40 protein-coding genes, 2 tRNA genes and 1 pseudogene are annotated in these 43,015 nt (G+C 65.9%); 28 read left to right on the forward strand and 15 right to left on the reverse strand.

Features of this window, described 5'->3' with window-relative positions; genetic code table 11:
• A partial coding sequence (locus tag N539_RS18500) for an autotransporter family protein (protein ID WP_028969902.1) occupies nucleotides 1-2,130 on the forward strand: 2,130 nt, incomplete at its 5' end.
• On the opposite strand, the pseudogene N539_RS16230 reads toward N539_RS18500, so the two are convergent.
• Nucleotides 2,131-3,013 (reverse strand): annotated as a pseudogene (locus tag N539_RS16230) (Dyp-type peroxidase).
• 223 nt (nucleotides 3,014-3,236) lie between these two features.
• A tRNA-Lys gene (locus N539_RS0108445) sits at nucleotides 3,237-3,312 on the reverse strand.
• Between the two features lie 306 nt (nucleotides 3,313-3,618).
• Here N539_RS0108445 and N539_RS0108450 point away from each other — a divergent pair.
• From N539_RS0108450 to N539_RS0108465, 4 genes are read left to right on the forward strand one after another with little or no spacing between them, the layout of a single operon-like run.
• Nucleotides 3,619-4,077, forward strand: coding sequence for a TlpA family protein disulfide reductase (locus N539_RS0108450; RefSeq protein ID WP_197018390.1), 459 nt, complete (start codon nucleotides 3,619-3,621; stop codon nucleotides 4,075-4,077).
• Nucleotides 4,074-4,292 (forward strand): DUF4266 domain-containing protein, encoded by a 219-nt coding sequence (locus N539_RS0108455; RefSeq protein WP_028969904.1) that lies wholly within the window; start codon nucleotides 4,074-4,076, stop codon nucleotides 4,290-4,292. Before N539_RS0108450 ends, N539_RS0108455 begins: the two co-directional genes overlap by 4 nt.
• Entirely contained in the window at nucleotides 4,285-6,900 is a 2,616-nt protein-coding gene (locus N539_RS0108460; protein ID WP_156029846.1) for a DUF3570 domain-containing protein, read from the forward strand. The genes N539_RS0108455 and N539_RS0108460 overlap by 8 nt, the downstream gene beginning before the upstream one ends.
• A gap of 10 nt (nucleotides 6,901-6,910) precedes the next feature.
• Nucleotides 6,911-7,810, forward strand: a complete 900-nt coding sequence (locus N539_RS0108465) for an FAD:protein FMN transferase (protein ID WP_028969906.1) — start codon at nucleotides 6,911-6,913, stop codon at nucleotides 7,808-7,810.
• Here the strand turns inward: N539_RS0108465 and rodA are convergent.
• Genes rodA through N539_RS0108490 form a run of 5 tightly spaced genes read right to left on the reverse strand, consistent with a single transcriptional unit; the run spans nucleotide 7,807 to nucleotide 13,281 of the window.
• Entirely contained in the window at nucleotides 7,807-8,916 is a 1,110-nt protein-coding gene (gene rodA / locus N539_RS0108470) for a rod shape-determining protein RodA (protein WP_028969907.1), read from the reverse strand. The two genes, N539_RS0108465 and rodA, sit on opposite strands and share 4 nt — an antisense overlap.
• Nucleotides 8,913-10,826, reverse strand: a complete 1,914-nt coding sequence (mrdA, locus tag N539_RS16235; protein WP_051531662.1) for a penicillin-binding protein 2 — start codon at nucleotides 10,824-10,826, stop codon at nucleotides 8,913-8,915. The genes rodA and mrdA overlap by 4 nt, the downstream gene beginning before the upstream one ends.
• The gene (gene mreD, locus N539_RS0108480; protein ID WP_028969908.1) at nucleotides 10,823-11,344 is read right to left on the reverse strand and encodes a rod shape-determining protein MreD; all 522 of its coding nucleotides are present in this window, start codon (nucleotides 11,342-11,344) and stop codon (nucleotides 10,823-10,825) included. Before mreD ends, mrdA begins: the two co-directional genes overlap by 4 nt.
• Nucleotides 11,345-12,223 (reverse strand): rod shape-determining protein MreC, encoded by an 879-nt coding sequence (gene mreC / locus N539_RS0108485; RefSeq protein ID WP_028969909.1) that lies wholly within the window; start codon nucleotides 12,221-12,223, stop codon nucleotides 11,345-11,347.
• 14 nt (nucleotides 12,224-12,237) lie between these two features.
• Nucleotides 12,238-13,281, reverse strand: coding sequence for a rod shape-determining protein (locus tag N539_RS0108490; RefSeq protein ID WP_028969910.1), 1,044 nt, complete (start codon nucleotides 13,279-13,281; stop codon nucleotides 12,238-12,240).
• A gap of 156 nt (nucleotides 13,282-13,437) precedes the next feature.
• Between N539_RS0108490 and mutL the strand changes: the two genes are divergently transcribed.
• The 4 genes from mutL to N539_RS18505 are packed head-to-tail and all read left to right on the forward strand — an operon-like array spanning nucleotide 13,438 to nucleotide 16,363.
• Nucleotides 13,438-15,222 (forward strand): DNA mismatch repair endonuclease MutL, encoded by a 1,785-nt coding sequence (gene mutL / locus N539_RS0108495; protein WP_028969911.1) that lies wholly within the window; start codon nucleotides 13,438-13,440, stop codon nucleotides 15,220-15,222.
• Between the two features lie 11 nt (nucleotides 15,223-15,233).
• Nucleotides 15,234-15,617 carry a fluoride efflux transporter CrcB gene (crcB, locus tag N539_RS0108500; RefSeq protein ID WP_028969912.1) on the forward strand — a complete coding sequence of 128 codons (384 nt, stop codon included), beginning with the start codon at nucleotides 15,234-15,236 and terminating at the stop codon, nucleotides 15,615-15,617.
• A complete protein-coding gene (ppa, locus tag N539_RS0108505) occupies nucleotides 15,614-16,147 on the forward strand; it encodes an inorganic diphosphatase (protein WP_028969913.1) in 534 nt (177 codons plus the stop codon). Before crcB ends, ppa begins: the two co-directional genes overlap by 4 nt.
• 57 nt (nucleotides 16,148-16,204) lie before the next feature.
• Nucleotides 16,205-16,363 (forward strand): hypothetical protein, encoded by a 159-nt coding sequence (locus N539_RS18505; protein WP_156029847.1) that lies wholly within the window; start codon nucleotides 16,205-16,207, stop codon nucleotides 16,361-16,363.
• 1 nt (nucleotide 16,364) lies between these two features.
• Here N539_RS18505 and ilvC read toward each other — a convergent pair whose 3' ends face one another.
• Together ilvC and miaA are read right to left on the reverse strand one after the other, a co-directional pair.
• Nucleotides 16,365-17,336, reverse strand: coding sequence for a ketol-acid reductoisomerase (gene ilvC / locus N539_RS0108515; protein WP_028969914.1), 972 nt, complete (start codon nucleotides 17,334-17,336; stop codon nucleotides 16,365-16,367).
• Between the two features lie 9 nt (nucleotides 17,337-17,345).
• Nucleotides 17,346-18,281 carry a tRNA (adenosine(37)-N6)-dimethylallyltransferase MiaA gene (gene miaA / locus N539_RS0108520; RefSeq protein WP_028969915.1) on the reverse strand — a complete coding sequence of 312 codons (936 nt, stop codon included), beginning with the start codon at nucleotides 18,279-18,281 and terminating at the stop codon, nucleotides 17,346-17,348.
• On the opposite strand from miaA, the gene serB reads away from it, so the two are divergent.
• Entirely contained in the window at nucleotides 18,274-19,152 is an 879-nt protein-coding gene (gene serB, locus N539_RS0108525; protein WP_028969916.1) for a phosphoserine phosphatase SerB, read from the forward strand. The genes miaA and serB overlap by 8 nt on opposite strands.
• Here the strand turns inward: serB and N539_RS16240 are convergent, their stop codons facing one another.
• Entirely contained in the window at nucleotides 19,153-19,986 is an 834-nt protein-coding gene (locus N539_RS16240; RefSeq protein WP_051531663.1) for an SPOR domain-containing protein, read from the reverse strand.
• A 203-nt stretch (nucleotides 19,987-20,189) separates the two neighbouring features.
• Here N539_RS16240 and N539_RS0108535 point away from each other — a divergent pair, with 203 nt between their 5' ends.
• The 3 genes from N539_RS0108535 to N539_RS16245 are packed head-to-tail and all read left to right on the forward strand — an operon-like array spanning nucleotide 20,190 to nucleotide 22,912.
• On the forward strand, nucleotides 20,190-20,912 hold the full coding sequence (locus N539_RS0108535; RefSeq protein WP_028969917.1) for a ParA family protein: 723 nt from the start codon (nucleotides 20,190-20,192) through the stop codon (nucleotides 20,910-20,912).
• Between the two features lie 12 nt (nucleotides 20,913-20,924).
• Nucleotides 20,925-21,569 carry a hypothetical protein gene (locus N539_RS0108540; protein WP_028969918.1) on the forward strand — a complete coding sequence of 215 codons (645 nt, stop codon included), beginning with the start codon at nucleotides 20,925-20,927 and terminating at the stop codon, nucleotides 21,567-21,569.
• Nucleotides 21,570-21,574: 5 nt separating this feature from the next.
• Nucleotides 21,575-22,912 (forward strand): tetratricopeptide repeat protein, encoded by a 1,338-nt coding sequence (locus N539_RS16245; RefSeq protein WP_051531665.1) that lies wholly within the window; start codon nucleotides 21,575-21,577, stop codon nucleotides 22,910-22,912.
• On the opposite strand, the gene N539_RS16250 is transcribed toward N539_RS16245, so the two are convergent.
• From N539_RS16250 to N539_RS0108565, 4 genes are all read right to left on the reverse strand, one after another.
• Nucleotides 22,909-23,790 (reverse strand): aspartate carbamoyltransferase catalytic subunit, encoded by an 882-nt coding sequence (locus N539_RS16250; RefSeq protein ID WP_037552704.1) that lies wholly within the window; start codon nucleotides 23,788-23,790, stop codon nucleotides 22,909-22,911. The two genes, N539_RS16245 and N539_RS16250, sit on opposite strands and share 4 nt — an antisense overlap.
• An 11-nt stretch (nucleotides 23,791-23,801) precedes the next feature.
• The gene (gene ruvX, locus N539_RS0108555; RefSeq protein ID WP_028969919.1) at nucleotides 23,802-24,272 is read right to left on the reverse strand and encodes a Holliday junction resolvase RuvX; all 471 of its coding nucleotides are present in this window, start codon (nucleotides 24,270-24,272) and stop codon (nucleotides 23,802-23,804) included.
• Complete coding sequence (locus tag N539_RS0108560) at nucleotides 24,269-25,381, reverse strand: DUF3089 domain-containing protein (protein ID WP_028969920.1); 1,113 nt, start codon at nucleotides 25,379-25,381, stop codon at nucleotides 24,269-24,271. The genes ruvX and N539_RS0108560 overlap by 4 nt, the downstream gene beginning before the upstream one ends.
• Nucleotides 25,382-25,495: 114 nt before the next feature.
• On the reverse strand, nucleotides 25,496-26,023 hold the full coding sequence (locus N539_RS0108565; protein ID WP_028969921.1) for a DUF4402 domain-containing protein: 528 nt from the start codon (nucleotides 26,021-26,023) through the stop codon (nucleotides 25,496-25,498).
• A gap of 289 nt (nucleotides 26,024-26,312) precedes the next feature.
• Between N539_RS0108565 and gatC the strand changes: the two genes are divergently transcribed.
• The 8 genes from gatC to N539_RS0108605 all read left to right on the forward strand — a co-directional run bounded on the left by gatC (nucleotide 26,313) and on the right by N539_RS0108605 (nucleotide 34,405).
• Nucleotides 26,313-26,600, forward strand: a complete 288-nt coding sequence (gatC, locus tag N539_RS0108570; RefSeq protein ID WP_028969922.1) for an Asp-tRNA(Asn)/Glu-tRNA(Gln) amidotransferase subunit GatC — start codon at nucleotides 26,313-26,315, stop codon at nucleotides 26,598-26,600.
• Nucleotides 26,597-28,069: an Asp-tRNA(Asn)/Glu-tRNA(Gln) amidotransferase subunit GatA gene (gatA, locus tag N539_RS0108575; RefSeq protein ID WP_028969923.1), complete on the forward strand. Its 1,473-nt coding sequence runs from the start codon at nucleotides 26,597-26,599 to the stop codon at nucleotides 28,067-28,069. The genes gatC and gatA overlap by 4 nt, the downstream gene beginning before the upstream one ends.
• Nucleotides 28,066-28,428: a hypothetical protein gene (locus N539_RS0108580; protein ID WP_156029848.1), complete on the forward strand. Its 363-nt coding sequence runs from the start codon at nucleotides 28,066-28,068 to the stop codon at nucleotides 28,426-28,428. The genes gatA and N539_RS0108580 overlap by 4 nt, the downstream gene beginning before the upstream one ends.
• A complete protein-coding gene (gene gatB, locus N539_RS0108585; protein WP_028969925.1) occupies nucleotides 28,425-29,891 on the forward strand; it encodes an Asp-tRNA(Asn)/Glu-tRNA(Gln) amidotransferase subunit GatB in 1,467 nt (488 codons plus the stop codon). The genes N539_RS0108580 and gatB overlap by 4 nt, the downstream gene beginning before the upstream one ends.
• A 75-nt stretch (nucleotides 29,892-29,966) precedes the next feature.
• Entirely contained in the window at nucleotides 29,967-31,664 is a 1,698-nt protein-coding gene (locus N539_RS0108590) for an alkaline phosphatase family protein (RefSeq protein WP_037552709.1), read from the forward strand.
• Between the two features lie 103 nt (nucleotides 31,665-31,767).
• Complete coding sequence (locus tag N539_RS0108595; protein WP_028969927.1) at nucleotides 31,768-32,538, forward strand: hypothetical protein; 771 nt, start codon at nucleotides 31,768-31,770, stop codon at nucleotides 32,536-32,538.
• The gene (locus N539_RS0108600; protein ID WP_051531666.1) at nucleotides 32,538-33,761 is read left to right on the forward strand and encodes a M48 family metallopeptidase; all 1,224 of its coding nucleotides are present in this window, start codon (nucleotides 32,538-32,540) and stop codon (nucleotides 33,759-33,761) included. The genes N539_RS0108595 and N539_RS0108600 overlap by 1 nt, the downstream gene beginning before the upstream one ends.
• A gap of 14 nt (nucleotides 33,762-33,775) precedes the next feature.
• Nucleotides 33,776-34,405 carry a hypothetical protein gene (locus N539_RS0108605; protein WP_156029849.1) on the forward strand — a complete coding sequence of 210 codons (630 nt, stop codon included), beginning with the start codon at nucleotides 33,776-33,778 and terminating at the stop codon, nucleotides 34,403-34,405.
• Here N539_RS0108605 and N539_RS19125 read toward each other — a convergent pair.
• A complete protein-coding gene (locus tag N539_RS19125) occupies nucleotides 34,402-34,587 on the reverse strand; it encodes a hypothetical protein (RefSeq protein ID WP_037552705.1) in 186 nt (61 codons plus the stop codon). The two genes, N539_RS0108605 and N539_RS19125, sit on opposite strands and share 4 nt — an antisense overlap.
• Nucleotides 34,588-34,692: 105 nt before the next feature.
• Here N539_RS19125 and N539_RS0108610 point away from each other — a divergent pair.
• The 7 genes from N539_RS0108610 to N539_RS0108640 form a co-directional block, all read left to right on the forward strand.
• Nucleotides 34,693-34,777: transfer RNA gene (locus tag N539_RS0108610), tRNA-Leu, on the forward strand.
• 63 nt (nucleotides 34,778-34,840) lie between these two features.
• Entirely contained in the window at nucleotides 34,841-36,481 is a 1,641-nt protein-coding gene (gene tig / locus N539_RS0108615) for a trigger factor (RefSeq protein ID WP_028969930.1), read from the forward strand.
• Between the two features lie 45 nt (nucleotides 36,482-36,526).
• Complete coding sequence (locus tag N539_RS0108620; RefSeq protein WP_051531667.1) at nucleotides 36,527-37,516, forward strand: glycosyltransferase family 2 protein; 990 nt, start codon at nucleotides 36,527-36,529, stop codon at nucleotides 37,514-37,516.
• A 120-nt stretch (nucleotides 37,517-37,636) separates the two neighbouring features.
• Nucleotides 37,637-40,528 (forward strand): TonB-dependent receptor, encoded by a 2,892-nt coding sequence (locus tag N539_RS0108625; protein ID WP_051531668.1) that lies wholly within the window; start codon nucleotides 37,637-37,639, stop codon nucleotides 40,526-40,528.
• Nucleotides 40,529-40,655: 127 nt separating this feature from the next.
• Entirely contained in the window at nucleotides 40,656-41,312 is a 657-nt protein-coding gene (locus N539_RS16260; protein WP_051531669.1) for an ATP-dependent Clp protease proteolytic subunit, read from the forward strand.
• A 281-nt stretch (nucleotides 41,313-41,593) separates the two neighbouring features.
• Nucleotides 41,594-42,133, forward strand: a complete 540-nt coding sequence (locus N539_RS0108635; protein ID WP_037552712.1) for a RidA family protein — start codon at nucleotides 41,594-41,596, stop codon at nucleotides 42,131-42,133.
• 232 nt (nucleotides 42,134-42,365) lie between these two features.
• Nucleotides 42,366-43,015: epoxide hydrolase N-terminal domain-containing protein (locus N539_RS0108640; protein WP_231462793.1), on the forward strand; the 650-nt coding region annotated here is incomplete at its 3' end.

A 43,015-nucleotide genomic window follows, 5' to 3' on the forward strand; every position in this document is an offset into this window, starting at 1 on the left:
TCGATCAATGTTGATGCGATTACGGAGAATGGCGGGTCGGCGACGGCGTATGGCATCCGGGTCACGTCGAATGGCGTGACGGTTCCGCTTGCCGGCGATGTCACCACGATCGAGAATTCGGGCGACATCATCGTCCGCGTCTCGACCGACGGCGGGACGACCTTCCACCGCGGCACCGCGATCGACGTGACCGACGCTCCCAACCGGTCGGTGATCAACCTCCTGTCGGGCAGCATCTTCGGCAACATCGAGCTGCAGAGCGACGCCGACACGATCAACGTCACCGGCGGCGAGACCTTGTTCAACGGCATCATCAACTCGAGCTGCCTGCCGGCGGCCGGGGTGGCGGCGGGAACCGGCGGCGGCGCTGCCGACAGCCCGGCGCTGAGCTCGTGCGGTGTCGGCACCATGAACATCAACAACGGCGGCAACTTCCACCTCCAGATCGATCCGGTGGATGGCCCGTCCTATGTGTTCATGAACACGCTCGACCTGCGCGCTCCGGTGGTGGTGGCTCCGGCCACCAGCGCTCCGGGGACGATCACCTTCGATCTTCCAGGCGCGGTTGCCGGCGAGGTGCCGGTGGGCACCTATCCGCAGGTGTTCGTCGAGAATGCGTTCCTCGACGGCACGCTGGTCGCGAACCTCGCTCCGGGGACGTTGTTCGACACCACGGTCTATCAGAACGTAATCGACGCCAACGTCCGCACCGGGACCTTCGACCAGTGCATCATCGGCGGCATTCCGGCCGACTCGCTGCTGCTCGACTTCGGCTGCGTCTACGACAACCAGAACAACGTCGATCTGGCGCTGACCCGGGTGCCGTTCAACGAGGTCCCTGGCCTCAACAACAACGGCGAGCAGGTCGGCGAGGGCCTCGAGTGCCTGTTCGACGTCACTTTGACCGGCGGCTTCGCGGATCTGCTGAGCGACCTGTTCCTGATCACCGACCCGGTGAACTACAACATCGCGCTCAACCAGCTCGCCGGGGCCAGCTACGCCAACTACCTGCAGTCGTTCTCGTCGCTGGGTGTCCATTATAACGACATCCTCGACCATGCGACGAGCTGCGAGGTTCCGGCGCTGGCCGGCTCGGTGCTTGAGTGCCGCGCCTCCTCGCCGATCCACGTCTGGGGTCAGCTCGACTATCAGACGAGGAAGGCGGACGGCGACAGTGAAGCCGGGACGATGAAGGCGAAGCGGTTCACCGGTCTGCTCGGCGTCGATGCGAGCGTCGGCAACGCCGCCATCCTCGGCGTCAGCGCAGGCATGGTCACCAACCACACCCGCGACCATCTGTTCGGCGACAAGGTCGATGCCGACGGCATGCAGGTCGGCGCCTACGGGGTGTACGATCCGGGCGCCTTCTACGTGAAGGGCGTGGGCACCTACAGTTGGTACGACGGCGACAGCCGCCGTCATATCGACTTCGCCGGCCTTGGCACCGGGACCAGCTTCGCCGCCACGGTCGACGGCGATCCGGACGTCAAGATGTACACCCTCGGCCTCCATGGCGGCGCCCGGTTCCCGATGGGCGGTGCCTCGGTCCTCACGCCGTACCTCAACCTCGATTACGTCCACGCCAAGATGGACGAGTTCATCGAGACCGGAGGCACCGGCGCCGAGCTTCACCTGGGCAACAACAAGTCCAGCCACACCTTCCTTACCGGCGGTGTGAAGTGGGCGACCCAGATGGGCGGCGTGGTTCCGGAAGTGAACGTCGGCTACCGCTACCGCTTCGGCGAACGGCGCACCGACATCTCGGAAGCGTTCATGTGCCAGATCGACACCTGCGCGTTCGACGTGGTGTCGGCGGCCCAGAAGCGCGGCTCCATCCTCGCCGGCCTCAGCATTGGCGGCAAGATGGGCCCGGTCGACGTGAGGGTCGGGTACGAGGGCGAGTTCAACGGCGACATCAAGAGCCACAGCGGGAACTTCAAGTTCGTGCTGCCGCTCGGTGGCCACGCGGCTCCGCCGCCGCCGCCACCGCCGCCGCCTCCGCCCCCGCCACCTCCGCCGCCGCCGGCAACCCAAACCTGCCCCGACGGCTCGGTGATCCTGGCGACCGACACCTGCCCGGCACCGCCGCCACCCCCGCCGCCGCCACCACCGGCGCCTGAACGCGGGTGATTATGCCGGGGCGGGCGCTGCGGTGGCTTGGGCGGCAGGACCGGCTTCGCCGAGAAAGGCCGACGAAGGAACGAAGAACAGCGTTCCGGTGACCGCCCGGCTGAAATCGAGCAGGCGGTCGTAGTTTCCCGGCGGATCACCGACGAACACCGAACGGCATGTTGTCGCGCACGATCTTGAGCTCGTTGCCCTGCCCATCGTTGATCGAGGTCAGCACATTGTGCGCGAACGGTTGCTTGGCGGAGTCCCCGAACTCGATGTTCGACAACTTCTCGCGGCCGATGATCCCCTCCTGCCGCTCAACCGACAGGCTGTTCCATGCCTTGAGGTCGTGCAGATATTTTTGAACAATCACATAACTTCCGCCCGCGAAAGCCGGGTCTTCGTTGCCGATCAGCACGGCGTCGATGCCGTCCTGCCCGACCGGGTTCTCGGTCCCGTCGACGAAGCCGAGCATGTCGCGCTGGTCGAAGAATTTGAAACCGTGGGTCTCGTCCACCACGGCCACCGCGTCGCCAAGTCGGGTCATGAGCTGCATTGCCAGCTCGAAGCACAGATCCATGCTCCGCGCCCGTATGTGAAAGAGGATGTCGCCCGGCGTCGCTACGGCCTGATGGCGCCCATTGATCTCGCGAAACGGGTGCAGCTCCGTGGGCCGCGGCTGACCGAACAGCCGATCCCATGCGTCGGAGCCAAAGCCCATGATGCACGAAAGCCCGCCATCGAGGTTGCGAAAGCCGACCGCCCGGACGAAGCCGGCGAGGTCGCCGCACATGGATCGGACGGCGTCGAGGCATTCTTCGCCCCCGTTGACCGTCGCCACCAGGAAGATTGCCGCGCGCGACAGCTTTCCCGCAACGGCTTGGCTCTCGACGCTAGTCACTTACGGTTCCCCTGACAGCACGGCACACCGCCTCCATCTCGCTCGATCCTGCGATGAGTAATGCCAGGCGGCGAGGCGGCGCAACCGCGGAGCAAGAGTTGACCCGATTGCGGTCGTGCGGGCGGGGGGCTCCTTGTCCCCGTTGAACGGGGCCGGTGCGGCGGTTGCACGCCACAATTCGGATAATTATGTTCCGCTAAATAGTTGGTATAAAAGATAAAAATGGTGGACGCACTAGGGCTCGAACCTAGGACCCGCTGATTAAGAGTCAGCTGCTCTACCAACTGAGCTATGCGTCCATGCCGTGAGGCGCTGCCCGCGGCCGCGGCCTTGCGAGGCGGCGCGCCGGTAGCATGGGCGCAGATGGGGCGCAACGCCGATCTGGTCAAGGTCGGGCAAGCGATGTCGTGCACCAGGCGCCCAAGACCTTCGATTCATCCCGTCCAATTCGATTTTGCTCGAACTCTTGGTGGTCCCGGCGCGCTCGTTAATAGGGCATTCAGCCGTAAGCGGCGAACGTTTCGGCTCCACAACCACGGTGCATTGGGGGGCGGGGGTTGAGTATGTTCGGACGCGCGGCAGCAACGGTCTGCTGCGCTTTTTTGTTGACCGCGCCGGTCGCGGCCACGGCACCGTCGCGCTCCGCGCCCGATTGCCCGCTCCACATCGGTGGGCGCGATAGCAGCTTGAAGCAGCTGTCGGGCAAGGTCGTGTACGTCGACTTTTGGGCATCGTGGTGCGTATCGTGCATCGCCTCCTTTCCGTTCATGGAGCGGATGCGCCGCGAGCTCGGCCCGCGCGGCCTCGAGATCGTCGGCGTCAACATGGATCAGAAGCCGAGCGATGCCGCGCGTTTCCTCGCGCGTCACCCGGTCAGTTTTGCGATCGCGAGCGGCGCCAACGATCCATGCGCGAAGCGCTTCGGGGTCAAGGCCATGCCGTCGACGTATATCGTCGACCGCCACGGTAACATTCGCGCGATTCATTCGGGCTTTCGGCCCGACGAGGCCGCCGGCCTCCGCGGCGCGATCGAAAAGCTCCTGGCCGAGCCGCTGAACCCATGACGCCGTCGCTCCGTACGATCATCGCAGCGCTCGCGCCGTTGCTTGCCTCGGCCTGTGCCTCGGTCGAGCCGTGGCAGAGGGGCACGCTGGCCAAGCCGCACATGGCGCTCGATCCGCATCCGCAACGCACCGCGCTCCTCGCTCATGTGCGCGCGGCGCGCGAAGCCGCGTCCGGCGGAGTGACCAAGGACGGCGGAGGTTGTGGTTGTGACTGAGCGCGACACCTGCAGGCGCACACTCCAGGCCCTGACCGCGGCCGCTCTCGCCCTTCCCGGCATGACCGCCGCGAGCGCCGCCGAGCCGCCGTCGTTCAGCGTCGAGTTCGGCCATTACGAGGAGGGCAAGCGGGACCTCGACGGACAGAGCTATTCGGAGCTCAAGCTCAAGCCGCTCGAGGTCGACAGTTTCTCGCTGGAAGGCGTGATTCCGATCACCGGCCGGACGACGTTCAAAGGGCATTTCGCGCAGGATAGCTGGTCGGGGGCGACGCCGGTCGTTTCGCTGCCGAGCGCCGCGGTCGCAGCGCAGCTGCTATCGGGGGCGTCCAGTCCCAATTTCTATTACGTCGATGCGAACGATCAGCCGGTGGTGGTCGACTTCAACGACTACGACCCCGACACCAACACCTACGGCTTCGCGCCGCATCCGGGGCTGGTCCACATCATGGCCTCAGCGTCGCCGGAGACGCGGCGGCAGTGGGACGGCGCGGTCAGTCATGAGTGGGACAATGCCGAGGCCAGCATTGGTGCCGGCCTATCCAACGAGCACGATTATCTGTCTCGCTTTGCCAGTGCGTCGGGCAAGTTCTTCTTCAACCGCAAGCTGACGACGCTCAACTGGGGCGTGAGTGCGACGCGCAACCGCATTCGCGCGTCGATCGCCGCCAACAGCGCGGCCGACGCCGGAAACTACACGGACCAGATTCGCGATTATCACGGACAGCCGACGATCTTCGCCAAGCGCAAGGACTATGCGGCCAATCTCGGCATTACCCAGGTGCTCAACCAGAATGGGTTGGTACAGGCGGACGTCAGCTTCACCCGGTCGAGCGGGTTTCTCGAGAATCCCTACAAAGCTGCATTGCTCGCGTTCGACGATCCTGACGGCTTCGTCGACGGCAACGGCCTTCGATACATCGCCATCAAGGGCTCGCTCGAGCAGCGACCCGACCTGCGCAACCAGTGGGCCTTCAATCTCCGCCTTGCGCAGCATTTCGCGCCAACCGACGCGGCGTTGCACCTCAATTACCGCTATTATCGCGACGATTGGGGCATCCGCGCGCACACTGCCGAAATTTCTTTCGATCAGCCGCTCGCCGGCGGGTGGCTGATCACGCCAGGGGCGCGATATTATTCGCAGACCGCGGCGAGCTTCTATGCGCCGTTCTTCCTGTTCCACGAGCCTTATCCGGCGCACCCCGGCGGACCGCTCGATCGGACCCAGATTCCGCTCAAATATTTCTCGAGTGACGAGCGCCTGTCGGCGTTCGGAGCGCTGAGCGGCAGCCTCGCCGTGCAGAAGAGCCTCGCCAATGGTCTCGCGCTCCATGTCGCGTACGAATATTACGTCCACAAGGGCGATCTGAAGCTCGGCGGCGGAGGGGAGCCCGGCTACGCCGACTTCCATTCGTCGCTCGTCACCGCCGGGCTCGTCATGGATTTGGCGAAGCGGCAGGACGCGCTCTTTTCCGCCTCTGGAGGCGAGGAGGATTCCGCGATCGCGCCGCAATTCCTGACGTTGCGACCCGCAGCGACGCTGCTGCCCGATATTCCCGCGCGGGCGGGAGCGATCTCGCTCAGCGCCGCCTATTCGGGGACGAGCGCCAAGGGCCTGCGATTCCACGGACACGGAGTCGCGCCCGAGGACCTCATCGCCAATGCCTGCGGGGCGACGCCGTGCACGCTGGTGCCGCTGTCGAGCAATGCGCACGAAATTGCCTTCACCATCGCTTATGCGCTGACGCCGCGGCTGAGCCTGATCGCCGAGCCCAGCTACGTCGACCGGACGATGACGTTGGTGCGGGCGGACTCGCTCACCGGCGCGGCCGCCGTCGGGCCAATCGCCGGGGGTCCCGACGGGAGCGGGCGACACAGCGGCTCCGAATGGGGCGACACGCGGCTGCTCGGCGCGGTCAATCTCGTCTCCAACGATGCGACCAGCCTTCAGCTTGGCGCGGGCGTCAGCGTGCCGACCGGACAAGCCGGCCGCAAGTTGAACGGCAAGACCGACTTCGTCGGTTACGGCCTTCAGACCGGGAGCGGCACCTGGGACGCAATCGCCGAGCTCGACGTCGAGGCGCATAGCGGTCCATTCACCGCCGGGATGGCGTTCAGCGGGGTTGAGCGGTTCCATGCCAACCGGTTCGGCTATCGGCTTGGCAATGCGGGGAAGGCGGACGTGTGGCTCGCCGGGGCCGCGACGCCGTGGCTCAGCCTCTCCGGGCGCCTCCAGTTCACCGCTCAGGGCCGCATCCGCGGCGCTTACAAGGATCACCTCGAGACCAACGTTCCATTCACCGAGCTCCAGCAAGTCGACTATGACGTCAACGGAGATGGCGTGGTCGATTCTCAGGACGTCGCGGAGGTCACCGTGTATCGCGATGCGCTCGTGCCGCACGTGGTCGCCTCGGCGGACGACTTGCCCACCAACCAAGGCGGACACGAGCTCGATGCAGGAGTGGGGGTCACCGTTCATCCGTCCGCGGGGCCATGGAAAGCCGACCGGTTGAGCATCGAATGGCTGCAGCCTGTTTCAACGAACCTCAACGGCTATCAGCTCGCGCGCCACGGGACGCTCAACGCGCGGGTGACGATCGCGCTTTGAGCGGCGGCGCATGAGCGGCGCCGAGCCCTACCGCCGGACGTTCAAGGCGATGGGCTCGCCGTGCGAAATCCAGCTGTTCGCGCGCTCGAACCAAGCGGCGGAGGAAGTGGCGCAAGCCGGAATCGCCGAGATCGAGCGGCTCGAGCAACTCTATTCGCGGTATCGAAGCGACAGCTTCCTCTCCGACATCAACCGGGCCGCGCTTGCCGGCTCGGCGATCGCGGTCGACGATGAGACCGCGCACCTCCTCGATTATGCCGACACCTGCTTTCGCCAGAGCGACGGCCTATTCGACGTCAGCTCGGGAATTCTGCACCGCGCGTGGGACTTCAAGAGCGCTAAAGCGGCAAAGCAGGATGAGCTCGACGCGCTGCTTCCGTTGGTCGGTTGGGACAAGGTCGAATGGACGCCGCCGATGCTGCGCTTCCCGGTGCCGGGCATGGAACTCGATTTCGGCGGCGTCGTGAAGGAATATGCGGTCGACCGGGTTGCCACGCTGTTGCTCGACCGCGGCATCGACAGCGGCTTCGTCAACCTCGGCGGGGACGTCCGCGTGATCGGCCCGCGCCCCGGCCGCGATCCTTGGCGCGTCGGCATCCGTCATCATCGTTTGCGCGACGGCATGGCCTCACTGGTCGAGATTGAGCGCGGCGCGCTCGCCAGCAGCGGCGATTATGAGCGCTGCATCGTCGTCGACGGCGTGCATTACGGCCATATCCTGAATCCCACGACCGGGTGGCCGGTGCGCGAGCTCGCGGCGATCAGCGTCATCGCCGACCTGTGCGTGGTCGCCGGGAGCGCGGCGACGATTGCCATGCTAAAGGACGAAGACGGTGTTGGCTGGCTCACCGGGCTTGGGCTGCCGCATCGCTGGACCAATGTGGCGGGGCAGAGCGGCGGCGAGATCTAGAGCCGCGACGCCGTCCGCTGGTGCCGCTCGAGTGCCATCAGCAAGCCGAGGCACAGCATCACCGTCATCACTGCCGAGCCGCCGAAACTGACCAACGGCAAGGGAACGCCGACGACCGGGGCCAGGCCCATCACCATCATCAGGTTGATCGCGACGTAGAAGAAGATGGTCGCGGAAAGGCCGGCGGCGGTCAGCTGCGCGAAGCGTGTACGGGAATTGGCGCTGACCCGCATGCCCCAGCGGATCACGGCGCCGAAGGCGAGGATCAGGAGCACGCCGCCGGCGAAGCCCCATTCCTCGGCCATCGTCGCGAACACGAAGTCGGTGTGCCCTTCGGGCAGGTAGTCGAGGTGGCTCTGGCTGCCGTGGAGGAAGCCCTTGCCCCAAATTCCGCCGGAGCCGATCGCGATCTTCGATTGCGCGATGTGATAGCCGGCACCGAGCGGGTCGCTTTCGGGATCGAGGAACACGTCGATCCGCTTGCGCTGATAGCCGTGCATCATGCCGTAGACGATCGGCGCCGCCACCGCGATCGCCGCTGCCGGGGCGATGAAGATCCACAGCGGTAGGCCGGCGAGAAACATGACCGTGATCCCGCACAGCACGACCATGATACAGGTGCCGAGGTCGGGCTGAACGAGGATCAGGAAGGCGGGGACGCCGAGCAGCACGAACGCCGGCCAGATCGCGCGCCATTTGCGCGTTTCGCCGGCGGGCACCAGCTCGTAGAAGCGGGCGAGGGTGAGCACGATCGCCGGTTTCATGAACTCGGACGGCTGCAAGCGGATCGGGCCGAGGTCGAGCCAGCGCTGGGCCCCCTTGCTGACGAATCCGAGAGCCTCGACCCCGATCAGCATGATCAGCGTCACGCCGTAGAGCGGAAAGGCAATCGACTTGATCGTCGCTTCGCTCAGCCACGACATCGCGACGGCGATTGCGAGGAAGCCGAGGAAAATGATGGCCTGCTTGATTGCCCACGGATGCGCCGACCCGCCGGCCGCCGAATAAAGCACGATCAGACCGAACAGCGCGATCCCGGCGACCAGAAAGATCAAGCGCCATGGCAGCCGCGCGAGCGGCTTTGGGATGATGGCCGAGGTGATCATGCCTGCTTGGCGGGAAGCGGCGGAAGCCCGTTGGCGCTCCGCCACCCGGCGACCTTGCGGGTCATGCGCTCGTCGGGCGCGCCGCCGATGCTCTGCTCGAAGACGTTCAGCGCCGCGATCGCCTTGCTCTTGTCGTACAGATAGGTGAGGGTATCGCGGATCAGCGGTGCAGCGACGGCAGCGCCGAAGCCGCCGTGCTCGACAATCGTCGCGGCCGCATAGCGCGGCTTGTCGAACGGGACGAAGCCCATGAACAGCGAGTGGTCGCGCAGCTTCCAGGTCGCGCTCGTGTAGTCGCCGCGTTCGCTCGCGCTGAGATTGTGAGTCTGCGCGGTGCCGGTCTTGCCGGCCATCTGGATGCCGGCGAGCGGCAGCTTCGCTGCTGCTGCGGTTCCATGATCGACCACCCCCCACATCGCCTTGTGAATGAAGTTCAAATGATCCTCATCGACGGCAAGCGGGGTCTGCGGCACGATCGGCTTGTTCTTGAGCAAGCGCGGAACGACGCGCTTTCCCGTCGCAAGGCGGCTGGCCATCACCGCCAGCTGCAGCGGATTGATGAGGACCATGCCCTGGCCGATCGACATGTTGACGGTGTCGTATCCCTGCCACTTGCGATGATATTTCCGCATCATCCAGTCGGGGTCGGGGATGGTCCCGTAGCGCTGGTTGTCGAACGGCAGGTCGAATTTCTCGCCGAAGCCCATCGAGCGGATCATCGGCGACAGTTTGTCCGTCCCGACGCGAAGGCACATGCTGTAGAAATAGACGTCGCAGCTGTGGACGACGGCCGCGTCCATATCGACCGGACCGTGCCGCTTGTCGCAGTGGAACGTGTGGTTCCCGAGTTGAAAGGCCCCGGTGCAGTTCACTTTCTGGGTGCGATCGATGCCGGCATTGAGCAGCGCCATCGCCATCGACGGCTTGATCGTCGAGCCTGACGGATAGAGGCTCTCGAGCGTCTTATCGACCAGCGGCAAGTGGTCGTCGCCGGACAGCATCTTCCATTCGTTCTTGCTGATCCCGTCGGAAAAGTTGTTTGGGTCGAACGACGGCATTGAGGGCATGGCGAGGATGTCGCCGTTGGTGACGTCGATGACGACGACGGACGCCGACTGGTCGCCGATGCGCCGGGCGGCATATTCGTGGAGGTCGGCGTCGATCGTGAGCTGCACCGTGCCGCCGCTGCGATCGGGTTTCGGGTCAAGGTCCTTGACCAGCTTGCCGCGCGCGGTGACTTCGACCCGCTGTCCGCCGGGCACTCCCCGAAGAGTCGATTCGAGCGTCTGCTCAAGCCCTTCCTTGCCGATCTTCACGCCAGGGATGAGCAGCAGCGGGTTCTTGTCTTCTTTCTCATATTCGGCGGCTGAAGCGGCACCAACATAACCGACCAGCTGTCCGACGGTGGACCCACCCGGATAGAAGCGCTGGAATCCGCGCGACGCCGAAACTCCGGGCAGCTCGGGAAGCCGGACGGTGATCGCTGCATATTGCTCATAGGGGATATTGTCGGCGACCGACACCGGCTGGAACCCTCGCGAGACGGCGAGCTCGCGGTTGATCCGGTCGATCTCATCGGGCGGGAGCTGGAGCAGGGCCGCGACGTTTGCGACTACCTTGGGCCCATCCACGAGCTGCTGGGGAATGATGTCGACCCGAAAGCTGGAGCGGTTGATCGCCATCGGCTTGCCCTTGCGGTCGATGATCCAGCCCCGCCGTGGCGGCACCGGGATCAGCTGCACGCGATTGCTCTCGCTGAGCAGCTGGTACTTCTGGTTTTGAGCGACCGATAACCAGCCCATGCGCCCGATCAACAGCGCGCCGACGCCGGCCTGGGCGCCGCCCAGGAGCAGCATGCGCCGCGAGAAGGTGATCGATTGATGAGTCGCGGTGAGGCGGATCGGCTTCATCGCCCCAGCCTCCGCGCGTCGATGCGCGACACCAGCCATGCGGTCAGCGGAAAGATGAGGACCGCGACAGCGAACGGGGGAAGCATCATCGTGAAGGGGACGCGCGCTCCCACAACGGCGGCGAGGCGCCATTGGAACCATTCGTCGATCGCAAGCAGCACGGCGGCCAACACCCATTCAATCCAATAATCGCGCCACATCGTCCGGCGATCGATCAAATCCAGCGCGAGCATTGTCGCGCTCCACAAAGCGATTGAAAAGCCTATCGGATATCCCGTGAACAGGTCGTTGATGAAGCCCAATGGCGCAGCCCACCAGGCCGGCCAGGGATCCGACCGCAGCAGCCGCCAGCTGATGAAGGCGAGGAAGCCGAGATCGGGGTACCAGCCGCTGGTCGAGACGATCGGCAAGGCAGACAGCAGCGACGCCGCGACGACGGTCGCAGCCGGGATGTAAGCAGCAAGGCGGGAAGGGCCCTTGCCGATGCGCCGGGGCGAGGCGAGCGCGGCGCGGGCCATTCAGGGCGTCTCCGGCGGTGCCGAGGCTTGGTCCGCGGCGACCGCGAGCGGCTCAAACGGCGGCTCGACGATCGCGAAGCTGATGTTCGATGGATCGGCGAGGGGAATTGCGATCGCGCCGTCGTCGTCGAGTTTCACGATCCGCGCGATCGGCACCAGCGGGGGATAAAGGCCGCCGGTGCCCGAAGTGATGATGATGTCGCCTCGCCTGAACGGGTTGCGGCCGACCTCGAGCGGGCGGACGTCGACGGTGCCGTCGCCACGGCCCTGCGAGATCACCGGAATGCCGCCGCGCAGCAGGCGGGCGGGGACGATATTGGCGCGGTCGGAGACCAACAGCACGCGAGAGGCAAGGTTGCCGGCATCGACGATCCGCCCGACCAGCCCGTCCGGCGACCGAACCGGCATCCCGACGCGCACTCCGTCGGACTTGCCGACAGACAGGATGGCGAAGCGGCGCGGGCTGTTGAAGGAGGAGCCGACGATCCGCGCGGTCGCGACGGCGTCATGGGCATGTTCGCGCAGCTGAAGCGCGGCCTTGAGCTGGCCGTTCTCCTGAACGATGGCGCGCGCTTCGACCATCCGCCGCAGCATCGCGCGGTTTTCCCGCTTGAGCTCGCCATTCTGCGAAGCGGCATCCCAATAGTCGCCGGCTCCGGACACGAGGCCCGTCGCGGTCGCGCCGACCGAATGCAAGGCGGAGGTCACAGGAGAGGTGGCGTCGAGCGCCGCGCCGCGCACGCCCTCGAAGGTCTTGGGCGCGACCATCGACAGGACGAGCAGGACCAGCCCGACGAAGATGCCGGCAATCACCGCCAGGAAGCTGAAAAACAGCCCGTACTGGGCTCGCCGCGACCAGCCGGGACGCGCGGTCGCCACCCGTTATGATCCCGTTACGCGGTCTGGAGCACGCCGCGGAACTGTTCTTCCTCCAGCGCGCGTCCGGTGCCGAGCGCGACACAGGTCAAAGGATCGTCGGCGACAGTCACGGGCAGGCCGGTTTCGTCACGAAGCACTTCATCGAGGCCCTGGAGCAGCGCGCCACCCCCGGTCAGGACAATGCCCTGGTCGCAGATGTCGGCGGCTAGCTCGGGCGCGGTGTTCTCGAGCGCGATGCGGACGCCCTCGACGATCGTTCCGACCGGCTCGGACAGCGCTTCGGCAATCTGGCCCTGGTTGATCGAGATTTCCTTGGGCACGCCGTTGACGAGGTCGCGGCCCTTGATGTGGACGGTCTTGCCGATGCCATCGACCGGCGGCTTGGCGATTCCGACTTCCTTCTTGATCCGCTCGGCGGTGGCTTCGCCGATCAGGAGGTTGTGGTTGCGGCGGACGTAGGAGCTGATCGCTTCATCCATCTTGTCGCCGCCGACGCGCACCGAGGTGGTGTAGGCGAGACCGCGCAGCGACAGCACCGCGACCTCGGTCGTGCCCCCGCCGATGTCGACGACCATCGAGCCGATCGGGGCGGTGACCGGCATGTCGGCGCCGATCGCCGCGGCCATCGGCTCCTCGATCAAATAGACCGCGCTCGCGCCGGCGTTGGAGGCGGCATCGCGGATTGCGCGCCTTTCAACCGAAGTCGATCCGGAAGGGACGCAGATCACGATCTCAGGGAAGCGCCAGGCGCGCATCTTGCCGCCGTGTACCTTGTGAATGAAGTGCTTGATCATCTGCTCGGCGACGTCAATGTCGGCGATGACGCCGTCGCGTAGCGGGCGGATCGCCTCGATCTGGTCGGGCGTCTTGCCCATCATCAGCTTGGCGTCGACGCCGACGGCCTTGACCTTCTTCACGCCGTTGATGGTCTCGATCGCGACCACCGACGGCTCATTCAGGACGATGCCCCGGCCGCGCACGTAAACGAGGGTGTTGGCGGTCCCCAAATCGATCGCCATGTCGTGTGACATCCACTTGAACCAGCGCGTCCAGAACATTCGTTTCCCGTCTCTCGCATGTTGCCCGAAAAGCAGCGGAAAACTGGGCTCCGCTACTTCACTTTAGATTAAACTCTTCCCATTGAAGGCCGCCTGAATTTCCGCGAAAAATCAGTGCTTCGCCGGCGCCTTCGGAATGAGCTAGGAATGGTTAACATGTCAATAAGAAGGCTGCCGCCCGAGCTCATCAATCGCATCGCCGCGGGCGAGGTCGTCGAACGTCCGGCGAGCGCGCTCAAGGAGCTGGTCGAAAATTCACTCGACGCGGGCGCGACCCAAGTCTCGGTCCGGCTGGCGGCGGGCGGCCTCGAGCTGATCGAAGTTGCCGACGACGGTTGCGGAATGACTTCCGACGAAATGCGCCTGGCGCTCGAGCGGCATGCCACGTCCAAGCTTCCGAGCGACGCCATCGACCAAGTGACCAGCTTCGGCTTCCGCGGGGAGGCGCTGCCCTCGATTGCCAGCGTCTCGAGGGTCACGCTTGAAAGCCGCGTACGCGGCGCCGATGGCTGGCGGATCGCGATCGACCATGGCGATGACGCGGGGGAGGGCCCGGCGGCGCTTCCGCCAGGCACGCGAATCCGCGTCGAAGGCCTGTTCGACAAGGTCCCGGCGCGCCGCAAGTTCCTGCGTACCCCGCGCTCCGAGTATGCCGCCTGTCTCGACGCGGTGAAGCGGCTGGCGATGGCCCGCAGCGACGTCGGTTTCACCCTCGATCACGACGGGCGCCGAATATTGACGCTCCAACCGAGCGAGGCGCCGGCCCGGGTTGCCGCTCTGCTGGCCCATGAGCTGGACCGCCATGGGGTCGGCATCGACTGCGCGCGCGACGGGCTGCGGCTCACCGGCGTCATCAGCCTGCCGACGTTCAATCGCGGCCTGGCCGACCAGCAATATCTGTTCGTCAATTCGCGGCCGGTGAAGGACCGGCTGCTCGGTGGAGCGATGCGGGCCGCCTATCGCGATCTCATCGCGCGCGACCGTCATCCGATTGCAGCCCTGTTCCTCGAGGTCCCGCTCGACGAAGTCGACGTCAACGTCCACCCGGCCAAGACCGAGGTGCGCTTCCGCGATCCGTCGGCGGTTCGCGGGCTGATCGTCGGCGGCCTCCGCCGAGCGCTCGACGAAGAGAGCCAGCGCAGCGCCGCGCGCGAGCAATCGGCGGCGCCGGTGATGTGGACCAGCAGCGCGACCTACGACGCACAGCTCAACCGTCACCTCCGCGAAGGCGGGGGTTCTGCTTCCGCCCAAGACAGCGGGATTCCCGCTTTCGCGGGAATGACGATGCTGGCCGACGAGCAACGCCTCTTCGACCAGGCCCCCGCCGCGCGCGCCGAGCCGGCGGTCGAGCAGGTGCACGGCTATCCGCTGGGCGTTGCGCGCGGGCAGGTGAATGCGACTTACATTGTCGCCGAGGCCGAGGACGGACTGGTGATCGTCGACCAGCATGCGGCACATGAGCGCCTGGTCCTGGAACGGATGCGCGCCGCGCGAGAAGGGGGACAGGTGGCGCGCCAGGCGCTCCTGCTGCCCGAAGTGGTCGAGCTGGAGGAGCCCGATTGCGATCGTCTCGAAGGAGCGGTCGCCGATCTGGCCGAGCTCGGGCTCGAGATTGAGCGATTCGGTCCGGGCTCTATCCTCGTCCGCGCAGTTCCGGCGGCGCTGGGCAAGACCGACATTCCCGGGCTTGTCGCCGACCTCGCCGCGGAGATCGCCGAGCTCGGCGGTGCGCTGTCGCTGCGCGACAAGCTCGACCTTGTCGCGGCGACCATCGCCTGCCACGGCTCGGTCCGTGCCGGGCGCGTGCTGTCGGTCGCGGAAATGAATGCGCTGCTGCGCGAGATGGAGGTGACGCCGCGCTCCGGGCAGTGCAACCACGGCCGCCCGACCTGGGTCAAGCTTGCCCACGGCGACCTCGAAAAACTATTCTGGCGGAAGTAAGCGCTGCGCCGATGCTCTATCTAATCGTCTTCATCGGGGCCGGGATCGGCGGCGCCATGCGTCATGGCGTGAACGTCGCCTCGGCGCGGCTGTTCGGATATGGCTTCCCGTCCGGGACGCTGATCGTGAACATCGCCGGCTCGTTCCTGATGGGCCTGCTTGCCGGTTATTTCGCCTTCCGCCCAGGTGTGGGGCAGCACATGCGCCTATTTCTCACCACCGGAATCCTAGGAGGTTTCACGACCTTCTCCGCTTTCTCGCTAGACGCGGCGCTGATGGTCGAACGCCACTCTTACGGGATCGCGGCCGGCTATATGATCGGGTCGGTCGCTGCGAGCGTGTTGGCGTTGTTCTTGGGTCTCGCCTTATTTAGGACCGCGAGCCATCTGCCATGAACATCGACCTGATCCCGATCGGCGACGACCCGCCCAACTCGATTAATGTCATCATCGAGGTGCCGGTTGGCGGCGAGCCGGTCAAATATGAGTTCGACAAGACGTCGGGAGCGCTGTTCGTCGACCGCATCCTGCACACGCCGATGCGCTATCCGGCAAACTATGGCTTCGTGCCCCATACGCTGTCGTTCGACGGCGACCCGATCGACGCCCTGGTCGTCTCGCGCACTCCTTTCATCCCCGGGTGTGTCGTCCGGGCGCGGCCGATTGCGGTCCTTTTCCTCGAAGACGAGCATGGCGGCGACGAGAAATTGCTGACCGTCCCAATCGATTCGACCTTTCCTTATTATTCGAACGTCGGCGGAGCCGAGGACCTGCCCGAGATCGTCCGCCAGCAGGTCGAGCACTTCTTCACCCACTACAAGGACCTCGAGCCCGACAAGTGGGTGCGGGTTGGACGATGGGGCGACGCCGCCGAGGCGAAGCGAGTGCTGTTGGAGGCGATCGACCGCGTGAAGGCGGCCGGCTGAACGCGACATTGGCGTAACAATCTGCTAAAAAGCCGCTTCAAGGGAAGGAGCGGGACGATGGAAAACACCGACCGCATCTATTTCGCGCGTCGCGCTGCCGAAGAGCAGGAGCGCGCGATCGAGGCCAGCGATCCGCATGTCGCGGATACCCACCGCCGGCTGCAGCGCGCCTATCTCGAGCGCGCGAGCGTCGGCGATCGCGTGGAGGCTCGCTGAGCTAATCCTCGCCGCTAAGGCGCCGCCGAGTTTGTTCGATCAATGCCTCCCGCGCGCTGGTGCGGGCGGATTCGAGACGCGGATAGCCGTCGGCTTCCTCGCGCCGCAGCTGCTCCGCGAAGCGGCCGGCGCGGACTTCCGCCAGCACTTGGGCCATGCGCTCGCGGACGCTTTCATCGACGATGCGCGTGCCGCCGACCAGCGCCCCCAATTCGGCGGTGTTGGAGATTGCCTCGCGCATGCCGGCGATGCCGCGCGCCTCGATCAGCCCGGCGATCAGGTGCAATTCGCCGACGCATTCGAGGTAGGCGACCTCCGCTGACACGCCGCCGGCGACCAGCGTCTCAAACCCCGCGATCAGCAGCTCGGGGACGCCGCCCCACACCACGGCCTGCTCGTTGAACAAATCGGCCTCCGCCTCTTCGGCAAAGCTCGAGGCGATCAAGCCGGCGCGCGCGCAGCCGACTGCGCGGCCGTAGGCGAGAGCGATTCCCTTGGCATCGCCCGTGGCGTCGTGGTGGACCGCCCACAGAGCGATCATCCCCTTGCCCTCCCGGTAGAGGGAGCGGAGCGCGGTGCCCGGTCCCTTGGGGGCGAGCAGGAACATGTCGAGGTCGGCGCGCGGCTCGACGAAGCCGAAGCGGACCGATAGCCCGTGACTGAAGCCGAGCGCGGCGCCGTGGCGAAGGTGCGGCTCGATTTCGCGATAGAGCGCGCCATGGATTTCATCGGGCGCGAGCAGCATGACGATATCGGCCGGCGCCACCGCATCCTCGATCAGCGCGACCCTGAGGCCGGCGGTCTCGGCTTCGTTGGAACTTCCCGACGCGCCGCGCAGCCCGACCGTGACGTGGACCCCGCTGTCGTGGAGGTTGAGCGCCTGGGCGCGGCCCTGATTGCCGTAGCCGATGATGGCGACACGCCGGCCGGCCAACGGGGCGGGATCGATGTCAGAATCGCGCAGCCATTCCATCCGCGCCGCCTAGCCGGTCGGCTGCAACAGGGCCAGCGCATCGCCGAGGTTGGCGATGTCGAGCGCCTCGCGAAAGCGCGGCCAATCCGGCGGGGGCTGGTTCGCGAACCAGGTATATTGCCGCTTGGCGTAGCGGCGGGTGGCCTGTTGGGCCGCCGCGATTGCTTCGTCCAAGGTGACCGCGCCACGGAGGTAAGCCGCGATTTCGCGAACGCCGATCGCGCGCATGACCGGGAGGTTGGGATCCAGCCCCCGGGCGAGCAATGCCTCGACCTCGGCGACCGCGCCGGCGTCGATCATCTGCGTCAGGCGGTCGTCGCAGCGCTGGTACAGCCACTTGCGCGGCGGGAGCAGGATGAGTGGGCGAAGTTCGATTTCATCGCCGATTCCGCCCGCGCGTTGGGCCTGCCAGTCGTTGAGCGTCCGGCCGGTCGACAGCACCACTTCGAGCGCCCGTGCGATTCGTGTGGTGTCGGCCGCCTTGATCCGGGCCGCGGCGGCGGGATCCAGCCCGGTCAGCCGCGCGCAGTTTTCCGTGGTCGAAGCAGTGCGAACGGCGCGTCGGATCGCCGGATCGATCGGCGGCACCGGCGCAATCCCCTCGAGCAGGGTCCGCAAATACAGCCCCGTTCCGCCAACCAGCACCGGCACCCGCCCCTGGTTGTGGATGTCCGCGATCTCCGGCCGCGCCATCGCCGCCCAATCCGCCGCGGAACAGGACTCGGCGCCTTCCCGGACGCCGTAAAGCCGATGTTCGGCCCGGACCTGCTCGGCCGCGGTCGGCGCGGCGCTGAGAATATGCAAATCGCGATACAATTGCGCGCTGTCGGCGTTGACGATCACACCTTTGATTTGCTCAGCAGCAGCCAGCGCCAGCGCGGACTTGCCGCTGGCGGTTGGGCCGGCAATGAGAAGGACGGGAGGTTGTGGGGCGCCGATGGCCATTGCGACGCTGATAGCAGCGGGACGACTGGATGACAGGTTGATCGATCGGGCGCTCGGGCTTTTGCGCGAGGTCGATCCGGGGGCGGTGTTCGCGCACTGGATCGACGAGGGCGATGCCGCCGATCTCAACTTTGCCGGCGACATCAAGACGGCGCGCTGGGCGCTTGCGTCGCTCGACGGCGTGGACGTGGTCGTCCAGCCCAACGAGCCGCGTTGGCGCCGGCTGTTCGTCGCGGACATGGATTCAACCATCATCGGCCAGGAATGCATCGACGAGCTGGCCGACTATGCCGGCCTCAAGGACAAGGTGGCGCGGATCACCGAGCGGGCGATGCAGGGTGAGCTCGACTTTCCCTCGGCGCTCAGGGAGCGGGTGCGCTTGCTTGCCGGCCTCGATCAGTCCGAGCTTGCCCGCTGTCTCGACGAACGGGTGCACCTGACCGCCGGCGCCCGGACCCTGGTCCAGACCATGCGGGCAGGGGGCGCGAGCTGCCTTCTCGTTTCCGGCGGGTTCCTGTCCTTCGCCGAACCGGTGGCGCGAAAGGTCGGCTTTGATCGGGTGCGCGCCAACCGGCTGATTTTCGCGGGCGGGAAGCTCAGCGGCGAAGTGGGCGATCCGATCGTCGACGCCTTGGCCAAGCGCGACGCCTTGATCGAGGCACGGGAAGAGCTCGGATTGGGCCGTGAGGACGTGCTGTCGGTCGGCGACGGGGCCAATGACAAGTTGATGATCGAGGAGGCGGGGCTTGGCCTGGCCTTCCGCGGCAAGCCCGCGCTGGTCGAGGTCGCGGATGCCGAGCTCAAGCATCACGGTCTCGACGCGTTGTTGTGGGTGCAGGGCGTGCGGCGGCGCGACTGGTTTCGCGGCTGATTACTTCGCCGGGACTGGAAAGCAGGCCTGGTTCAGCGCGTTGCACGCCGATTGCGCCGCCGCGCGGCTAGCGAAGGGGCCGACCTGAAGGCGAGTGACGGCGCCCGCGGCGACATAATAAGGCTGACGCCCGGCAAGCGCGCCGTTCCCGGCAATCCGCTTGTAGAGCGCTTCGGCTGAGCCGTGTTGCGAGAAGGCGCCGAGCTGGATGCGCCAATTGCCGCTTGCCACGATGGTAGGAGCCTTCGCCACAGGCGTGGGCGCCGCGGTCTTTATCTCCGCCGCGGTGGTTTGAGTTGGCTTGGGCTTTGCTTTGACCGCTTTCGTCGCGGGGGGCGGCGCCGTCTTTGCCTTGGCCATGGCGATCGCGACGCCTTTCTTGCGGTCCTGGACCGGGAGCAGCTTGTCGAGCTGGGCCAGCGTCTCCTTGGCCGGCGCCAGGCCCTGCGCGGCGGCTCGGCTCACATAAGCGTAGCCGAGGATGGGGTCCTGGGTGACGTTGTCGCCGTTGAACAAGGCGGTGCCGTAGACCAGCAGCGCGCGCGCCTCGCCTTGCTCCGCCGCGGCCTTGAGCCATTTTAGGCCCGCCGCCTGGTTGCCGTTCTGGAACAGCAGGAGCCCGAGCGTAGCCTGGGCATCGACATGGCCTTTCTCCGCCGCGCGCTCGAACCAGGTCTGAGCGGCGCCGAGGTTGGTTGGAACGCCGCGGCCGAGCCGATAGGCCTGGCCGAGGTTGAATGCGGCGTCGGCGTCGCCCTTCTCAGCGAGCGGCCGCCAGATCGTGATTGCGCCGGCATAATCGGCCCGTTGCCAGGCATCGATCCCGACTTTCACGCTTTGAGCCGCAAGCGGTGCAGCCGTCGCTACGAGGACTGCCAAGCCGAACAAGAGTCTTGGAAACATGCTTCGGCCCACCCTCGGGCGAAGCTTAGCCGAGCGGTTCCGATCCGCAACACGGTCGTGCCGATGTTAACCAGATTTTAGAGGCTTGGGTGCACTCCGCTCCACGAACGTTCGTTAGTCGCGAGGGGAAAAGCATGCGCGTCTTGGCTTTGGCATCGCAGAAGGGCGGGTCCGGTAAAACGACCCTGTCCGGCCATCTTGCGGTGCAGGCGCAGCTGTCAGGGGCGGGACCCGTCTGCCTGATTGACATCGATCCCCAAGGCAGCCTTGCCGACTGGTGGAACGAGCGTGAGGCAGACATGCCGGCGTTCGCCCAGACCACGGTCGCGCGGCTCGCTTCCGACCTCGAGGTGCTTCGCCAGCAGGGTTTTCGCCTTGCCGTCGTCGACACCCCTCCGGCGATCACTATGGCGATCCAGAGCGTGATCGCGGTCGCCGAGCTCATCGTTATTCCGACCCGCCCAAGCCCGCACGATCTGCGCGCGGTCGGCGCCACGGTCGATTTGTGCGACCGGGCCGGCAAGCCGCTCATCTTTGTCGTCAATGCCGCGACGCCCAAGGCCAAGATCACCTACGAGGCCGCGGTCGCGCTGTCGCAGCACGGCACCGTCGCTCCCGTCACCCTTCACCACCGCACCGATTACGCCGCCTCGATGATCGACGGCCGGACCGTGATGGAGATCGATCCCAAGGGCCGTTCCGCCCACGAAGTCACCGAGCTTTGGGAGTATATCTCCGATCGGCTCGAAAAGAATTTCCGCCGAACTGTGTTCGCGGCGCCCGGTGCGGCGCCCGGTATCGCGTCGGCCAGTCCGCGTCCTGTCGGTGGTTTCGGCCGCCGAGTCGTCGGCCAGTAAGGGGGCACGACGGTGGCTAGCAGCGAACCCAAGCCTTTCGCCTCCCTCTCCTCCGGACTGCTCGCCCGCAAGGGCGCGGCGCGTCCGGCGATGAAGCCCCAGGGTTTCGGCCAGATGGGCGGTGGCAACCTCGAGGATCTCGGCTGGAATGACATGGGCTTCGAAGCGCCCAAGCCGGTCGAGGCATCGCGCGATGCAACTCATGACGCCTTTGGTGACGACGTGGTCGAGCATCCGCGCGCTCATCCGACCGGCCTGACGCCGGTTGGCTCGCCCGTGCACGACCAGCAGGCCGAGATCGAAGACCGCTTCGAAGCCGACGAAGCCGAGGAAGACGTCGACGAAACCGCCGAGCAATACGAGGTCGAGGTCAGCCAGCCCGAGGCCAGCGAGCCCGAAGCCGCGCCGCTCGCGGTCGTCAGGCCAATCTCGACTCCGGCCATGAAGCGCGCGCCGCAACCGCGCTCGGCTCCTGGAAGCAAGGGCAAGGCCGCCTTCACTCTGCGGCTTGACCCGCCGCGCCATCTTAAGCTGCGCCTCGCTTGTGCCGTCGACGGACGCTCGGCGCAGCAAATCGTCACTGACGCGCTCGACCGGCTGCTCGCTAATATGCCGGAACTCGACGCCATGGCCGAAAAGGCTAAACGCAAGGGGTAATTCAAATGGCTAAGCCTTCCAGACTGGGTACCGCGGTCCCGCTCGCAGCGCTCGCTACGCTGCTCACGGGTTGTGCCAGCGGCACCGACGGCGTTCGCACCGCTTCCTACCAAAGCGGAAAGCCGGACGGCGATGTCGGCCTGGCCACCCGCGCCATGGCGGCGCTCAACGACAAGGATCTGCCGACGGCGATCGATCTTGCCGAAAAGGCCGTCGCCAAGACGCCGGACGACGCCGGCTTCCGCGGCTTGCTCGGCAATGCCTATTTCGCCGCCGGCCGCTTCGCTTCGGCGGAATCAGCGTACAAGGATGCGCTGAGCATCTACGAGAATCAGCCGCAAATGGTGCTGAAGCTCGCGCTGGTCGAGATCGCGCAGGGGAAAACTAGCGAAGCCGCCAATCTGCTCGAGAGCGGCCGCAGCATGCTGGACGCGGCCGATTACGGGCTTGCGATCGCGCTTGCGGGGCGCCCTGCCGACGCCATCGCGACGCTGCAAACCGCCGCGCGCGACAAGAACGCGGACTCGCGAGTGCGCCAGAATTTGGCGCTCGCCTACGCTTTGTCCGGGGATTGGGCGAACGCGAAGACCATTGCGGCGCAGGACGTCGCGGCCAATCAGCTCGATGCCCGCATCCAGCAGTGGATGGAGTTGGTGCGTCCATCCCATCCCGCCGACCAGGTCGCGGCCTTGACCGGCGTCAAGCCGGCGATCGACCCGGGCCAGCCGGTTCGGCTCGCGCTACGCCAAAGCGATACCCCGCTTGCTCAAGCGAACGTTGATCCAACGCCCGCTCCGGCGGTCGTCGAACCGGCGCCGGTCCAGCAGGTCGCGGAGGCCGCGCCAGTCCCGCAGCCCCAAACATTCGCTCCGGCCCCGCCACCGGCAGATCCGGTCCGCGTCGCCGCCACGGTCGAGCAAGCTCCGGCTCCGGTTGCGCTTGCAGCCATCGCGCCCGAGGCCCCGGCCGCATTCGTGGCGATGGCCGCCAGGTTCGCTCCGGCACCGAAGCCGGCCAAGGCGCGCCGCGCCCCGGTCAAGGTCCGCCCGGCAGCGATGCCGGTCGGCAAAGGCCCGGTCATGCAGCTCGGCGCCTACAAGTCGCCGCAATATGTCAACGCTGCATGGAGCCAGCTGACGAAGAAATATCCGGCGCTGCATGCCTATCTGCCGCTCCGCGCCCGGTTCGATTCGCCCAAGGGCACCTTTTACCGCCTGTCGGTCCAAGGCTTCGCGAACCAGCGTGAGGCGCTCGCTCGCTGCCAGCTGCTCAAGAGCCGTGGCGGCACCTGCTTCGTCCGCGGCTTCGCCGGCGACGCGCCGGTGCAGATCGCGAGCCGCTAAGCGAGCAGCAATTCCAGGCAGGCCATGCGGGCGGCGACGCCCATTTCGACTTGCAGCGTGATCAGCGACCGGTCGGGATCGTCGGCGATCGCGCTCTCGATCTCGACGCCCCGGTTCATCGGGCCCGGGTGCATCACGAGCGCATTGGGCGCCGCCTTGGCGAGACGCTCCGAAGTCAGGCCGTAGCGCTTGAGATATTCCCCGGGCGCATCACCGAGATCCTCGGCCAGCCGCTCGCGCTGAACGCGCAGCATCATCACCACGTCCGCGCCCGCGATGGCGTCGTCGACCGTCAGCGCCGGAATGCCGCCCGGCATCAGCTCGGGCGGCCCTGCGAGCCGCACCTCAGCGCCGAGACGCGGCAGCAGCTTGGCGTTGGAGCGGGCGACGCGGCTGTGCTCGATGTCTCCGCAAATCGCGATCTTGAGGCCCGCGATGCGGCCGAGCCGATGGCGGATCGTCGCCGCGTCGAGCAGCGCCTGGGTCGGATGCTCGTTGGTTCCGTCGCCGGCATTGATCACCGGGCAGTCCATGAGGAATGCGATGGCGGCGGGCGCTCCATTTTCCTGATGACGGATGACCAGGGCATCGGGCCGCATCGCGTTCAACGTGCGCGCGGTATCCTCGAGCGTCTCGCCCTTCTTCACTGATGACTGCTCAACCGGCAACGTGACGACCGAAGCGCCGAGGCGGTGTCCGGCGGTTGCGAAGGACATCAAGGTCCGCGTCGAATTCTCATAGAACAGGTTGAACAGCGTCTTGCCGTGGAGCAGCTCGCTCACCTTGCCGGCGCGGTTCTCGGCGAACCAATGATCGGCGCGGTCGAGCATGGTCGCGATCTGGCCGTCGTTCAGCGAATCGATCGAAAGAAGGTCCACGAGCGCTTCGCCTAACTGCCGTTCGAAAGATTGGCCAGCGCGTCGATCGCGCCCTGCAGGATGTGCGCGGCGGCGAGCGCGTCGACTTTCTCGGCGCGCCTGGCACGGCTGACGTCGGCCGCGATCATGGCCCGCTCGACCGCCTGCGTCGACCAGCGCTCGTCCCACAGCAGGATCGGCAGGCTCAGCGGGGCGAGGTTGCGGGCAAAGGCGCGGACCGACTGGGTGCGTGGGCTGTCGCTGCCGTCCATGCTGAGCGGCAGGCCGACGACGAGGCCCACGACATGCTCGCGGGCGATGAAATCGCGCAGCAGCTCGAGGTCCTTGGTGAACTTGGCGCGGCGGATGGTCTCCGACGGCCCGGCGAAGTGCCAGCCGGCATCGCAGATGGCCAGGCCGATGGTCCGGGTGCCGACGTCGAGGCCCGCGAGCTTGCCGTGCGGGACCGCGCTCGCAAATTCGTCGGTCGTCGATGCGATCAGCGATGCCATGCGCGCGCCCTCCGCTCGGCGTCGTTGCGGATCGCCTGCCAGAACAGCGCATAATCATAGACGTGATAATTGTTGCCCGGCAGCACGAACGGACCGAGTGCTGGAATTGCGCCGCTCAACACCAACAGGCCATTGCGGCAGGCGGCACCGACCTGACCCTTGACCAATGAGGCCGTGGTGAGGTCGGCGTTCGGCACCAGGGTGCCGGGATTTTGCTGCGGCGTTGCAGCGCCATCCTTCGTGCCGGTCAGCGGGTTCACGCACAGCATGTCCGCCTGCTTGCGGTCCTTGCCCAGGAAGCCGGCGGAATGCTCGTAGGAGTGCAGCACGAGATCGGGGTTGGCGGGCTCGGCGAAGCTCATCCACGACAGGATGCAGCCCGCCTGATCCGGCGCCGTACATGCCGGGAGCCCGAGCGCGGGGAGGTCGGCGGTCGTGCTGACCGGCCAGCCGACGACGTAAGCCACGACGATCCGCTTCGCGATCGCCTTGCCGGCGACCTTCTCGCGCAACAGCCGCTCGAGATGCAGCGCGCCCTGGCTGTGGCCGGCGAGGATGATCGGGCCGTCGTGGTTTTGCTTGACGAATTGGTCGAAGGCGGCGGCGACGTCCGAGTAGGCGAGATCAAGCGCGGCGCGGGCATCGGCGCTATTGAGCAGGAACGCACCATAGGCCGCCTGGCGATAGCGCGGTGCCCACACCTCAGCGTCTTGAGCGAAGGCGCTCGCCTGGCTCTGCACGAACAAGCGCGTGCGAAACTCGGTTTGTCCACCTGGGAGGAGCGGCGCATTCCAGCGGTCGCGCTCGAGGTACGTCGTCGGGTGGATGTAAAAGACACGGGTGTCGATGGCGATCGGGTCGACGCGCACTTCATTGGTCGGCGACCAGCGGGAAGGGTCGTTGGCCAGGCCCGGCCGGGCGATCCAGTTCGAGGGATTCGCATAGTCCGGCCCGCCCCCCGCCGCTGCCGCTTCGAAATGCCCCCGCGGCGTCGCGCTCCTGAGGAGGACATTGCCGCCCCACTGGTAGACCGCGAACGCCCCCGCGACGACCAGCAGGGTGAGGACGAACACGAACCCGAGGAAGCGACGCGCGCACATTGGCCGGCGCCCTATGGGGCGGATGGGCAGCGGGCAAGCCGATGCCCAAAAAGAAAGCGGCTGCGGAGCGCCAAGCCCCGCAGCCGCCACTGCTTCGTAAATTCGAAGCCTGGCTTACGGATAGACCGCGGTCAGGTCGAACTGCGAGCTGTAGGTGCCGTTCTGCTGGTTCGCGGCGATGCTGAACGCGCCGCCGACGAACACGGTGAAACGGCCGAGACCGTCCGTCGTGCGCGTGGTGAGACCACCGGTATCGAGGCTCAGCACAGCCGGAATGCTGGCCGGGCAGGCCGCGCCGCCGGTGCAGATCACGCCGCCGGCCGGCTGGGTGAGCGTCAGCTGGACGCTGGCGTTGGGATCGCCCAGGCCGTCGAACTGTGCACGGCCGAACGAACCCGGAAGAGCAACCACTGCGCCGGTCGTCGTACGAGCGCCGGTATCGGAATTGACGCTAACGGTGCCCGGAAGAGTCGCATCGGCGGCAACCGTGCCGAAGTCGAGGTCGCTCGACGAGGTCAGGCTCAGCGACTTGAGGACGATGCCCCTCGCGTTGGCCGTGGCCGTCGCGGTAGATGCCGCCATCGCGGGCGTCGCTGCAACCAAAGTAGCGGCGAGAGCCGCGAGAGAGACATAATAGCGCATTGTATTCCCCACTTTTTGGAAACGAGGGGGCCTAAATGCACCAAGGGTATCAAGACCCGTTGAAAACATGTGGTTGCCCGCAAATTAACTTTTTCCGGCGAGCAAAAGCATCCTCGGACGCGAACTTACGCCGCCGAGCGCAGTCGGTGGAGCGGGTCTTGGTAAGCAAATGGCTAAGTCTGTTTGCCGGGAATGCCGGCGAAGGCGGAGCCCAAACCGAAACGGCTAACGGCGCGTTACCCAAGCCCATGCTAGCCAGCGGCCCGGGCCGCCGCTATCCGGCGCGTCCATGTCCGTATCTTCCGAACAGGTCCGCCATATCGCGCGGCTCGCCCGGATTGCGATGAGCGATGAGGAGATCGAGCGCCTCGTCCCCGAGCTCAACGCGATCATTGGCTGGGTCGAGCAGCTCGGCGAAGTGAATACCGACGGCGTCGAGCCGCTGACCGCGGTAATCGACCAGAAATTGCGGCTGCGCGAGGACGCGGTCACTGACGGCGACTGCCGCGACGCGGTCCTCGCCAACGCACCGAACGCACAGCATGGGTTCTTCGCCGTGCCCAAGGTGATCGAGTGAGCGAACTCACGTCCAAGACCATCGCCGAGCTGCGCGACGGCTTGCGTGGCGGCGAGTTCACTGCGCGCGAGGTTGCCGAGGCGTACAATGCCGCAGTCGCGGGCGCGAAGCTGCTCAACGCTTATACGGTCGAGACGCCCGAGGATGCGCTGGCCGCGGCCGCGGCCGCGGACAAGGCGCGCGGGCAGGGCGACCTGTCGTCGCTCGCCGGCATCCCGCTCGGCATCAAGGACCTGTTCGCGACCAAAGGCGTCGACACGACCGCCGGCAGCAACATCCTCAAGGGCTTCAAGCCGACCTACGAAAGCACGGTCACCGCGAACCTGCGCAAAGCGGGCGCGGGGATGCTGGGCAAGCTCAACATGGACGAGTTCGCGATGGGCTCGTCGAACGAGACCAGCGCCTACGGGCCGGTGATCAGCCCGTGGCGGCGCAAGGGCAGCAATGTCGGGCTGACTCCGGGCGGCTCTTCGGGCGGCTCGGCGGCGGCGATCGCTGCCAGGATCGCGCCGGGCGTCACCGGGACCGACACCGGTGGCTCGATCCGCCAGCCTGCCGCGTTCGCCGGCATTTGCGGGATCAAGCCGACCTACGGCCGCTGTTCGCGCTGGGGCATCGTCGCGTTCGCCAGCTCGCTCGACCAGGCGGGGTCGATGGCGAAGAGCGTCCGCGACTGCGCCATCCTGCTCGAGGCGATGGCCGGGTTCGACCCCAGGGATTCGACCTCGCTCGACCTGCCGGTGCCCAAGTGGGAAGCGAACCTGTCGAGCGACCTTAGGGGCAAGCGCGTCGGCATTCCGAAGGAGTATCGGATCGACAGCGTCCCCGCCGAGATCAACGCTTTGTGGGACCAGGGCATCGAGTGGCTCAGGGATGCCGGCGCGACCCCGGTCGAGATCAGCCTGCCGCACACCAAATATGCGCTGCCGACCTATTACATCATCGCGCCGGCGGAGGCGTCGTCCAACCTCGCCCGCTATGACGGCGTGCGCTACGGCTTGCGCGAGGAAGGGGTGAAGACGCTCGACGACATGTATGCGGCGACCCGCGCAGCGGGCTTCGGCGAGGAAGTAAAGCGCCGGGTGATGATCGGCACCTACGTGCTGTCGGCCGGCTTCTACGATGCGTACTTCACCAAGGCGCTGCGGGTGCGGGCGCTGACCAAGCAGGATTTCGCCAAGGCGTTCGAGCAGTGCGACGTGATCCTGACCCCGACCGCGCCGTCGGCCGCGTTCGGGATCGGCGAGACCACCGACCCGCTGGCAATGTATCTCAACGACGTATTCGCGGTCCCGGCGAGCCTTGCCGGGCTGCCCGCGATGTCGGTTCCCGGCGGCTTGGACGGGCAGGGCCTTCCGCTTGGGCTGCACCTGATCGGCAACGAGCTCGACGAGCAGATCGTCCTCAACGCCGGCCTCGCAATCGAGGAGCGCGCCGGCTTCACCGCCAGGCCGGAGAAATGGTGGTGAGAATCATCGCCGCACTTGGCCTGCTCGCGCTTTCTGGTTGCCAAGGTACAGTCATGCACCGGGAAAGCATTCCATTTTCGCAGGGGACGGCGGAACTCGTGATTACGTCAGTTGGCGGCGCTCTTGGGGAAGAAAAATACGAGCTAAAATATCGAAATGGCGACCACACCGAGACCTTCTTCCGAGGTGCAAACTTTAGTGAGTTCCACGCCGGCGAACGCGACGGGAAGTTCGTTATTCAGATGTGTAAGGGTTGGATCGATCACGCCGAGCCAATCCTCTATGGCAATAGAAGGAACCCTCAGTTCGTGCGGTTGAACCTGGATTGGAATTGTCGCGATAAGAGTCACGCGGCATGACTGACTACCGCATCAAGGGCGAAACCGGCGAGTGGGAGGTCGTCGTCGGCCTCGAAGTCCACGCGCAGATCACCGCCACCGCGTCGAAGCTCTTCAGCGGCGCGGCCACCGCGTTCGGGGCGGAGCCGAACACGCAGGTCAGCCTGATCGACGCGGCGATGCCGGGGATGCTGCCGGTGCCGAACAAGGAGTGCATCCGCCAGGCGGTGCGCACCGGCATGGCATTGGACGCGGTGATCAACCGCACCAGCCGCTTCGACCGCAAGAATTATTTCTACGCCGATCTGCCGCCCGGCTATCAGATCAGCCAGCTCTACCACCCGATCGTCGGTCCGGGCGAGGTTGAGATTCTCCTCGACGAGAAGGACGAGAATTCGGGCAAGCAGATCGGCATCGAGCGGCTGCACGTCGAGCAGGACGCGGGCAAGCTGATGCACGACCAGCACCCGACGATGAGCTACGTCGATTTGAACCGCGCGGGGGTCGCCTTGATGGAGATCGTGTCGCGGCCGGACATCGGTTCCCCGGCGGAGGCAGGCGCCTATTTGAGGAAGCTCCGCGCGATCCTGCGCTACGTGGGCTCGTGCGATGGCAATATGGAAGAAGGGTCGATGCGCGCCGACGTCAATGTCTCGGTGCGCCGGCCTGGCGAACCGCTCGGCACGCGGACGGAGACCAAGAACGTCAATAGCGTACGCTTCGTCATGGCCACGATCGAACACGAAGCGCGGCGTCAGGTCGAAGTGATCGAAGAGGGCGATGAGGTGGCCCAGGAAACGCGGCTGTTCGATCCCGACAAGGGCGTGACGCGCGCACTCCGTTCGAAGTCCGATGCGCACGACTACCGCTACTTCCCCGATCCGGACCTGCTGCCACTCGAGCTCGACGAGGCGTTCCTCGACGAATGCCGCGCCAGCCTGCCCGAGCTGCCGGATGCCAAGCGCAAACGCTTCGAGGGGCTGGGCATCACGCCCTACAATGCGAGCGTGCTGACCGCCGAGGTCGAGACCGCGCGCTGGTTCGACGTGCTGCTGGATGCCGGCGCCGAGCCAAAGCAAGGCGCCAATTGGGTCGTCGCCGAGCTGTTCGGGGCGCTCAACCGCCGCGGCGAAAGCGTCGCCGACACCCCGGTCTCGCCCGAGGAAGCGGCCGAGCTGCTGAAGCTGGTCGCGGACGGTACGATCAGCGGCACAATCGCCAAGCAGGTGTTCGAGATCATGCTCGAAACCGGCGAGGCGCCCTCGAAGATCGTCGAGGAGCGCGGGCTCAAGCAGACCAGCGACACCGGCGCGATCGATGCCGAGATCGACAAGATTCTTGCCGGCAACGCCGACAAGGTGGCGGAATATCAGGCCGGCAAGCAGGCGCTGTTCGGCTTCTTCGTCGGCCAGGTGATGAAGGCGATGCAGGGCAAGGCCAACCCGCAGCTGGTCAACGAGCGTCTGCGCGCGAAGCTCGACTAATTCGTCATTGCGAGGAGCGCAGCGACGAAGCAATCCATGAGGGCGGGGAAGCTGGATTGCTTCGCTGCGCTCGCAATGACGGGGAGTGTCCTTTTGCGTAAATTCATCGTCGCCGCAGCTGCGCTCCTCTGTGCCTGCCGGTCGGATGCCCAGCCTCAACCTCCCGTCGCGCCTGGTGCGCCGAAGCTTTTGATCGTCATCTCGGTCGACCAGTTCTCGGCGGAGCTGTGGGACGAGTACCGGCCGCAGTTCACCGGCGGCTTCGCGCGTCTTGCGGCCGGCACGGTGTTCCGCAACGGCTACCAGAGCCACGCCGGAACCGAGACCTGCCCCGGTCACTCGACGATCACGACCGGCGATCGTCCGACGCTGACCGGAATTGCGATCAACACCTGGTACGATTTCTCCATCCCGCGCGCCGACAAGGCGGTCTATTGCGCCGAGGATGAGAGCGTGCCGGGCTCGTCTTCGAGCGGCTACACCGTCTCCGCGAAGCATTTGAAGGTGCCGACGCTCGGCGAGCTGATGAAGGCGCGCTGGCCCGCCAGCCGCAACGTCGCCGTCGCCGGTAAGGACCGCGCCGCGGTGATGATGGGTGGCCACAATCCTGACCAGCGCTGGTATTTCAGAGGAAGCCAGGGCTTCGTCACCGATCTTCAGGGCGTGGCCGCACCCGCGAGCCTTGCGCGCACCAATACGGCGGTGGCGGCGGAGATTGCGCAGGCCCAGCCAGGACTCGATCCCCCGCCATTCTGCGCGGCGAAATCGAAGACCTACGTCCTCGGCGGCACGCCCGATTCGCTCCCCGGCCCGCCGCGGACGGTCGGCGCCGGGCGCTTCGAGCGCGCTGCGGGCGACGCGACTGCCTTCACCAATTCGCCCGAATATGACGCCGCCGTACTGGCCATCGCGGCGTCGCTGACCGGCGAGATGAAGCTGGGCCGCGGCCCAGCGCCCGACCTGCTGTCGATCGGCTTGTCGGCGACCGACTATGTCGGCCACCGCTATGGCACCCAAGGGCAGGAGATGTGTCTCCAGCTCCTGTCGCTCGACCGTGACCTCGGCGACTTTTTCAACGTCCTCGATCGCAGCGGGATCGACTATGCAGTCTCGCTGACCGCGGACCATGGCGGCTTCGACATTCCCGAGCGCGCGAAGACGAAGCTGCCCGACGCGGCGAATGTCGACGTGGCACTCGATTCGTCGAAGCTCGGTAAGGCCATCGGGCAGGCGCTGGGGCTCAGCGGGCCAGTCCTCCGGGGCGAATGGGCGGGCGACATCTGGGTCGACGGCTCGCTTGCTCCCGCCGACCGCAAGCGCGTGATCGACGAGGCGCTGAGGCGCTATCGCGCGCATCCGCAGGTCGAAGCCGTCTTCACCAAGGACGAAATCGCGCGAACCCCGCTGCCGACCACCAGCCCGGACAAATGGAGCCTGATCGAACGGGTGCGCGCATCCTACGACCCGCAGCGTTCCGGCGACCTATGGGTGGTGCTCAAGAAAGACGTCGCGCCGTACCCGTCGACCCCAGCGCTCGCCTCGACGCACGGCACGCCGTGGGACTACGACCGGCGCGTCCCGATCCTGTTCTGGCGGCCCAACATGGCGGGACCGCCCCGCGACGAGCCGATCGAAACGGTCGACATCATGCCGACCCTGGCGGCGATGATCGGGCTGCCGCTCGCTCAGCAATCCGTCGACGGCCGGTGCCTACCGGTTCCCGGTGTCGCTTGTCCTGCGGGCGTCGCCGGCACCGAACGAGGCAAGCGCTAACCATTTAATAACCTTGTCTTTCTTTCATGAACCATTCAGTCTCCGAGCGGCACTGAAAGGCTGGGGAAGGGCGCGGCGTGAGCGCCGGTTGGAGGGTTCCGTGATGCGGAAAGTGGGACTGGCGCTCGCGCTGACGCTCGGCCTCGGCGGTTGCGTCGAGACGCGGCAATTTGCCGATGCGCAGTTCGAGCCGCCGCAGGGCGACTATAAGCTGCTCGTCCTTCGCCCCGACGTCACCGTCGGATCGCTGACCACTGGCGGAATGGTCGAGCCGCGGGCGGACTGGACCGACCAGGCGCGCGCCAGCATCACTACCGCGCTCCAGGCGCAGCAGTCGGCGCGCGGCGCGCACATGCTCATCGTCCAGCACCGCAACGAGCTGCCCGGTGTTTCCGAACAAGAGCTGGCCGACATGGAGCGGCTCAATGCCGCGGTCGATGAATCGATTGTCGTCCACAAATATCTCGGCGACTATCTGCCGACCAAGCGCGGTCGCGGGCTCGACTGGACGGTGGGCGACGACGCCGTGAACCTCGGCCGCAAGACCGGCTACGACTACGCGCTGTTCCTCCATGCCGAGGACGAGGTCGCCTCGACCGGGCGGATCGTGCTCGGCGTGCTCGGCGCGGCAGGCTGCGTCGTCGGCTTCTGCGCTCCGAACATCGGTGGCGCGGCCCAGCTCGATTATGCCTCGCTCGTCGACCTCAAAACCGGCGAAGTCGTGTGGTTCAACGTGGTTCGCGCCGGGAGCCAGGTTCCCGGCATCAAGTTTGGCGACCTCCGCACGCCGCAAGGCGCCGAGCAGATGGTCGAGCGCCTGCTGGGCCGGATGAAGCCCGGCCTCGCCATCCGCCGCGCGCAGGCGGTTCGCTGATGTGCAGGCGCCGCCTCGAGCTCAGCCGGCGTTCGCTGCTGATCGGCGGCGGCGTCGCGGCCGCGTCGCTGACCACCGGCGTCGCTCAGGCGCGGATCCGCCCCGCCGATATGACCCCCCTGATCGGGCCCCGATACCGACCCACCGATAAGGACGAGCAGGGCCTGTGGAAGGAGATGGAGCGGGCAGAGGAGGAAATCGCGGGCTCGAACCTGCTGATCCAGGACCCGCAGCTCACGGGCTATCTCAAGACGATCATCGGCACGGTGGGCGGGCCGGCGGCGAAAGACTTCCGCATCTATCTCGCGCGGATCCCGGACTTCAACGCGATGATGTTCCCGACCGGATTCGCGGTGGTGTTCTCCGGCCTGCTCTTGCGAATGCGCAATGAAGCGCAGCTGGCCGGCGTGATCGCGCACGAATCCGGGCACTTCCTGCGCCGCCATCAAATCCGCTCGTGGCGCGACATGCGGCGCAAGACCGACATTTTCGCGATCGGCGCGATGATGGCCGGAGTCGGGGGCGCCGCCGCCGGCGCCTATCTCGGCGATTATGTGCAGCTCGCTCAGCTCGGCACCTTGCTGTCGCTGTTCAAGTACAGCCGCGAGATGGAGGCCGAGGCGGACGCCATCGGCGCGCGCCTGATCGCCGACGCCGGCTACGCGCCGGTCGAGATGGCCAATATCTGGCAGCAGCTGATCGGCGAGGAGGAGGCGAGCGCGCGCTACCGCCGCAAGCGTCGCCACAAGGGCACATTGTTCGACACCCACCCGTCGTCCGATGCCCGGATGGCCGACCTTCGTGCCAGCGCCGCCGAAGTGACGGTCCCGGGCCGCGACTATCGGACCTATCGCGAGCGCTATTTAGCGACGATCGCAACGATCCGTCCGACGCTGCTCGACGACCAGGTCAAGCTCAATGACCCCGGTGCGAGCCAGTATCTGATCGAAACCCTGGCCAGGGACGGTTGGAACGGTCTGCTCCGTTTCCACGAGGGCGAGGTCTGGCGGCTGCGCAACCGCCACGGCGACGACGTGCGCGCCGCGCAAAGCTATGCGGCGGCGGTGGTCTATCCCGATGCTCCGGCGGATGCTTTCCGCTGGCATGGCATCTCTTTGATGAAGGCGGGCCGGTCCGGCGAAGCGAAGGCGGCGTTCGCCCGCTATCTGACTATGAAGCCCGACGCGCCGGATGCCGCCTGGGTGCGGCAGACGATGGGTTGAGAGAGGCGAAGGCAGTGAACCGATTGACCCGAATTGCGCTTCTCGCAGCCGCGCTGCCGCTCGCGGCCTGTTCGTCGCTTGGCGGCGGCGAGTATGGCATCGGCGACTACACCCTCATTCGCGTGCACCGCGTCAATGTCGGCGACGGCGGGATGTCGGTCGTCGCGCCGCGGCCGTGGAACGAGCGCCGCCGCTCGATCCTGTTCGACGACGTCCGCGAAGTCGAGGACTGGACCCTCAACGGGCCGATCCTCGACGGGATCAGCTTCGTTTCCGGGATGAAGAGCGGGCGCTATCTGATCCGCCAGCGCAGAACGGCCGACCAGCAGGTCCCGAAATTCCGGGGCGACATGACCCCGCCCGAGATCGCGGCAATGCTCGAGAGCCTCTATCGGGTGCGCGGCGGCGCGGTCGATTTCAGGACGCTGTCGCTGCAGCCGCGAGCGTTCCTTGGCGCGAACGGGTTCCAGCTCGACTACGAGCATCTCGACAGTGACGAACTGTGGCGCAAGGGGCGCGCGGTCGGCGTCGTGATCGACGGCCGCCTGTACCTTATCCTGCTCGATGCCGCGCGGTCGCATTATTACAACGCGACGTTGCCCGATTTCGAAGCGATCGTCGCCTCCGCGCAACTGCGGCGCTAGCCTACCGGCGAAATCGGCCCGGGCGAAGGCGTCGTCCCTGGCGTCGAGGGGGCCGGCACGTCGATATCCGGGCCCTGCGGCGGGGTTTCGGGCGGCGGTTCGGTCGGCTGGCCCGGTTGCGATGGTTCCGGGGTTTCCGGCGGCTGGCCGGGATTTTCCGGGATTGGGGGAAGCTGCTGCATGGGATCTCCTCGGCAGCGGAACGCGCTCCCTTGGCGAACGGTTGCCCGCTCGCGCGGGTTGCCCAACCGGCCATCCCTGTTATAGGCGCTCGACCTTCGAGGGCCGCGCGCGTGGCGGAACTGGTAGACGCGCTGGATTTAGGTTCCAGTATCGCAAGATGTGGGGGTTCGACTCCCTCCGCGCGCACCATTTCCCGCTGCCACGGCACGGAAAATCGCCTCAGCCAGGATTATTTGGGAACCGCAGACCGTGATCAAGAGCGTCGAGACTGAGACCGAAGGCCTGAAGCGCGCCTTCATGCTGACCATTCCCGCCGAGGATATTCAGGCGCGGGTCGACCAGGAAGTGAAGCGGATCGCGCCGCAGGTGCGCATGCCCGGCTTTCGCCCCGGCAAGGTGCCGCCGAACCTGATCAAGAAGATGCATGGCGACGCGCTCCAGCGCGACGCCCTCAACGGCGCGGTGCAGGCCGGCGTCCAGCAGCTACTCGAGGAGCAGAACGTGCGCCCGGCGCTCCAGCCGCAGGTCGAGCTCAAGGACGAATATGAGCCGGGCAAGGACGCCGAAGTCCACGTGCGGCTCGAGGCGCTCCCCGACGTTCCGGCGCCGCAGATCGACGGTCTGGCGCTGACCCGGATGACGGTCGCGGCGGATGAGGGCGCGGTCGACGAGCAGCTCCAACAGATCGCTAGCGCCAACAAGCGCTGGACCGACGCCCCCAAGAAGCACGCCGCGGCCAGCGGCGACCTCCTCGTGATCGATTTCGAGGGCAAGGTGGACGGCGAGGCATTCACCGGCGGTGCCGGGACCGACATGTCGGTCGAGATCGGCTCGGGCCAGTTGATCCCCGGGTTCGAGGATCAGCTCGTCGGCGCCAAGGCCGGCGACAAGCGCGACCTCGAAGTGACCTTCCCGGCGGACTACAACGTCGCCGATTTGGCGGGTAAGCCGGCGACTTTCGCGGTCACCGTGAAGGGCGTGAAAACGGCGGGCGAGACCAAGGTCGACGAGGAGTTCGCCAAGTCGCTCGGCCTGCAGAGCCTCGACCAGCTGCGCGACGTGATCCGCGACCAGCAGCGCCAGGAGCTCAACGGCCTGACGCGCACCCACATGAAGCGCCAGCTGCTCGATCAGCTCGCCGCCCGGCATGACTTCATCGTGCCGGAATCGATGGTCGAGGCGGAGCATCAGAACATCCTCGGCCAGCTTCGCCACGAAGCCAGCCACGAGGCGGACCCGAACGCCGCGCTAGCGGAGATCGAGAAGGATGCCGACGAGTATCGCAAGATCGCCGAGCGCCGCGTTCGCCTCGGCCTGCTGCTGTCCGAGATTGGGGCCGCCAACGGCGTCGAGGTCAGCGACCAGGAGATGAACCGGCTGATCGCCAACGCCGCCGCCCAATACCAGGGCAAGGACCGCGACACCTTCCTCCGCTATATCCAGCAGGAGCCGATGGTTGCCGCGCAGCTGCGGGCGCCGCTTTATGAGGACAAGGTCGTCGACTTCCTGTTCTCGAAGGCCGAGATCGCCGAGCACACCGCGAATCGCGCCCAGCTCGAGGCCGATCTCGAAAGCGAAGAAGGCCACGTCCACGGCCCCGGCTGCGGGCACGACCATCTCGCTCCGGCCAAGCCCGCGAAGGCGAAGAAGGCTGCGAAAGCCAAGGCCGCCGCCAAGCCGGAGCCGGAAGCGCCGGCCAAGGGCCCGGTCGAAAAGGCGCCGGCCAAGCCGAAGGCCGCAAAGCCGTTGAAGGACGCGGCGCCGGCGAAGGCTCCCGAGGCGAAGGCCAAAGCCAAGCCTACCTCGAAGACGGCGGATCCCAAGCCGGCGCCGAAGAAGGCTCCTGCGAAGAAGACTCCGGCGAAGAAGACTCCGGCGAAGGAGGGCAAATAAGCCCATTCGTCCCGAGCTTGTCGAGGGACTGCCTTTGTATCTACCATGGCGGCGAAGGGCAGGGCTTCGACAAGCTCAGCCCGAACGGGGGATTTTGTGCCTGAAGTTCAGCGGCCACGCATCGCCGTGCTCCTTCCCTGCTACAATGAGGAAGCGGCGATCGCGGCCACGGTTGCCGGATTCCGCGCGGCGCTCCCCGGGGCGGTGGTCTACGTCTATGACAATAACAGCGGCGACGGCACGCGGGCTGCCGCAGTGAAAGCCGGAGCGATCGTCCGCACCGAACGCCAGCAGGGCAAAGGCAACGTCGTCCGGCGGATGTTCGCCGACATCGACGCCGACGTCTATGTGATGGCCGACGGCGATCTGACCTACGACCCGAAGGCCGCGCCGGCGATGGTCGACCAGCTGGTCGGCGAGCAGCTCGACATGGTCGTCGGCACCCGTCGCCATGAGGAAAAGGGCGCCTATCGGGGCGGGCACGTGCTCGGGAACCGGCTGTTCACCGGGCTGCTGTCGGGCCTGTTCGGGCGCAGCTTCAGCGACATCTTCTCGGGCTATCGCGTGTTTTCGCGCCGCTTCGTGAAGAGCTTCCCGGTGCTCTCGGCGGGCTTCGAAATCGAGACCGAGATGAGCGTGCACGCGCTCGAGCTTCGAATGCCGGTCGGCGAGGTCGAGACCGCCTATGCGGCGCGCCTTGAAGGATCGCACTCCAAGCTCTCGACCTGGTCCGACGGCTGGCGCATCCTGAAGACCATCGTCACGCTCTATCGGGTCGAGCGGCCGGTTCTGTTCTACGGCGGCATCGGCGCGTTGCTGCTCGCGCTTGCCATCGTCCTTTCGATCCCGTTGATCGTGACCTACCTCCACACCGGCCTCGTGCCGCGCGTGCCGACCGCGATCCTGGTCACCGGGATGACCATCGTCGCCGTGCTGTGCGTCTTTGCCGGGCTGATCCTCGATACCGTCACGCGCGGCCGCCGCGAGGTTCGGCGGCTGGCTTATTTGTCCCTCGCAGCGCCGGGCGAAGTGTAGACGAATTGCATCACCCTGCGACAATTATGTCGGATGCGTGACGGTTCCGGGTTTTTCCTACCCTGCGGCTAGGATACTGTTGTTGGGACCGCCGTACTCGCGGCCAACAGGGGGAATCATATGAAGCGGATCGACATCGTGCTGCGCGCAAGCGTCGCGACTCTGGCAATCACCGTAGCTTCGGCCGCCGAGGCGCAGAGCACGCTGCCGCCGCCCGATGTGCAGAATGCGCAGGCGGGACCATCCAACCAGCCTGACCGGCTGGGCGAGATCGTGATCACCGGTTCGCGTATCCGCCGCAATCCGCTCGACCAGGAATCGCCGATCGTCTTCATCGATCAATCGGACATCCAGAAGACCGGCCTCAACTCGATCAACGACGTGTTGCAGCGGCTGCCGAGCTCGGGCGGCGGGATCAATTCGGGCAACAACACGTCGGGCAACATCGGCAGCCCGCCGGACGGCAGCGGCGTTGGCGCCGGCGCCGCCGAAATCGACCTGCGCTACCTCAGCTCGCGCCGCGTGCTCGTGCTCGTCGATGGCCTGCGCTACGTCAACGGCGCCTCGGCCTCCGGCGTTCCGGGCGCGACCGACCTCAACTCGATTCCGGCGAGCGCGATCGAGCGCGTCGAAGTGCTGCAGGACGGCGCCTCGGCGATCTACGGCTCCGACGCGATCGCGGGGGTGGTCAACATCATCACCAAGCGCCGGCAGACGGGCTTCGATGCCTCGGTCCAGCTCGGCAAATATCTCGACGAGGGCGATGGCTTTTCCCAGAATTACCAACTGAGCTGGGGCAATGGCGACAGCGGGCCGCTCCAGGTCGTCATCGGCGGCAATTTCGTGAAGTCCAATGGCGTGCTGGCCGGCGACCGCGCCATCTCGGCGTTCGCCGACCCTTACGCCACCGATTGCCTTGGCGGTGGCTGTTCCACCTTCATGGAGACCGGCCGCTTCGATGTGCTCACGGATCCGACCAAGCCGTTCGATGCCGTAACCAACCCGTTTCTAGGCCTCACGCTGAACAAGCCGGTGACCAACGGCCTGCCGCCGAATTACCCGACGGACTTCAAGAAGTTCGGTGCTGCCGACACGTACAACTTCGCGCCTTTCAACTATATCGAGACGCCTAACAAGCGCATCGGCGGCTTCGCGAACCTCAAGTACGAGCTCGCGGACGACATCAATTTCTCCGCCAAGGGGATTTACAACCACCGGACGTCGGCCAACCAGGGAGGGCCGCTGCCGCTCGGCATCGGACCGGATCTCGGCCAGGGCAACATTCTCGACACGATCACGGTTTCCGCGACCAACCCGTTCAATCCGTTCGGGGTCGACCTGGTCCCAGGCGAGAATTATCGCCAGATCCGGCGTCGCCTGACGGAGATCGGCCTCCGGCGTTACTTCCAGACGGTGAACACGATCTACGGCGTGGCGACGCTCGACGGGAAATTCTCGGCCCTCGCCGGCGACTGGTTCTGGGACGTCAACGGCATCTACGGCAGCAACAAGGCCAAGCAGACCTTCCTCGGCAACATCAACGCCGCTCACCTCCAGCAGGCACTCGGCCCCGTGGCCCAGTGCACCGCGCCGTGCGTGCCGTTTAACTTCTTCGGCACGGTGGGAGCGGTGACCCCGGCCATGCTCGACTGGATCGGCTTCGACGAGCATGACTCCAGCGAGCAGAAGACCTGGGATTTCAGCGGCAACATCTCGGGCAAGCTGTTTCGCCTGCCGGGCGGCGACCTCGGCCTCGCCGCCGGCGTCGAATATCGCGACCTCAAGGGCCGCTACGACCCCGATCCGGTGATCGCCGCCGGGCTTGGCGCCGACATCCCGTCACTGCCGACCAAGGGCGGGTACCACGTCAAGGAAGCCTATGCGGAGCTCGACGCGCCTTTGCTGAAAGGGCTGCCGATGGCCGAGCTGGTCGAGCTTACCGGCGCAGTTCGCTTCTCCGATTATTCGACCTCCGGATCGCACACCACGTTCAAGGCCGGCGCCAACTGGATGCCGGTTCGCGGCCTGAGGCTCCGCGCCAATTGGGCCCAGGGCTTCCGGGCGCCGTCGATCGGCGAATTGTTCGGTTCGAAGTCGCGCTTCGACGCCTCGGTCGACGATCCTTGCTCGGTGCTCAGCGAGCGCGACCGCAACTTCCTCAACGATACGACGGTGCACGCCAACTGCGTAGCACAAGGAGCACCCAATGGCTCCGACACGCGGCCGAAGGATCAGCTTTCGGTCGTCACCGGCGGCAACGAGAACCTGAAGCCGGAGACGTCGAAGAGCTGGGTGATCGGCGGCGTGCTTAGCCCCGACTTCCTGCCAGGCTTCTCGTTTGAGGCCAATTGGTACGACATCCGCGTCAGCGGCGCGATTCAATCGGCGGACGTCCAGTCGACGCTGTTGACCTGCGTCTACGAGAACGACCCGCTGGCGTGCGGCAACGTCCATCGCTCCGGCAGCGGGAACATCACGCAGATCGAAGGAACCCTGCAGAATATCGCTGGAATCAAGACCCAGGGTTGGGACTTCAACTTTGCCTATCGCACTCGGCAGGCGAGCTGGGGACGGCTGGGTCTGACGTGGAACAACACCTTGCTGCGCAAATTCGACGTGATCACCCCGACCTCCACCGGGACCGAGATCAAGCATCGTCGCGGGACGGAAATCGGCAGCCCGGCGCAGGGATATCCCAAATGGCGCTCGCTCGGGATGGTCGACTGGGACAACGGCTCGTTCGGCGCAACCCTGACCGGCCGCTACATGTCCGGATTGACGGAGATCAACGGCGGCGACAACAAGATGAAGTCGATCTTCTACACCGACGCTCAGCTGCGCTGGAACCCGAGTTTCTGGTCGCTGAAGAACCTCGGTCTGGCCGTCGGCGTGAACAATCTGTTCAACGCCCACACCCCGGGCTGCGCCAGCTGCGACATCAACAACATCGACCAGACACTCTACAACACGCCGGGCCGCTTCTATTACGCGCGCATCGGCGTGAAATACTGATCGTCCGAGCAAGTTCTGAAGACGGGGGGCGGTCCAGCGATGGGCCGCCCTTCGCTTTAGGGCTGGCTTGAACCTTGGGCCGATCCGCCCGATGTAGGCGCGACACAAATTAGAGGATCGCACTCACGTGATTGACCATCAGGATATCGTTTCGCAACTCGTCCCCATCGTCATCGAGCAGTCCAACCGGGGCGAGCGCAGCTTCGACATTTATTCGCGGCTGCTGCGCGAGCGGATCGTGTTCATCACCGGTGCGATCGAGGACCATATGGCGAGCCTCGTCACGGCCCAGCTGCTCTTCCTCGAGTCCGAGAACCCGAAGAAGGACGTCTTCATGTACATCAACTCGCCGGGCGGCGTGGTGACGGCCGGCCTCGCGATCCACGACACCATGCAATACATCCGGCCCAAGATCAGCACGGTGTGCATCGGCCAGGCGGCATCGATGGGCAGCTTCCTGCTGGCGGCGGGCGAGCCCGGGATGCGGGTCGCGCTGACCAACAGCCGGATCATGGTCCACCAGCCCTCGGGCGGCGCCCAAGGCATGGCCGCGGACATCGAGATCCAGGCGCGCGAGATCCTCCGCATGCGCTCGCGCCTCAACGCGCTCTACGCGCAATATACCGGCAAGACGATCGAGCAGATCGAGACGGCGATGGACCGCGACACCTTCCTCGAGGCCGACGAGGCCAAGGCCTTCGGCATCATCGACGAAGTGTTCGACAAGCGCCCCGACGCCGGCGAAGACGGCGGGACGGGGGCGGGGGATGTGACGCCGGCGTAGGGACGCCGAGCAGAAGGCGGAAATTGCGCAGCGATTTTCGACTTCTGTCGTAGAGCCGTCACAAGCCCGGCCGGCGGGGCGGCGAGCCTAAAGCGAGCCGAACCGGTCCGACGCGGTCACGCGATTCACTCGCGTGACCCAGCCTGCCTAACCCTCTCGACGGGAGAAGGTGGCCGCGCAGCGACCGGGTGAGGGGTCCTGAACCAATGTCTGCTTTCGACCCATTGCGGACATTGGGCGCGTGCGTCAGAGTCTGGACCGCGCACGACGGGAGGCCAGCCATGCCATTCGGTCATTTTCGCATTATTGCCGCCTTGTTTCTTTGCTCGTTGGCTAGCCCAGCGCTTTCCGCGGAGATGAACACGCCAGAGCAAAAGCTGGCCGCGGCTGGATACAAGTTGCCCAATCCCGATGTGCCCGAGGGCAATTATGTGAGCGCGGTCCGAGCGGGCAATCTTCTATTCTTTGCCGGTCATGGCGAGTGCGGCCGCACTGAAAAGCTCGGGAAGGTCGGTGCGGATCTGACAATCGAGGAGGGGCGGCACTCTGCGGAGTTGACCGCGCTTTGTATGCTGGCAACGGCGAAGGAGCAGATCGGCGAGCTCTCGCGGATTGAGCGGTTCGTTCGGATTTTCGGTATGGTCAACGCCACGGAGGACTTTGCACAAAGCCCTAAGGTCATCGACGGCTTTTCTAACGTCATGACCACGGCCTTCGGCGAGGGCGGGAAAGCCGCTCGCGCTGCAATCGTCATCCAGTCATTGCCGGGACGTATTCCGGTGGAGGTCGAAGCCATCGCGCTGTTACGGGCCGACAAATAGCTAGCTTCTAATGTCTGCTTTCGACCCATTCCTGCCGCTAGCGCGCTGGGGACGACCTTCGACCCCGATGCTGCGATCGCCATATTTATGCTAACATAGTTTAATTCAATTGACCCAACTCGCCCATGAGGTGCACGGCGACTAGCGACCGGTTGGTCTCAGCTCCTCTTTGCTTACCCACGGCCCTGTGACGCGTCTCGAAACTCCAAACGCCTTCATCGGGAGATTGAGCATGTCCGCACGGCAGTCGCTAATGGCCCGCCGCCATTTCCTCATCACGTCGGCTTTGGTTGGCGCTGGCGGGCTGATTATTCCCTCCGTCGCCCATGCGGAGAGTGCGCCACTGCCGGATGCTCAAACTATCTCGCCCACGCCGACCACGAGTACTTCGGCAGCAGGGCTTCCCGGCGCGTTGCTGGCCGCTACCGCCGCGACCGCACAAGCAAGTGGCGACGGCTCCATCCGGCCGTTCCATTATCGCGCGAGCGACAATGAACTCGCGGACCTCAAGCGCCGTGTCGCGGCGACGCGCTGGCCCGAGCGGGAGACGGTCAACGACACCACGCAGGGTGTCCGGCTCGCAACGATGCAGAAGCTCGCGGACTATTGGGCTAAGCACCACGACTGGAGTCGCGCAGAGGCGCAGCTCTTTTCCTATCCCAACTTTATCACCAACATCGACGGGCTCGACGTCCACTTCATCCACGTAAAGTCGAAGCATGCGAACGCGCTCCCGGTGATCATCACCCATGGTTGGCCGGGCTCGATCATCGAGCAACTGAAGATAATCGGCCCGCTGACCGATCCCACGGCTTACGGTGGCACCGCCGCCGACGCCTTCGATATCGTGATCCCATCGCTCCCGGGCTACGGCTTCTCGGG

It is taken from the genome of Sphingomonas sp. URHD0057 (genome assembly GCF_000620665.1).
Classification (GTDB): domain Bacteria; phylum Pseudomonadota; class Alphaproteobacteria; order Sphingomonadales; family Sphingomonadaceae; genus Sphingomicrobium.

Coding starts and splice junctions, on each gene's coding strand:
- gatB (WP_028969925.1), top strand. CDS start 28,425: ATGACTGACTACCGCATCAAGGGCGAAACCGGCGAGTGGGAGGTCGTC.
- N539_RS0108600 (WP_051531666.1), top strand. CDS start 32,538: ATGTGCAGGCGCCGCCTCGAGCTCAGCCGGCGTTCGCTGCTGATCGGC.
- N539_RS0108635 (WP_037552712.1), top strand. CDS start 41,594: ATGCCATTCGGTCATTTTCGCATTATTGCCGCCTTGTTTCTTTGCTCG.
- N539_RS0108620 (WP_051531667.1), top strand. CDS start 36,527: ATGGCGGCGAAGGGCAGGGCTTCGACAAGCTCAGCCCGAACGGGGGAT.
- miaA (WP_028969915.1), bottom strand. CDS start 18,281: ATGGCCATCGGCGCCCCACAACCTCCCGTCCTTCTCATTGCCGGCCCA.
- N539_RS18505 (WP_156029847.1), top strand. CDS start 16,205: ATGGAAAACACCGACCGCATCTATTTCGCGCGTCGCGCTGCCGAAGAG.
- mreD (WP_028969908.1), bottom strand. CDS start 11,344: ATGGCCCGCGCCGCGCTCGCCTCGCCCCGGCGCATCGGCAAGGGCCCT.
- N539_RS0108590 (WP_037552709.1), top strand. CDS start 29,967: ATGACGGGGAGTGTCCTTTTGCGTAAATTCATCGTCGCCGCAGCTGCG.
- N539_RS0108490 (WP_028969910.1), bottom strand. CDS start 13,281: ATGTTCTGGACGCGCTGGTTCAAGTGGATGTCACACGACATGGCGATC.
- N539_RS0108535 (WP_028969917.1), top strand. CDS start 20,190: ATGCGCGTCTTGGCTTTGGCATCGCAGAAGGGCGGGTCCGGTAAAACG.
- N539_RS0108465 (WP_028969906.1), top strand. CDS start 6,911: ATGAGCGGCGCCGAGCCCTACCGCCGGACGTTCAAGGCGATGGGCTCG.
- N539_RS0108565 (WP_028969921.1), bottom strand. CDS start 26,023: ATGCGCTATTATGTCTCTCTCGCGGCTCTCGCCGCTACTTTGGTTGCA.
- N539_RS0108625 (WP_051531668.1), top strand. CDS start 37,637: ATGAAGCGGATCGACATCGTGCTGCGCGCAAGCGTCGCGACTCTGGCA.
- N539_RS0108455 (WP_028969904.1), top strand. CDS start 4,074: ATGACGCCGTCGCTCCGTACGATCATCGCAGCGCTCGCGCCGTTGCTT.
- N539_RS16245 (WP_051531665.1), top strand. CDS start 21,575: ATGGCTAAGCCTTCCAGACTGGGTACCGCGGTCCCGCTCGCAGCGCTC.
- mutL (WP_028969911.1), top strand. CDS start 13,438: ATGTCAATAAGAAGGCTGCCGCCCGAGCTCATCAATCGCATCGCCGCG.
- ilvC (WP_028969914.1), bottom strand. CDS start 17,336: ATGGAATGGCTGCGCGATTCTGACATCGATCCCGCCCCGTTGGCCGGC.
- N539_RS0108560 (WP_028969920.1), bottom strand. CDS start 25,381: ATGTGCGCGCGTCGCTTCCTCGGGTTCGTGTTCGTCCTCACCCTGCTG.
- N539_RS19125 (WP_037552705.1), bottom strand. CDS start 34,587: ATGCAGCAGCTTCCCCCAATCCCGGAAAATCCCGGCCAGCCGCCGGAA.
- serB (WP_028969916.1), top strand. CDS start 18,274: ATGGCCATTGCGACGCTGATAGCAGCGGGACGACTGGATGACAGGTTG.
- ppa (WP_028969913.1), top strand. CDS start 15,614: ATGAACATCGACCTGATCCCGATCGGCGACGACCCGCCCAACTCGATT.
- crcB (WP_028969912.1), top strand. CDS start 15,234: ATGCTCTATCTAATCGTCTTCATCGGGGCCGGGATCGGCGGCGCCATG.
- rodA (WP_028969907.1), bottom strand. CDS start 8,916: ATGATCACCTCGGCCATCATCCCAAAGCCGCTCGCGCGGCTGCCATGG.
- gatC (WP_028969922.1), top strand. CDS start 26,313: ATGTCCGTATCTTCCGAACAGGTCCGCCATATCGCGCGGCTCGCCCGG.
- mrdA (WP_051531662.1), bottom strand. CDS start 10,826: ATGAAGCCGATCCGCCTCACCGCGACTCATCAATCGATCACCTTCTCG.
- N539_RS0108595 (WP_028969927.1), top strand. CDS start 31,768: ATGCGGAAAGTGGGACTGGCGCTCGCGCTGACGCTCGGCCTCGGCGGT.